At 45.6% G+C, this 57242-nt stretch carries 54 protein-coding genes, 1 other RNA gene and 1 riboswitch (2 of these 56 cut by a window edge); of the genes, 37 read left to right on the top strand and 18 right to left on the bottom strand.

Features of this window, described 5'->3' with window-relative positions; all coding sequences use genetic code 11:
• Positions 1-1031 carry the 3' portion of a dicarboxylate/amino acid:cation symporter gene (locus GWI56_RS01465; RefSeq protein ID WP_173496286.1) on the top strand. It extends 214 nt beyond the left edge of the window, so 1031 of the gene's 1245 nt are visible here — the last part of the coding sequence; its start codon lies off the left edge, out of view; it ends in the stop codon at positions 1029-1031.
• Positions 1032-1148: 117 nt separating this feature from the next.
• On the opposite strand, the gene GWI56_RS01460 is transcribed toward GWI56_RS01465, so the two are convergent.
• Positions 1149-1640, bottom strand: a complete 492-nt coding sequence (locus GWI56_RS01460; protein ID WP_105250244.1) for a TIGR00645 family protein — start codon at positions 1638-1640, stop codon at positions 1149-1151.
• Between the two features lie 398 nt (positions 1641-2038).
• On the opposite strand from GWI56_RS01460, the gene GWI56_RS01455 reads away from it, so the two are divergent.
• The 6 genes from GWI56_RS01455 to GWI56_RS01430 all read left to right on the top strand — a co-directional run bounded on the left by GWI56_RS01455 (position 2039) and on the right by GWI56_RS01430 (position 6650).
• Positions 2039-2608: a hypothetical protein gene (locus tag GWI56_RS01455; RefSeq protein WP_131525496.1), complete on the top strand. Its 570-nt coding sequence runs from the start codon at positions 2039-2041 to the stop codon at positions 2606-2608.
• A gap of 218 nt (positions 2609-2826) precedes the next feature.
• The gene (locus GWI56_RS01450; RefSeq protein ID WP_105250242.1) at positions 2827-3174 is read left to right on the top strand and encodes a BON domain-containing protein; all 348 of its coding nucleotides are present in this window, start codon (positions 2827-2829) and stop codon (positions 3172-3174) included.
• 753 nt (positions 3175-3927) lie between these two features.
• Positions 3928-4617, top strand: coding sequence for a site-specific DNA-methyltransferase (locus tag GWI56_RS01445; protein WP_347339113.1), 690 nt, complete (start codon positions 3928-3930; stop codon positions 4615-4617).
• Positions 4618-4666: 49 nt separating this feature from the next.
• Positions 4667-5062, top strand: coding sequence for a hypothetical protein (locus GWI56_RS01440; protein WP_198571937.1), 396 nt, complete (start codon positions 4667-4669; stop codon positions 5060-5062).
• Complete coding sequence (locus GWI56_RS21655) at positions 5059-6342, top strand: DUF6575 domain-containing protein (RefSeq protein ID WP_242068328.1); 1284 nt, start codon at positions 5059-5061, stop codon at positions 6340-6342. The genes GWI56_RS01440 and GWI56_RS21655 overlap by 4 nt, the downstream gene beginning before the upstream one ends.
• A gap of 47 nt (positions 6343-6389) precedes the next feature.
• The gene (locus GWI56_RS01430; RefSeq protein WP_198571936.1) at positions 6390-6650 is read left to right on the top strand and encodes a hypothetical protein; all 261 of its coding nucleotides are present in this window, start codon (positions 6390-6392) and stop codon (positions 6648-6650) included.
• 523 nt (positions 6651-7173) lie between these two features.
• Here the strand turns inward: GWI56_RS01430 and GWI56_RS01425 are convergent.
• Entirely contained in the window at positions 7174-8166 is a 993-nt protein-coding gene (locus tag GWI56_RS01425) for a class 1 fructose-bisphosphatase (RefSeq protein WP_198571935.1), read from the bottom strand.
• 266 nt (positions 8167-8432) lie between these two features.
• Between GWI56_RS01425 and GWI56_RS01420 the strand changes: the two genes are divergently transcribed.
• Positions 8433-10757 (top strand): S9 family peptidase, encoded by a 2325-nt coding sequence (locus GWI56_RS01420; protein WP_198571934.1) that lies wholly within the window; start codon positions 8433-8435, stop codon positions 10755-10757.
• 90 nt (positions 10758-10847) lie between these two features.
• Here GWI56_RS01420 and arcA read toward each other — a convergent pair whose 3' ends face one another.
• Entirely contained in the window at positions 10848-11564 is a 717-nt protein-coding gene (gene arcA, locus GWI56_RS01415; RefSeq protein WP_006080127.1) for a two-component system response regulator ArcA, read from the bottom strand.
• Between the two features lie 588 nt (positions 11565-12152).
• Here arcA and GWI56_RS01410 point away from each other — a divergent pair.
• The 3 genes from GWI56_RS01410 to GWI56_RS01400 all read left to right on the top strand — a co-directional run bounded on the left by GWI56_RS01410 (position 12153) and on the right by GWI56_RS01400 (position 15503).
• On the top strand, positions 12153-12587 hold the full coding sequence (locus GWI56_RS01410; protein ID WP_131525181.1) for a DUF3293 domain-containing protein: 435 nt from the start codon (positions 12153-12155) through the stop codon (positions 12585-12587).
• Between the two features lie 100 nt (positions 12588-12687).
• Positions 12688-12862, top strand: a riboswitch (Lysine riboswitch).
• Positions 12863-13012: 150 nt separating this feature from the next.
• Complete coding sequence (gene lysC, locus GWI56_RS01405; RefSeq protein WP_131525182.1) at positions 13013-14368, top strand: lysine-sensitive aspartokinase 3; 1356 nt, start codon at positions 13013-13015, stop codon at positions 14366-14368.
• A 1-nt stretch (position 14369) separates the two neighbouring features.
• Positions 14370-15503 carry a succinylglutamate desuccinylase/aspartoacylase family protein gene (locus GWI56_RS01400; RefSeq protein ID WP_198571933.1) on the top strand — a complete coding sequence of 378 codons (1134 nt, stop codon included), beginning with the start codon at positions 14370-14372 and terminating at the stop codon, positions 15501-15503.
• 97 nt (positions 15504-15600) lie between these two features.
• On the opposite strand, the gene GWI56_RS01395 is transcribed toward GWI56_RS01400, so the two are convergent.
• A complete protein-coding gene (locus tag GWI56_RS01395) occupies positions 15601-16566 on the bottom strand; it encodes a zinc transporter ZntB (RefSeq protein WP_131525184.1) in 966 nt (321 codons plus the stop codon).
• A 196-nt stretch (positions 16567-16762) separates the two neighbouring features.
• On the opposite strand from GWI56_RS01395, the gene GWI56_RS01390 reads away from it, so the two are divergent.
• Positions 16763-17137, top strand: coding sequence for a YacL family protein (locus GWI56_RS01390; RefSeq protein ID WP_198571932.1), 375 nt, complete (start codon positions 16763-16765; stop codon positions 17135-17137).
• Between the two features lie 91 nt (positions 17138-17228).
• On the opposite strand, the gene GWI56_RS01385 is transcribed toward GWI56_RS01390, so the two are convergent.
• Both GWI56_RS01385 and narQ read right to left on the bottom strand, forming a co-directional pair.
• The gene (locus GWI56_RS01385; protein ID WP_105250232.1) at positions 17229-17858 is read right to left on the bottom strand and encodes a response regulator; all 630 of its coding nucleotides are present in this window, start codon (positions 17856-17858) and stop codon (positions 17229-17231) included.
• Positions 17851-19686, bottom strand: coding sequence for a nitrate/nitrite two-component system sensor histidine kinase NarQ (gene narQ / locus GWI56_RS01380; RefSeq protein ID WP_198571931.1), 1836 nt, complete (start codon positions 19684-19686; stop codon positions 17851-17853). Before narQ ends, GWI56_RS01385 begins: the two co-directional genes overlap by 8 nt.
• Before the next feature lie 225 nt (positions 19687-19911).
• On the opposite strand from narQ, the gene nrfA reads away from it, so the two are divergent.
• The gene (gene nrfA, locus GWI56_RS01375; RefSeq protein ID WP_113939112.1) at positions 19912-21315 is read left to right on the top strand and encodes an ammonia-forming nitrite reductase cytochrome c552 subunit; all 1404 of its coding nucleotides are present in this window, start codon (positions 19912-19914) and stop codon (positions 21313-21315) included.
• Positions 21316-21470: 155 nt separating this feature from the next.
• Here nrfA and GWI56_RS01370 read toward each other — a convergent pair whose 3' ends face one another.
• Entirely contained in the window at positions 21471-22013 is a 543-nt protein-coding gene (locus tag GWI56_RS01370; RefSeq protein ID WP_168824640.1) for a hydrolase, read from the bottom strand.
• A 344-nt stretch (positions 22014-22357) separates the two neighbouring features.
• Between GWI56_RS01370 and GWI56_RS01365 the strand changes: the two genes are divergently transcribed.
• The 5 genes from GWI56_RS01365 (at position 22358) to aroG (ending at position 27202) form a co-directional block, all read left to right on the top strand.
• Complete coding sequence (locus tag GWI56_RS01365) at positions 22358-22696, top strand: P-II family nitrogen regulator (protein ID WP_028761800.1); 339 nt, start codon at positions 22358-22360, stop codon at positions 22694-22696.
• Positions 22697-22706: 10 nt separating this feature from the next.
• Complete coding sequence (locus tag GWI56_RS01360) at positions 22707-23957, top strand: ammonium transporter (protein WP_028761801.1); 1251 nt, start codon at positions 22707-22709, stop codon at positions 23955-23957.
• A gap of 178 nt (positions 23958-24135) precedes the next feature.
• Complete coding sequence (locus GWI56_RS01355) at positions 24136-24474, top strand: hypothetical protein (RefSeq protein ID WP_113939110.1); 339 nt, start codon at positions 24136-24138, stop codon at positions 24472-24474.
• A 127-nt stretch (positions 24475-24601) separates the two neighbouring features.
• Positions 24602-25795, top strand: a complete 1194-nt coding sequence (locus tag GWI56_RS01350; protein WP_198571930.1) for a hypothetical protein — start codon at positions 24602-24604, stop codon at positions 25793-25795.
• 351 nt (positions 25796-26146) lie between these two features.
• Positions 26147-27202, top strand: coding sequence for a 3-deoxy-7-phosphoheptulonate synthase AroG (aroG, locus tag GWI56_RS01345; protein WP_105250228.1), 1056 nt, complete (start codon positions 26147-26149; stop codon positions 27200-27202).
• 103 nt (positions 27203-27305) lie between these two features.
• On the opposite strand, the gene GWI56_RS01340 is transcribed toward aroG, so the two are convergent.
• Positions 27306-27482, bottom strand: a complete 177-nt coding sequence (locus tag GWI56_RS01340; RefSeq protein WP_105250227.1) for a hypothetical protein — start codon at positions 27480-27482, stop codon at positions 27306-27308.
• Between the two features lie 472 nt (positions 27483-27954).
• Between GWI56_RS01340 and GWI56_RS01335 the strand changes: the two genes are divergently transcribed.
• Positions 27955-29751: an ABC transporter ATP-binding protein/permease gene (locus GWI56_RS01335; RefSeq protein WP_198571929.1), complete on the top strand. Its 1797-nt coding sequence runs from the start codon at positions 27955-27957 to the stop codon at positions 29749-29751.
• Positions 29752-29830: 79 nt separating this feature from the next.
• Positions 29831-30088 carry a hypothetical protein gene (locus tag GWI56_RS01330; protein ID WP_105250225.1) on the top strand — a complete coding sequence of 86 codons (258 nt, stop codon included), beginning with the start codon at positions 29831-29833 and terminating at the stop codon, positions 30086-30088.
• Between the two features lie 108 nt (positions 30089-30196).
• On the opposite strand, the gene GWI56_RS01325 is transcribed toward GWI56_RS01330, so the two are convergent.
• The 3 genes from GWI56_RS01325 to GWI56_RS01315 all read right to left on the bottom strand — a co-directional run bounded on the left by GWI56_RS01325 (position 30197) and on the right by GWI56_RS01315 (position 32677).
• Entirely contained in the window at positions 30197-30406 is a 210-nt protein-coding gene (locus GWI56_RS01325) for a hypothetical protein (RefSeq protein ID WP_105250224.1), read from the bottom strand.
• Between the two features lie 151 nt (positions 30407-30557).
• A complete protein-coding gene (locus GWI56_RS01320) occupies positions 30558-32048 on the bottom strand; it encodes an FMN-binding glutamate synthase family protein (protein WP_198571928.1) in 1491 nt (496 codons plus the stop codon).
• 11 nt (positions 32049-32059) lie between these two features.
• Positions 32060-32677, bottom strand: a complete 618-nt coding sequence (locus GWI56_RS01315; protein ID WP_198571927.1) for a histidine phosphatase family protein — start codon at positions 32675-32677, stop codon at positions 32060-32062.
• Positions 32678-32903: 226 nt separating this feature from the next.
• Here GWI56_RS01315 and GWI56_RS01310 point away from each other — a divergent pair, with 226 nt between their 5' ends.
• From GWI56_RS01310 to GWI56_RS01300, 3 genes are all read left to right on the top strand, one after another.
• Positions 32904-33530, top strand: coding sequence for a DUF5610 domain-containing protein (locus tag GWI56_RS01310; protein ID WP_198571926.1), 627 nt, complete (start codon positions 32904-32906; stop codon positions 33528-33530).
• Between the two features lie 124 nt (positions 33531-33654).
• Positions 33655-34404, top strand: coding sequence for a ferredoxin--NADP reductase (locus GWI56_RS01305; protein ID WP_198571925.1), 750 nt, complete (start codon positions 33655-33657; stop codon positions 34402-34404).
• 92 nt (positions 34405-34496) lie between these two features.
• A complete protein-coding gene (locus GWI56_RS01300; protein WP_131525196.1) occupies positions 34497-35093 on the top strand; it encodes a glutathione S-transferase N-terminal domain-containing protein in 597 nt (198 codons plus the stop codon).
• Between the two features lie 14 nt (positions 35094-35107).
• Here the strand turns inward: GWI56_RS01300 and GWI56_RS01295 are convergent, their stop codons facing one another.
• On the bottom strand, positions 35108-35509 hold the full coding sequence (locus tag GWI56_RS01295) for a hypothetical protein (RefSeq protein ID WP_198571924.1): 402 nt from the start codon (positions 35507-35509) through the stop codon (positions 35108-35110).
• Between the two features lie 220 nt (positions 35510-35729).
• On the opposite strand from GWI56_RS01295, the gene GWI56_RS01290 reads away from it, so the two are divergent.
• The 5 genes from GWI56_RS01290 (at position 35730) to GWI56_RS01270 (ending at position 42566) form a co-directional block, all read left to right on the top strand.
• On the top strand, positions 35730-36737 hold the full coding sequence (locus GWI56_RS01290) for a Fe(3+) ABC transporter substrate-binding protein (RefSeq protein WP_198571923.1): 1008 nt from the start codon (positions 35730-35732) through the stop codon (positions 36735-36737).
• Positions 36738-36813: 76 nt separating this feature from the next.
• A complete protein-coding gene (locus GWI56_RS01285; protein ID WP_131525199.1) occupies positions 36814-38445 on the top strand; it encodes an iron ABC transporter permease in 1632 nt (543 codons plus the stop codon).
• Complete coding sequence (locus GWI56_RS01280; RefSeq protein ID WP_028759403.1) at positions 38445-39524, top strand: ABC transporter ATP-binding protein; 1080 nt, start codon at positions 38445-38447, stop codon at positions 39522-39524. The genes GWI56_RS01285 and GWI56_RS01280 overlap by 1 nt, the downstream gene beginning before the upstream one ends.
• Positions 39525-39669: 145 nt before the next feature.
• Complete coding sequence (ggt, locus tag GWI56_RS01275; RefSeq protein ID WP_198571922.1) at positions 39670-41382, top strand: gamma-glutamyltransferase; 1713 nt, start codon at positions 39670-39672, stop codon at positions 41380-41382.
• A gap of 248 nt (positions 41383-41630) precedes the next feature.
• Positions 41631-42566 carry a Dyp-type peroxidase gene (locus tag GWI56_RS01270; RefSeq protein WP_173496718.1) on the top strand — a complete coding sequence of 312 codons (936 nt, stop codon included), beginning with the start codon at positions 41631-41633 and terminating at the stop codon, positions 42564-42566.
• 73 nt (positions 42567-42639) lie between these two features.
• Here GWI56_RS01270 and GWI56_RS01265 read toward each other — a convergent pair whose 3' ends face one another.
• Positions 42640-43542 (bottom strand): LysR family transcriptional regulator, encoded by a 903-nt coding sequence (locus GWI56_RS01265; RefSeq protein WP_113939097.1) that lies wholly within the window; start codon positions 43540-43542, stop codon positions 42640-42642.
• A gap of 106 nt (positions 43543-43648) precedes the next feature.
• Between GWI56_RS01265 and GWI56_RS01260 the strand changes: the two genes are divergently transcribed.
• Positions 43649-44281, top strand: a complete 633-nt coding sequence (locus tag GWI56_RS01260) for an NAD(P)-dependent oxidoreductase (protein ID WP_198571921.1) — start codon at positions 43649-43651, stop codon at positions 44279-44281.
• Positions 44282-44428: 147 nt separating this feature from the next.
• Here the strand turns inward: GWI56_RS01260 and argR are convergent, their stop codons facing one another.
• Entirely contained in the window at positions 44429-44899 is a 471-nt protein-coding gene (gene argR / locus GWI56_RS01255; RefSeq protein WP_006080175.1) for a transcriptional regulator ArgR, read from the bottom strand.
• Positions 44900-45193: 294 nt separating this feature from the next.
• On the opposite strand from argR, the gene mdh reads away from it, so the two are divergent.
• Positions 45194-46129: a malate dehydrogenase gene (gene mdh, locus GWI56_RS01250; RefSeq protein WP_198571920.1), complete on the top strand. Its 936-nt coding sequence runs from the start codon at positions 45194-45196 to the stop codon at positions 46127-46129.
• A 95-nt stretch (positions 46130-46224) separates the two neighbouring features.
• On the opposite strand, the gene GWI56_RS01245 is transcribed toward mdh, so the two are convergent.
• Complete coding sequence (locus GWI56_RS01245; RefSeq protein WP_198571919.1) at positions 46225-46623, bottom strand: DUF393 domain-containing protein; 399 nt, start codon at positions 46621-46623, stop codon at positions 46225-46227.
• 253 nt (positions 46624-46876) lie between these two features.
• Between GWI56_RS01245 and folM the strand changes: the two genes are divergently transcribed.
• Positions 46877-47623, top strand: a complete 747-nt coding sequence (gene folM, locus GWI56_RS01240; RefSeq protein WP_198571918.1) for a dihydromonapterin reductase — start codon at positions 46877-46879, stop codon at positions 47621-47623.
• A 137-nt stretch (positions 47624-47760) separates the two neighbouring features.
• On the opposite strand, the gene GWI56_RS01235 is transcribed toward folM, so the two are convergent.
• From GWI56_RS01235 to GWI56_RS01225, 3 genes are all read right to left on the bottom strand, one after another.
• Positions 47761-48459 (bottom strand): 5-formyltetrahydrofolate cyclo-ligase, encoded by a 699-nt coding sequence (locus tag GWI56_RS01235; protein ID WP_198571917.1) that lies wholly within the window; start codon positions 48457-48459, stop codon positions 47761-47763.
• Between the two features lie 9 nt (positions 48460-48468).
• A non-coding RNA gene (gene ssrS, locus GWI56_RS01230) (6S RNA) lies at positions 48469-48649 on the bottom strand.
• Positions 48650-48766: 117 nt separating this feature from the next.
• Positions 48767-49069, bottom strand: coding sequence for a cell division protein ZapA (locus GWI56_RS01225; RefSeq protein WP_198571916.1), 303 nt, complete (start codon positions 49067-49069; stop codon positions 48767-48769).
• 235 nt (positions 49070-49304) lie between these two features.
• On the opposite strand from GWI56_RS01225, the gene GWI56_RS01220 reads away from it, so the two are divergent.
• The 6 genes from GWI56_RS01220 to gcvP all read left to right on the top strand — a co-directional run.
• The gene (locus GWI56_RS01220; RefSeq protein ID WP_105252998.1) at positions 49305-49880 is read left to right on the top strand and encodes a UPF0149 family protein; all 576 of its coding nucleotides are present in this window, start codon (positions 49305-49307) and stop codon (positions 49878-49880) included.
• 179 nt (positions 49881-50059) lie between these two features.
• Entirely contained in the window at positions 50060-51301 is a 1242-nt protein-coding gene (gene ubiH, locus GWI56_RS01215) for a 2-octaprenyl-6-methoxyphenyl hydroxylase (RefSeq protein WP_198571915.1), read from the top strand.
• 42 nt (positions 51302-51343) lie between these two features.
• Positions 51344-52567 carry an FAD-dependent monooxygenase gene (locus tag GWI56_RS01210; RefSeq protein WP_198571914.1) on the top strand — a complete coding sequence of 408 codons (1224 nt, stop codon included), beginning with the start codon at positions 51344-51346 and terminating at the stop codon, positions 52565-52567.
• A gap of 253 nt (positions 52568-52820) precedes the next feature.
• A complete protein-coding gene (gcvT, locus tag GWI56_RS01205) occupies positions 52821-53915 on the top strand; it encodes a glycine cleavage system aminomethyltransferase GcvT (protein WP_198571913.1) in 1095 nt (364 codons plus the stop codon).
• A gap of 25 nt (positions 53916-53940) precedes the next feature.
• Entirely contained in the window at positions 53941-54330 is a 390-nt protein-coding gene (gene gcvH, locus GWI56_RS01200) for a glycine cleavage system protein GcvH (protein ID WP_011845766.1), read from the top strand.
• 122 nt (positions 54331-54452) lie between these two features.
• Positions 54453-57242: the 5' portion of an aminomethyl-transferring glycine dehydrogenase gene (gcvP, locus tag GWI56_RS01195; protein WP_198571912.1), read on the top strand. It continues 99 nt past the right edge of the window; the window shows 2790 of its 2889 coding nt (coding positions 1-2790); its start codon is at positions 54453-54455; the stop codon falls past the right edge of the window.

The following is a 57242-nucleotide window of genomic DNA, read 5'->3' as shown; positions in this document are numbered from 1 at the left end:
AAGATCTCAAAAGTTTTGGCCGCTTGGGCGGTAAGACCTTCGGTTTTTATATCATCAATACTGTCGTCGCAATCGCGACCGCATTATTAGTGGTGCTGCTACTCGAACCCGGTAAAGGTGTAGATATGAGCAGCACGGATGGCGTAGCGATTACAGCAACTGAGCTGCCAAGCCTGATGGCGCTGGTGATCGACATAGTCCCACGTAATCCTGTGACGGCTTTTATGTCAGGTAATATGCTACAAGTGATCTTTATGGCCTTGTTGCTGGGCGGTGTGATTAAGTCCCTTGGGGAGCATGTTGCGGGTGCTGTCCAAGGTTTTCAAACCGCCAATAAAATCATGATGAAATTGATTTCTGTGGTGATGAGTCTTGCGCCCTATGGTGTATTTGCCTTGATGTTTAAACTCGGCGCGACCTTAGATGCAGGTGTGTTTATGAGTGTGGTTGAGTATATGGTGCTGATCCTCGCGCTGCTGCTACTGTGGATTTTTGTGGTTTATCCTATGGCTGTGGGAGTATTTACTCCTATTTCAGCCAAAACCTTCCGCGAGAAGACCCAAGAGCAAGTGCTGTTTTCACTCTCGACCGCAAGCTCAAATGCGACTATTCCCGTGACCATGCGTACTTTAACTGACAAGTTAGGCGTGAACCGTGCCGTTGCTGGTTTTGGTGTACCGCTGGGTGCAACCATGAACATGGGCGGTGTGGCGATTTATATCACTATTGCGATTTTCTTTGTCGCCAATGCTTTTGGCATGCCTATTACCACTGAGCAATTGCCTTCGCTGTTATTTAGTGTCTTCCTATTATCTGTCGGTGCGGGCGGTGTTCCCGGTGGCGGCATGGTGATGATAGGCGTGTTAATCCATCAAATGGGTTTACCGATAGAAGCCTTTGCCATAGTGGCGGCCTTAGATCGGATTATTGATATGGTGCTGACATCCTGTAACGTGGTTGGTGATACTGCGGTGTTGACCATAGTGGATCAAACCGAGAAAGTGCATCAGCTTGAGTCAGCGAAGAGTTAATGTGCCACTAAGTCGTATTCTATAAAAACAAAAGCCACTGAAAACAGTGGCTTTTGTTTTATATTCACTATGCTGGTATTGATGCGTTGCTAGGTTAGCATCAACTATGTTAGCCCATTACTTAGTGCGAGTAATTTTATCCAGATAGCCCATGGCAAAGGCTGATAATACAAAGGTGATGTGTATTAACAGATACCACATGATTTTGTCGTTATCGATATTCTTCACATCCATAAAGATTTTCAGTAGGTGAATAGACGAAATCGCCACAATCGACGCCGCCACTTTGTTTTTCAGTGAGCCAGAATCTAATTTACCCAGCCAACTTAGCTTCTCACTGTCTTCGCCCACATCCAGCTGCGAGACAAAATTCTCGTAGCCAGAAAACATCACCATCACAATCAGGCCGCCCACGAGGGTGATATCAATCAAGGACAGGGTCACCAGCACTAAATCCACTTCAGTCATCTCAAAAATGATCGGCAGAATATGGAAGATCTCTTGGAAGAATTTAATGCCTAAGCCCAATAAAACAAAGCTGAGTCCCAAATAAATTGGCGCCATAATCCAGCGCGATGCATACATTAATTTTTCAAATATTTGTTCCATAATCCATTAAACCCTTTATCTAAAATGCGGTAAAAAAATCGAGTCACTAATGACTAAAACAGTAACATAATGCACTTTATGCGCGCTATTACCCAATCACAATGGCGTGAGTTATATGCTGTTATTGTGTTTTTTTTGTAACCTCTGTGGTTATTTAAACCCTATGTTAGGTGTTAGTAGCGCCACATCGTTTAATTTGCACTGCCTTTGATATGTCTGATCGTCGCTTTTTTCAACCTAATACCAAGCAAATTCAGCCATGGATGATCATTTTTCTCGGCATTTTAGGGCTTTGATGAAGGAAGTGACATTTGTCATCCTAGATTGCTGACAACTCACACTGCCGTGATGGACATTTTACGCAGATACTTAAGTCATCTAAACAAGGAGGCTTAATCATGCAACATAAATCACTGGACCAACAATTAATCGAATACCGTCAACAACGTGCTTTAGCTATGCCTTTATCCGGCATGATTGTGTGGAGCTTATTGTTTGTATTGAGCTTTGTATTACCTCCTTCGCAGTTGGTGATGGCGGTCTTTATCGGCACGGGTTCTATTATCTACCTTGCCATGGGTATTTCGCGGCTGACGGGCGAGAATATCTCGTTTAAGAAAAGCGCTGAGCGTAATTGGTTTGAGACTGTGTTTCTCGCTGCGATGGGGATGAGTTTTTTAACCTTTAGTATCAGTATTCCCTTTTTTATGGAAAATTATCTGGCTTTGCCTTTCGCCCTTGCGGTGCAAACAGGTTTAATGTGGTTAGTCCACGGTGTTTTAGCTGCGCAAAAGGTGGCCATAGTGCATGCGATAGTGCGCACCTTAGCCTGTGTGGCAGCTTTCATGCTCTGGCCCGAGCTGAGCTTTCAAATTCAGCCTCTAATCGTGGTGTTTTGTTATGGTTTTTCAATTCCTGTGATGCAGCGCCGTTGGAAGATTCAGCAAAATCTGTGTGCTAGCAATTAGTGGGTTATCTTTGGGATATTGTGTAGATTTTGGCTTTGCGGCCTAATGGCCGAGGTGAATCAAAGTCGTGGGGCTTCACACCTGACGCTTAATCAAGAGTCTAACAAGGTGATCTCGCTCTAGATCGATTTGTATGTCTGCCAGCGCACAGAGCTCAAACTGGTGTTATTGCATTATGGTTATTACCCTGCACTTTTTGCAGTGTGAAGGAGCTTATAATGCAAACCATGAAACTTACGTTCGTTACCGCTGGTGTTGTACTCGTTGGTAGTTTGCTGCTTAACGGTTGTGATAGTGGCAATGTGAATACTCAAACAGGTACACCAGACTTAACTGTAACAACCGAGGATGGTACTGGTGATGATATTAAAATTGCCACAGCAGTTAATACTGCGTTGATCGCTGATCAGCAGCTACAAAATTTAGATATTCAGATAGAAACCCGCAAGGGCGATGTCACCATTTCCGGCAATGTAAATAGCCAAGCTCAGAAAGATCAAGCTGAACGGGTGACGGCAGCAACCTCTGGTGTGCACTCGGTAAATAATCGGTTGGAAGTAAAATAGCAATGTCAGTAAAGCTGCCTGTTTGATGTATTCAATTGACAGACGACAAACAGGAGCGGCAGCTCTTATCTGGCTTTAATTCACCGCTTATGCCACAAAATACCAATCCCCGCCAACCATGCTGCGGGGCGTTGGCCTTCTTGATTTATAAAATATGTGAGTCCAGCTATGGTCACTCACACTGGCCTTGCGGCTGCTGTGGCAAATTTGTGCTTTGGAGTTTGTACCTGTCGTGATTTTCTTTGCGCCACATTTCGCACTTGCTATGTAGCTTTGGCTTTGTGGTCTTACGACCGAGGTGAATTAAAGTCGTGGGGCTTCACCCCACACCCGACCAAAAGGGGAAAAACGCCTGTTCCCCTTTTGGAAATCCCCCGGCGTCCCTAGCGAAGTTACATGCATTGGTTAGTGGCTTCGTGCTTATTCAAAAATAGCTAACGCTTCCGATGGGGCATCCCTTCCCCACGAAAGCTACGCAGACGTCCTGTCTGCGTCACGCTATTTTCTTCAACGCCCTTCAGCAACTTCGCAGGGGAGGGTGAACTTCTATGATTAAGGTGTTATTTGCTAGTTTTTTTAAGCAAAAGGATTTTTGGTGCTCGCTTTAGCATCGTTGTTAAACTTAAGATGACTATATATTCTTGATGCCTGTGGGATTCTTCTTCAACACTTTTGTATCATTCCAAGTTATTCAGTACAAAGAGTGGATAAAGTGTGTAGAATACTGTTTTTATGTACAGTCTGGAGACTGTTGTGACTGAAGATGAATTGGTTGAAGATCTAATTATTGGGCATGAGGATGCTGTTAGTTTTTTGAAGAAACTCCCAAGTGCAAGTATTGATCTTATGATCACTGACCCTCCATATGAGTCATTAGAGAAACACCGAAAAATAGGTACAACTACAAGACTCAAAAATAGTTTATCTTCTAGTAATGAATGGTTTGAGATATTTCCAAACTCCCGATTTGAAGAGTTATTTGAGGAAGTTTACCGTGTTTTAAAAATGAATAGTCATTTCTACATGCTGTGTGACCAAGAAACAATGTTCATAGCAAAGCCGATTGCTGAATCGTATGGGTTTAAGTTTTGGAAACCCATAGTATGGGATAAAATGAAGATTGGAATGGGTTACCATTATCGAGCGAGATATGAATTCATACTATTTTTTGAAAAAGGAAAGCGAAAGTTAAGTAACTTAGCTACTCCAGATGTTTTGGCTGTTCCTAGGGTTTATCGAGGGTACCCAACAGAAAAACCTGTTGATCTGATGAATATACTGATAGCTCAGAGTTCATCCGAAGGACAAGTTATCTGTGACCCATTTATGGGCTCTGGTTCTGTTGCCATTTCTGCTATTAAGCTTTCAAGACGATTCTGGGGCAATGACTTATCCGACAATGCTGTGAAGCACACGTTAGAACGTCTTAAATTACTTGAATAAATTGCACTTTTATAGTAAAAACAATTTCATATATCTAAGGACGGAAAATATGAATCAAGCAGTCTCTGAATGGCCAACTTTTTATCCCCCTAATACGCCTCCCGCAGATGCAGTCATCACTTTTGGCACGGCGTTTCGTTTAGTTACTAATGATCCTCCTTTAAGAGAGGATTTTTGCTCCACATATGAAGAGTCGCCTAAAAGACACTTTCCTGATACTCAAAGCTACCGTCTAGCTTGTGGTACTTCTCATTTTGCAGAGCTTAAAGACATCCAGAAAAAAAGAAATTTGTTTCCCAAGCTCAGAAGTAAAAAAATTGCTGAAGGGCAGCTTCACAGCTCTTTGGGGGTTATGCTACCAACATTTGAACCAAGTCACTTTACCGTTTGGTATAGGTACACCTCAAATCCTCAAGGTGTATTTAAAGTGTTGGAGTCAGCATGATTGATGTACTTCCTAAAAGTTCTTATTTTGGTACATTAGAAATTGTAACCGTCTACGAGTATTACGATGGACCACGATTATTTAGTGCAGTTAATAAAGTTGGTAGCTATTATATTGCTTTTTGGATAGATTCTAATGATTTATCTGATGAATGGCTATATGCACCAATCTCTCATGAGAGATTACGCAATCTAGAGGCAGGGTGTATCAAGTTACGAGATATATTTACGTATCCTGATGACTTACTATTTAGAGTAACTACATATTTTGAGAATTCATTTCATTCTTCATTGCAGGTGCTACCTCTTACTGATTTAACAGATGACATTCTTCCTCCAAGTGATTTCTACATTGATGTTGCTGCTGAACACTCGAAAACTATTTGTTCAATTAGCCAAGAAAGTTTCTTAGTTTCAGAACTTTATATAAAACGAGCTAGTGGTCGAGATAATCCGAATATTAGAACTGTTGGTAAAGTTTCTGATGCATTTGGTGGACTTTACAAAGCAGTCCTTAGTAGCTTGTCATTTAAAGATAAAGCATTAACTCCCATTGATGCTAGACCTGGTTCATTTATCTTAAGGCTTAAAGCTCCTCATATAAAGGAATGTCTTCCACGTGTTATTGAAGTCTTTCAAGCTCTTGATAGCGATGACCCTTATTCTAAATTAATTGAAATGTGTGTAGATACGGGCACTGTTGAGGAGTTTTTAGAAGAGGTGATCGATGGTGATGTAATAATTAAATTCGGATTAGAAGATAACTATGAAGCCGAACTTAATATTTCCCAAGATAAAGCAATAAAAGCTCTTGCTTTAATAAAAGATAGCTCGTCATCATATGTCTCTAGCTTATATGTACCACAAGCAAATGATTTGACAAAAGTTTTTAAAGTGGTTTGCTTGAAAGCTAATGGCGAATTCATCACTCCTGAAAAATTAGGGCTTACTACTGATAGGCAAGTTATCTATTACATGCATGCAGCTAGAATGCTTGGTCTACTTTCAAATAATAACTCAATAAATTCAGCCGGATTTCAATTTTCGGCTTTAAACGAGTCAGAGAAGATGCTTACTGCATCCGTTTATTTTGAGAGCAGTAGATGTGGGTGGGCTTGGCTAAAATGGTCAGGGAAAACAAAGTTGGAGCAACTCGATCCTCATACAGCGGCTGATTTTCTGATAGACATGTGTCCATCATTAAGTGAAAGTACTGCAGTGAGGAGGGCTAAGACGCTTGCTAAATGGCAACAAGACATGGTAGCAGTTAGACGAACATAATAAAGTTTTACTTATTGAAAAGTATATTATCTACAGGCGGATTTAATATGAAATTAAGCAGTAAAGCTAAGTTGGTTTTGAGTTTGTTTAACGACAATATAGGTGGAAATTTGTCTCGGGAAGACATAATTAATGCCACTAACTGGGGCGAGGCAACTGTCGACACTTATATAAATAAAAAGTGGGTTAATTTAGTATTAGAGCCTCTAGGTAATGACAATTATAAGGTTATTTTGACTTCAATTATGGCTGAAGATGAGTTTTATGATTTACAGACACAAGTACATCAATTAGTCAGAACTCAGTAAATCGTTTAACTTACTTCTAAACTTCCTGTTGTTGTTAAAATTAGTTCTTGAGTAAAAGAAATATAAAGATTGGGCAGGCTTAACTCTCTTAGGATTCACTGCCAACACCGAGGCTACAGAAGTTCACTATCCCCTCGGAGTTGCCGCAGGGCGAATAGACAAATTGCGTGAGTCTCGGCATGGATGCCGAGCTAGCTTTCGCAGGTGCAGGGACGCATCCTTCGGAAGCGATAGCAAATTTGGTAATGAGCACAAGGGGCTTTCAACTCCGTTGGGGACGTCATGGAGCATCCAAGGAGGATAGGACGAGCAGTCCTCCTTGGTCGGGTGTGGGTTGAAGACCCACGACTTTGATTCACCTCGGCCGTTAGGCCGCATAAACTCCAAATGTGAAACCAATCGCTAAAACTTTACAGATCCCTGATTTCGCAATCACAACTCAAAATGTCGCATTCAGCGACAACAAAAAAGCCACTATAATCAGTGGCTTTTATATTATAAATCAGCAGCTAAGCGATTCGGCTTACTCTATATTTGGTTCTTCACTGTAATCAATACCATGATAGCTCAGGCAAGCGTCAACTTCGTTGCTGCTACCTAAAATCACGGCAACACGTTGGTGAATTTGTGTTGGTTGAATATCCAAAATGGTTTCATAACCGGTAGAAGCCTTACCGCCAGCTTGTTCGACTAAGAAAGCCATTGGATTGGCTTCGTACATCAAGCGCAGTTTGTACGGTTTTTTAGGATCTTTATTGTCGGTTGGGTAAGTGAAAATACCGCCACGGGATAGCACGCGGTGCACATCACCGACCATGGCCGCAATCCAGCGCATGTTGAATGATTTTTCGCGTGGGCCAATTTTACCGAGCAGTAAATCGGCAATATAGGTTTGCATTGACGCTTCCCAAAAACGTTGGTTCGACATGTTAATGGCAAATTCGGCGGTGTCTGCGCTAATACTCATGGCGGCGTTAGTCAGTAAAAACTCATTGGTTTCGGGGTGTAAAGTAAAGAGTTGCACACCTTGGCCTGTGGTTAATGCCAGCATGGTCGATGGACCATAAAGTACATAACCTGCAGCTAATTGCGCTCGGCCAGATTGTAAAAAGCTAGTTTCAGTCAGCTCGCCAGCAGGGGCTGGCAGGACGGAGAAAATGGTGCCGACTAACGAGTTGATATCGATATTAGATGAGCCATCGAGCGGATCGAAACACACCAGATATTGACCATTTTGGCTGACTTCAACCACATGATCTTCTTCTTCCGACGCTAAACCGCGCACTGTACCGTCAGCTTTTAATGCATCTTTGAGCATGTCGTTGGTGATGATATCCAGTTTTTTCTGGGTTTCACCTTGGACGTTTTCTTGCTCAGTCGCGCCTAACACGCCTGCAAGCGCACCGTGGCGAACGGCATGGCTAATGGCTTTTGAGGTGTCGGCTAAGGTTAAAATTAGGTGGGAGAGGGAGTCGTTCACTGCCTGTGAGGTCAGGTGCTGGGCCAGAGTCTGCATGTTATGTCCTTTAGAGGTTCAACAATGAGGTCAATTTCGTTATTTGCCGCGAATGATAACTCAGTTAGTCGACAATTTCAGCGATGTTGCTGATGCTTTTAGCGAATATTAAGGCTTTTAGGGATTATTTGGATTGGGCTTGGCGCAAGGGCCTAATTTGTATCGGCATATTGCATGCTATTTCTATTTATAGGCGGCCTCTGGCACAATGTCGGCTTGTTTTTAATCGCTGACATCTTAGGCGATTATGTTTCCAAGGAATAATAATGATTAAAAATAGGTTAACTTGGTTCCCTGCGTGCTCACTTAAGGTGCGCGCCGTTCCCCTACTGATAGCGAGCCAAATGGCCATGATTTCGACAGCTATGTTTTCAATTACCCCAGCTTATGCAATGGAAGGCGGCAAACTGCCACTGACGATTGAGCGAATGAATGCCTCGCCCGCATTAGCTGGCACTAGTCCTCGAGGTTTGAAATTGTCACCCGATGGTCAGCGTGTCACTTATCTTGCGGGCCGTAAAGACAATCAAAATTTTTATGATCTCTGGCAGATGGATGTAAAGACGGGCAAATCTAGCCTATTGCTCAATGCCGAGAAGTTGGCAAGCAATGAATTATCCGATGAAGAAAAGGCCCGCCGCGAACGCCAACGTATTTATGGTGAAGGCATTATGGAGTACTTCTGGGCCGATGATAGCCAAGCGCTATTAATTCCGGCTGCTGGTAATCTGTATTATTTCTCATTAGTGGATAACAGTGTCAGCCAACTTCCCATTGGCGAAGGGTTTGCCACAGATGCGCGCTTATCGCCCAAGGGACATTTTGTGTCTTTCGTGCGGGATCAAAATCTGTATGTGTTAGATCTGGCGACCAAAAAACTCCAAGCTATGACAACCGATGGCGGCGGGGCGATTAAAAATGCCATGGCCGAGTTTGTCGCTCAGGAGGAAATGGATCGCATGACAGGTTATTGGTGGGCGCCGGATGAATCGGCTATCGCCTTTACCCGTATTGATGAGTCCGGTGTCGAGCAAGTAACCCGTAACGAAATCTATGCTGACGGTATTAAACTTACTGAGCAGCGCTATCCCTATGCCGGCAAAAACAATGTCGACATTGCCCTCGGTGTGGTCACGTTAAAAGATAAGGCTATCAATTGGGTGAAGCTGCGCGAAGATCATAGCGAAGAGAATAGTGCAGACAAGAGCAAAGATATTTACCTGCCGCGGGTCGATTGGTTGCCCGATAGCAAACATTTATCGTTCCAGTGGCAGAGCCGCGATCAACATAAGCTAGATTTGCAACTGGTGGCGTTAGATTCACTGACTAAGCCAAAAACCTTAGTGAAAGAACGCAGTAACGCTTGGGTGAACCTCAATAACGATCTGCACTTTTTAAAACAACAATCGGCTTTTATTTGGGCATCTGAGCGTGACGGCTTTAATCATCTGTATCTTTTTGACTTAAAAGGCAAACTTAAAACCCAATTGACTCAGGGCGAGTGGGCTGTCGATGCGTTGGAATACATAGATGAAACCGCTGGTTGGGTATATTTCACTGGCCGCAAAGATACGCCAATCGAGAAACAACTTTATCGCGTGCCTTTAGCGGGTGGCAAGGTTGAGCGGGTAAGCAAGCAAGCGGGCATGCACGATCCTGTGTTTGCCGACAATCAAAGTGTGTATCTGGATTATTTCAATAGCTTATCTCAGCCACCGCAGATCAGTTTACACGGTGACAAGGGCCAGCAACTGGCTTGGGTTGAGCAAAATGAAGTCAAGCAAGGCCATCCTTTATATGACTATGCGGGTCTGTGGCAAATCCCTGAATTTGGTAAACTAAAAGCCGAAGATGGCCAAGTGTTACAAACCCGTTTATTCAAACCTGTTCCCTTCGATGCGAGCAAGAAATACCCTGTCGTAGTGCGGGTTTACGGTGGGCCGCACGCACAGTTAGTGACTAACAGCTGGAGCGAGCAGGACTACTTTACCCAGTATCTGGTTCAACAAGGCTATGTGGTGTTCCAGTTGGATAACCGCGGCAGCGCCCACAGGGGCACAAAGTTTGAGCAAGTGATTTACCGTCATTTGGGTGAAGCTGAAGTCAAGGATCAAAAAGTGGGAGTGGACTATTTACGGAGTCTGCCATTTGTCGATGCCGATAATGTAGCAATTTACGGCCACAGCTACGGTGGTTACATGGCCTTGATGAGTCTATTTAAGGCGCCAGATTACTTTAAAGCCGCGATTTCGGGCGCACCTGTAACCGACTGGCGCTTGTATGACACCCATTATACTGAGCGTTACTTAGCCCATCCTGAGGGGAATGAAAAAGGTTATGAAGCCAGCAGTGTGTTCCCTTATGTGAAAAACTATCAAGCGGGTTTGTTGATGTATCACGGCATGGCCGATGATAACGTCTTGTTTGAAAACAGCACTCGGGTTTATAAGGCGTTGCAGGATGAGGGCAAACTGTTCCAGATGATCGATTATCCTGGATCTAAACATTCGATGCGTGGCGAGAAAGTGCGTAATCACTTATATCGCTCACTGGCCGATTTCCTCGATAGGCAGTTGAAAAACGCCAAATAGCAGGCATAAAAAAAACCAGATCCTAGGATCTGGTTTTTTGTGAATCGATTCTTATCAAACCAATTAATGCGGATGTCGCTTAGCGGGCGATTAGCCTTCTAAGTTACCGCAAAAACGATAGCCTTCACCGTGAATAGTCGCGATGATTTCTGGCGTATCTGGCAAGCTTTCGAAATGCTTACGGATACGACGGATAGTCACGTCTACAGTACGATCGTGTGGCTTAAGTTCACGGCCAGTCATTTTCATCAGTAGATCGGCACGAGTCAAAATTTTGCCTGGATTTTCAACAAAGTGCAGCATAGCGCGGAACTCGCTACGTGGCAGTTTGTAAGATTCACCCTGTGGGCTCACTAATGAACGGCTGTTGATCTCTAAGCTCCAATCATTGAAGCGGTAGTATTCTACTGAGCTCTTTTCTTCGACTTCAGCGCCAGCGCTGTTGACACGAGTCAGAAGGTTACGAGCACGAATCGTTAATTCACGTGGGTTGAACGGCTTGGTAATATAATCGTCCGCGCCAATTTCAAGTCCAAGAATTTTGTCGACTTCGTTGTCACGACCTGTCAGGAAGATAAGACCGATGTTGTTGATTTCACGTAGTTCACGTGCCAACAATAGACCATTCTTACCTGGCAAGTTAATGTCCATAACGACCAAGTTAATTTTGTTTTCCTGCATAGCCTTATGCATTTCTGCGCCATCATTGGCCTCAGTTACCACATACCCTTCTGCCTCGAAAATACTTCTCAGCGTGTTACGGGTAACGGCTTCATCTTCAACGATCAGAATGTGCGGATTTTGCATATTATTTACCTAAATTTTAATCAGTTTATACTAACCAATAAGAGCAACTTACTTCGGGCTCTTATATTCATAAAAGCGTTGATACTTCCTTGAACTGCTTTGTGCTCAAAAGGAAAATCTTTACGGTGACATCTATATCTGGATGTAGATTAAGTGCACGTTTAAGTGTAATACGAGAAAACGTAATCAGTACCAACTTCGATAAGCAATAGTTAGAATAAGTTCCTTAACTATTGTTTTTTTTAAATGTTTAAAAGACAAATCAAATGTAGAACAGATTTTAAACAGATGCCCGGTCAGTTCACGTTACTTTAAGCGATATATGTAACAAACTGTATTGAACGATAAGCATCTTGCTCAATCTGTTTCAACTCACCAGTACGTACATTGTACTCGTTTTAGTCATTTGTTAACAAATGAAATGTTAACAAATTTTAGGTGAGCAGGGGTTTTTACCATGATATTTACTTTAGCTATTGATTAGTATAACTAATGTATTTCTTATTCCTGTGAGCCAGTTCACGCCTCTTTGGATTTTACAATCACTCTGCTACACTAGCTTGGGTTCATTTTTCGACTAGACTACCAATGGACAATACGACTCAAAATTTGTGGCAATGTTACCAAGCGCCGTTGTTTTTGCTGACTCAAGCATTATCCTGTGATTTTTCCTTTGCTGTTATTACCGCTCATAATCCCGCTTCAAAGCTTCTCTCTCCTAGCCAAAACCGTTTACTCGATCGCCAACTTCTCCGTGAAATTGAATTACTCGGTAGCCCTTATCGTGCTTTAGTGGGCGCAGCACCGGATTTATCCCACATGGAAAAAAGTTGGGCCGTGTTTATCGATAGAACGATGGCATTGCAATTGGGTAAGAAATTTAATCAATATGCGATTTATGTTGTCGAACAAGGGGATGTGAGCTTAGTGCCTTGCATCTTGGATGGACATGATGAAGTGTGTTTAGGCAAATTTAGAGATTATGTGCAGCTGGTATACGAGCTACCCGATTTGAACATTTAGTTGTTTTCAAAAGATTTTATTTAAATTGTTCATTTGTTATGAAATTAGCATTGACTTCATTAGGGGTTTATTGCTACTTTTTTCGTCCCTTTCCTAGGAAAGGAACAGAAGAGGAGCGTTAACTAGGTAGTCGGTCAGAGGAGCACAAACTCCAGCGATGACTGATGAGGGAGATTAACGCCGAGGCATAGATATGGTTGCTGCATGTTTATGTCGGTCGCTCAGGCTGAATCCTGACGATTGTCACCTGTAATTGGTGGAGAGCTTCTGGTGACGATTGCTGTTTCCCTTCTTTTGGGGTGCGTTATCATTGAGCACCAGGCTCTTCGAACGAAGTCAGTTCGGAGTGTGATCATGTTAGTTAATCAATATCTTATTCAATCTGCATTTATTTGTTGCCCTACGTGTTTCACGGAGGTGCGCTAATGTCCCTCGTTGTCGCAAAATTTGGTGGCACCTCAGTCGCCGACTATAACGCTATGAATCGCTGTGCCGACATAGTGTTAGCTAATCCTCATTGCCGTTTAGTCGTGGTCAGCGCTTCGAGCGGCGTGACAAATCTACTAGTAGAATTGACCCAAGAATCGATCAACGACGATGGCCGATTACAGCGATTAAAACAAATTGCCCAAATTCAATATGCGATTTTAGATAAGCTCGGTCGTCCTAACGATGTGGCCGCCGCATTAGATAAATTATTGAGTCGCATGTCAGTATTGAGTGAAGCGCTTGCATCACAACGCAGCAAAGCGACTATGGATGAGTTGTTGTCCCTCGGTGAGCAATGTTCTTCGGCGTTGTTTTCGGCGGTGATCCGTGAGAAAGGTGTCAACTCAAGTGCCTTCGATGTGCGCCGAGTGTTACGTACTGACAGCCACTTTGGCCGAGCCGAACCTCAGGTCGAGCAGATTGCGACTCTAGCTCGTGATTATCTACAGCCACTATTAGCGGAACAAGTGATTGTCACGCAAGGCTTTATCGGTGCCGATGAAGCGGGACAAACAACAACGTTAGGTCGTGGTGGTAGTGACTATTCTGCTGCACTGTTAGCTGAAGCGTTACGCGCCTCAGCAGTAGAGATTTGGACCGATGTTGCGGGGATTTATACAACCGATCCACGTCTTGCGCCCAATGCCTTTCCGATTGCCGAGATCAGTTTCAATGAGGCTGCCGAGATGGCGACCTTTGGTGCCAAGGTATTGCATCCAGCGACTATTCTTCCTGCCGTTCGTCAGCAAATTCAAGTGTTTGTGGGTTCAAGTAAAGAGCCTGAAAAGGGCGGGACTTGGATCCGTCATCAAGTGGAAGATGCGCCCGTATTCCGCGCTGTGGCTTTGCGCCGCGATCAAACCCTGTTAAATCTTCACAGCTTGCAAATGCTGCATGCGCAGGGCTTTTTAGCGGAAACCTTTGCGACATTAGCGCGACATAAGATCAGTGTGGATTTGATTACCACATCAGAAGTGAATGTGTCTCTAACCCTCGATAAAACTGGTTCAGATTCGAGTGGTCAAGGTCTGTTGAGTGAGGCATTGCTGCAAGAATTATCACAGCATTGTCGTGTGCGAGTTGAAGATGGACTGGCCTTAGTGGCGATTATCGGTAATCGCATCGCGACGACGCCGGGTATTTGTCGTCGTGTGTTTGAAGTGTTAGAACCACACAATGTTCGGATGATTTGCCAAGGTGCCAGCCCACATAATCTGTGCGTGTTAGTGGCAGAATCGGAAGCGGCGCAAGTGGTTAAATCGCTGCATCAAAATCTGTTCGAAGGCGTTTAGTATGTTGCCGACAACATCGTCTCTGCAAATCGGGGAGCTTGCCGCAGGGCAAGCACTCACTTTGCCTATCTACCATTTCAAGCCGAGTGACGATAAGGCAACTGGCCCCAAAGTGTATATTCAGGCCAATGTCCACGGTGCTGAAGTACAAGGTAATGCGGTGATTTATCAGTTGATGAAGCAGCTTGAACACTGTGATATCCGCGGCGAAATCACCTTAGTGCCATTGGCGAATCCACTCGGGATCAACCAAAAAAGTGGTGAGTTTACCCTTGGCCGATTTGATCCTATTACGGGCGCGAATTGGAATCGTGAGTATTTGAATCATGCAATCGATTTGCCGACTTGGTATGGCGAACATGCCAAGCTGAGTGATAGCGAGCTGCTCCAAGCCTATCGCAGTACTTTGGTTGAAGCCTGTCAGCAAAAATTGCGTCATGAATGGGGCATCACCACGGGTCATAGACTTGCGGTTAACCTGCAGATTATGGCCCATGGCGCGGATATAGTGCTCGATCTGCACACAGGTCCTAAGTCTTGTAAGCACTTGTATTGTCCTGAATATGACTTAGCTGCTGCGCAGTTTTTGTCGATCCCTTATACGCTCATTATCCCCAATGCCTTTGGTGGCGCCATGGATGAGGCTGCGTTTTGTCCTTGGTGGCAATTGAGTGATTTTGCAAAATCACAAGGGCGCGATTTAGGGGTTGCAGTGTCAGCGTTAACCTTGGAATTGGCGAGCCAAGAGCGCGTCTGTCTTGAGGATGCACTGGTTGATGCACAAGGGATTTTGGCATATTTAAGCCACCGAGGCGTGATCGCTGAAACCGTTGCACCCGCTAAAATGCAGCGCTTTGGTTGTTATCTAAAAGACTATAAAAAATATCACGCGCCAAGTTCTGGTTTAGTGGAATACCTTGCACCTGTGGGTGAGCCATTAGCTGCGGGGCAGCCCTTAGTGAATTTACTGCGTATGGATTTATACGGTACGGCGGATGAGCTAAAGACGGTCAGTTTACCACAGGACTGCGTGCCGATTTTGCACTTTGCTTCGGCGTCAGTGCACCAAGGGACTGAGCTTTATAAAGTGATGACCAATGTGTTTGAGTTGCCGACATTCCAGCCTAAATCATAAAAATTAGCTCGTAAGCATTAGCTCATAACAATTAGCTTAAGGGACTGAGAGAAAACAACGCCAATCCTAATCGATTGGCTTTGTTGTTTTAAGGTGGCTATAACCACTTAAATCGATAAAACAGCGCCATTTGCAGGGCGACGAGTGAGATTAATATGCCGCAGAAGGTGGCGAAGGCCCAAGTGTTGTCCGCGCCCGGTATCCCGCCAATATTGACCCCAAGTAAGCCTGTTAAAAAGCCCAACGGTAAGAAGATTGCTGACACTAAGGATAAGAAATATAAGCGTTTGTTGAGTTGCTCCGATTGCTGACTGAGTAATTCTTCTTGAGTTACATTAGCCCTATCGCGCAGGGCATCGAGATCTTCAATGGTGCGGATAAGTTTATCGTTTGTTTCCCTCAGCTTGAGTCGCTCAGTATCTTTAAATAGGCTGAATTGCTCGGAAATCATTTTCGAGAATGCTTCGCGCTGTGGGGCTAAATAGCGGCGAATGGCTACAGTTTGACGGCGCAGTTCGGCGATATCGGTACGTAAATCTTTCACATTGCCTGAGACGACTAGTTCTTCTAAATCAGAGAGCTGTTCTTCCAATTTATCAATAAACTCGACTTTACGATTGGTCAGTCGCTCGCAGATTGCGACGATAAAGTCCCCCGTAGTTGTAGGCCCATTGCCCTCAAGGATCAGCTCGGCGACATCTTTGACCGACTGTAACTCGCGATCGCAGGTGGAAATGATCCGCTGTTTATCGGCATAGATACGCACGGCCACCATGTCTTCTGGAGCAGAATTGGGGTTGAGGTTAACGCCGCGTAATGCGAGTAATATGCCTTCACCTGTAATCACAGCACGGGGACGAGTGTCTTGGGCGAGTAGGGCATCACTTTCGACCTTAGGCAGACCGCTATTGAGTATCCAGTGGCGTGCCTTTTTATTACGATAGCGAAGGTGTAACCAGAGGAGGCCATCCTGAGGATCCCATTTTTCGATCTGTTCTAGGCTCAAGGTGGAACCCGCTTGGGCGCCGCTGAGCACTAAACTGTAGATAAACCCTTCGTGCATATCGCATTCCATTTAACTTTCAAAATCATCCAAACAAACTAACTGATTTTGTCATGAAAATGAAGTCAGTACTTATGCTTAACGACATGAGACAAACGTAAATTGACATAAATTTGATGTGCTGAGTGATGCAAGCAACTTAGCCAAGGATAGGTTAAAATTAGCATTAGTAGACTTAGATCAAAGAGACAATAAAATGGAATACGAATTTCGGCGTAACAGTTTAACTGGCACTTTTTTGGCTAGCTTTAGCATGGATCATGAAGTGCTTGGGCAATGGTTTACGGAAGAATTAGGGACTGAGTTAGCTAAAATTCAGCAAGTGTTGGGTGTGATAAAAGAAATTCAAGCCGATAAACGAGGTTCATGGCGTCTTGTTGGTAATGATTTTACCTTAGAGTTAGAGCGTGAACAGGCGCGAGTCTTTGCCAATACCTTAGGCTTTGAACAAGAATATGAATTGGAAGAAGCTATGTCACTCTATGATGCTGAGTCAGAAGCTTATTGTGGCCTTGAGGATTTTGAGCAGGCGTTACTGAGTTGGCAGACATTTATCGAGAAAGGTCTGTAATCATTTATTTAATCTCTATTTGATAAAAACATAAAGGCAATCATGGGATTGCCTTTATTGTTTGCGTGATACCAAGCTCATTTTCGTATCTTTAATTATTAAGGTAGCGCACCGCCATTTCGGTTCTCGATTTAGCATTGGCTTTACGCAGTAGGTTTTTCACGTGCACTTTAACTGTGCCTTCACTAATGTGTAAATGCTCTGAAATCATGCGATTACTTAAGCCTTCCGCCAGTTGCTGTAGAATTTGCAGCTCCCTTGGGGTTAGGCTCGAAATCCATTCTTGTTCATCGGTCGCATCTTTAAGTTCGTAAAGGTATTCTTCGACTTCATCGCTGATCACCCTGTGGCCAAGCATGGCATTTTTGAGTTTTTCGAGCAGCAAATCTGGCTCAGTATCTTTAAGCAAATAGCCGTCTGCTCCAGCGCGAAGTAAACGGATAACATCCTGTTTTGCATCTGAAACGGTGAGAATTACTATGCGTGAGGTAACACCTTCTTGGCGCATGGCGTTGAGGGTATCTAGGCCTGTCATGCCTTTCATATTCAGATCGAGCAATATGATGTCGGGTTCATCGGTGACCACTGCGGTTAATGCGTCTAAACCACTACCGGCTTCGCCAAATAGGCTGAAGTCAGGATCTGAAGCGATGAGCTGGCAGATGCCTTTGCGCAAGAGGGGATGGTCATCGACTACCAGTACGGAATAAGGTTTACCCATTTGAAGGCTCCTGTTGAGATGGGAAAATAAGCGTCACTCTAGTGCCACTTGACCCTTTGCTGTGCTGCACAAGGTTTAGTGGGCTGTTAGGTTTGAGTGCGTCGTCTTGTGCATTGCATCCTTGCTCAGTCGTGGTTGCCATAGCAGGTTTAAATCTCTTTAAATCATTGTCGCTGAACACGACTTTACCTGAAAGCTTACTGGCTCGTTCATGCATTATACCTATGCCAAAATGTTGATCTCGTTCTTTTAAATGTCCAATACCTATGCCGTTATCACAAACATCAATATTGACCATACCCTCGTCATCCTTATAGCAATGGATGTTAATGAGGCTGGCCTCGGCGTGTTTGATGGCATTTAACGTCGCTTCTCGCGTGATCTGCAGTATGTGGATGTGCTGCTTTGCCTCTAGCCATTGTGGCGCAAGTTTATAGTCTAAGGTTATCTTTATATTCGTCTTTGTCCTGAGTTGCTCAAGCATAGCCTCTAAAGCACTTTTTAGATCGGGTTCTTTAATTGTGAGCCTAAAGGTGGATAGTAACTCCCTGAGTTGCACGTAGGCAGTGCTCACTCCTTCGTTGATTTCGGTTAACTGCGCCTCAACGATCGGGCTGCGGCAACTGCAATCTAAGTTTTTGCGTAATAAGCTAATTTGGATTTTCAGGAAAGATAGCACTTGACCCAAAGAGTCATGCAGCTCCCGGGCAATTACACCACGTTCCTCCATTAGCGCCAGTTGCTGTCTTTGCTCTGTGGCATTGTGGATCACGATTGAGCGGGTCAGCATAATTGCGAAATTGTTAAACAAGGCGATATTGGGTGTTTGGTCGGCAATTAACTCTAAATAGCCTAAATTAGCCTGCTCAAATTGCAGTGGGAAACGGGTGCTCTCTTGAGTCATATCTGGCCAACCGCCATCGGCCTCAATCACTTCTAACTCTTGCTCTGGATATTGGATAATGAGTCTTAGGTAGTCGAGTGATTCATAGCCTTTTAACTGATTCAGCGCCGCTTTAAGCGCTTTGTAATCGAGTTTATTCGCGTTTAATGTCAGTAGGTTATCATATAAGAATGCCAGCTCGTTGTTGGCCCTTGTCAGCGCTAGGGTTTTTTCTGCTACCTGCGATTCTAAGTTGCCATAAAGCGTCGCGAGTTCCTTCGCCGTTTTTTGTAGGGCATGGGTCAGCGCTGTAAGTTCAATGTATTCGGTCTCGGGCATTTCAATTTCAAAATTACCTTTAGAAATGGTATTCGCCGACTCCATCAGTTTTTGCAGTGGGATCACCACTTTCTTCTTTGTAAAACGCACGGCCACAAAAGCGATAATGAGCATGACGCCTAAGCCTAATATTTGGCTGGCGGCAAGGAGCCTGAGTTTAAAGGCGGCGTAGTGCTCCATCTCAAGCACCAGTAAATCAATGGTATCAACAAAGTCCTTCAGTGAGGCGACATAATCGCGGGAGTTTTCTTGTTCTATGTAGTGTTTCATCACCAGCCATTTATCGATGACAAGCTGATATTGAGCGGCAATTTCTGGTGGACTAAACCAACTTTCCGAGGGCTTTAACGTGCCGGAATAGAGCGTATTTTCGAATTCGGTAATTTTATCCTGCGCAGCATCACTGCCTGAGTTGGCGTAAAACATTAACCGATAGCTTTGCATCCTCAGCGACCCTGAGGCATTAATCGCCTTGGCGTCGCCTAAGCTGTAGGACAAATTGATGATAGCAAAAGTCGATAAACTACTAGAGAGCAGAATAAGTACTAACATTAATCCTAAGATTTTTGAGGTTAGACTACCTCGTTTCATTAATCCGCTGTTCATTTTGATGGCCGCTGTTATGGCACTTTGCAGTGGTTTTTACATTAGAAAATAATGTAATACATTAACAAAAGTATAGAAATGTGAACAACAACACCTTTACATTTTGATCTAGCGCAAACTTCAACCTAGATACCCCCTAAGAGGTATATTTTTAGCAGGGTTAAATCACTAAGTTTGACCATGGAGATGTCGTGATTTACAACAATAATGCAACACGGAGATGAGATGATGAAGAAGATGACAGGTAAGTCCTTTGCACTGAGTGCACTGGTTGCCGCCAGCTTCATGGCAGCGGGCGCAATGGCGAGTGATAAAACAGAGCCTCGCAACGAAGTTTATAAAGATAAATTTAAGAATCAATATAATAGCTGGCATGATACCGCAAAGAGTGAAGAACTTGTCGATGCGATTGGGCAGGATCCTAATATGGTGATCCTGTGGGCTGGCTATGCATTCGCAAAAGATTACAACGCTCCTCGCGGCCATATGTATGCCGTGACCGACGTGCGTAATACCCTACGTACTGGTGCGCCGAAAAATGCGGAAGATGGTCCATTGCCTATGGCATGTTGGAGCTGTAAGAGCCCTGATGTACCTCGCTTAATTGAAGAGCAAGGTGAAGATGGCTACTTCAAAGGTAAATGGGCTAAGGGTGGCCCTGAAGTCACTAACACCATTGGCTGTGGTGATTGTCATGAAAAAGGCTCACCAAAACTGCGGATCTCTCGTCCTTATGTAGACCGTGCAATGGATGCTATCGGTACGCCATTTGATAAAGCTTCGAAGAAAGACAAGCAATCTATGGTGTGCGGTCAGTGCCACGTTGAATACTATTTTGAGAAAAAAGAAGACAAAAAAGGTTTCGTCAAATTCCCTTGGGATATGGGCATAACTGTTGACCAGATGGAAGTTTACTACGACGGTATCGAGTTCTCCGATTGGACTCATGCGCTGTCTAAAACACCTATGTTAAAAGCGCAACATCCAGAGTATGAAACGTGGAAACTGGGTATTCATGGTAAAAATAATGTCAGTTGTGTTGACTGCCATATGCCAAAAGTGACTAGCCCTGAAGGTAAGAAATTTACCGATCATAAAGTGGGTAATCCATTTGACCGTTTCGAAGAAACCTGTGCAACTTGCCATAGCCAAACGAAAGAATTCTTAGTTGGCGTCACTAATGAACGTAAAGCTAAAGTTAAAGAAATGAAACTGAAAGCGGAAGAGCAATTAGTGAAAGCGCACTTCGAAGCTGCTAAAGCGTGGGAATTGGGTGCAACTGAAGCTGAAATGAAGCCTATCTTGACCGATATCCGTCATGCTCAATGGCGCTGGGACTTAGCGATTGCTTCCCATGGTGTTGCTGCTCATGCTCCTGAAGAAGCCCTACGTGTTTTAGGTACTTCAGTGAATAAAGCGGCCGATGCCCGAGTTAAGTTAGCACAGTTATTAGCGAAAAAAGGCATCACAGATCCAATCGCTATTCCTGATATCTCTACCAAAGCTAAGGCACAAGCAGCCTTAGGTATGGATATGGATAAGATGAATGCAGAGAAAGAAGCATTCAAGAAAGACATGTTACCTAAGTGGGATGAAGAAGCGAAAAAACGCGAAGCCACTTATAAGTAGGTTTTAATCAATCGCGGTTGAGTTTTCAATATGAGCTAACCCCTCATGTAAATAAAAGCCCTCGCTGACTCAGCGGGGGCTTTTTTATGGAAAAAAATATCGAGTAATGTCAGGCGTTGGTCATGCTGGCTGAAGAAATACCACGGGCTAAGTCGCTATTTGATCAGTTTTAATAATGCCCTAAAGCGCTCGCCTTGGGCTTGATGTTGTAATTCAAATAATAGCGATTCCACGTTAGTTAATAAGGCGCCTCTGGCCGTCATCATCTGAATACCCAGTTTTTTATTATCGGCACTGCGTGACGAGACGCCATCTGCGACGAGATGCACCGAATATTGCTGTTCGATAAGGTCACAACAGGTTTGGTAAACACACACATGGGTTTCAATACCCGCGAGTATGACGTGTTTGCGATTCGTCTTAGTTAATGCCTTTGCAAACGCGTCACAGTGCCAGCCGCTAAAATGCTGCTTGGCAATGGGTGAGCTGGTTTTCGCAAGTAAAGTTTGCAGCTCAGGGCTAGTTGCTCCGAGTTTATCGGGTAGCTGTTCTAACCACAGTATTGGAATTTCAAATAATTGTGCGCCTTGGATTAAGGTCTGTAGTTGTTGATGCAGCTTGTCACTGTTATCCATGATTTGTGCAAGTTTTCCTTGCACATCGACGATAACGAGAACACATTCTTCTGGTTTTAACATCGGGCCTTCCTTCTGCGCTTGATGATTGTCTTAGTGATGATCTTCGCTTTTGTCTAAGAGCTTGTGTTGTGATGCTCAGATTTCATCTCGATTTACGCTTCCCCCAGTAGACCCTAATTTAACCTTGTTACCAATAGGCCTAAGGTCGAATAGCTGTCGCACTTAAACTGCTCACTAAAAGAGTGCATCGCACCAGTTAGTGCTCGATTATGGTGCATTTTTAACCTTGAAAAATAGTGTTAAACAATTTAAATCAATAATAATCAATGGATTAAATTGTTGGCCTAATGATTGAATTACCTTTGATACAAGTTAATAACAATCGCGTTTTTTTGGAGGTCAGGATGAAACTAGTCAGCGCTATCATCAAGCCGTTTAAGTTGGATGATGTCCGTGAAGCTATCGCCGGAATTGGTATTGAGGGCATGACTGTGACCGAAGTGAAAGGTTTTGGCCGTCAGAAAGGGCATACAGAGTTGTATCGCGGCGCCGAGTATCAGGTGGATTTTTTGCCAAAAGTAAAACTAGAAATTGCCACTAAGGCTGAAAATCTCGACATGTTGATTGAGGCCATTACCACTGCGGCCCATACGGGGAAAATTGGTGACGGTAAGATCTTCGTCGTTGATTTAGAACATGCTATCCGTATCCGTACGGGTGAACTTGATACTGAAGCGCTATAAGGGGCTGACAATGGAAGAATTAACGAAATTAGGCGGCACAGTCACTGAACTACGCTTTGCACTCGATACCTTTTACTTTTTGATTTCTGGCGCTTTAGTCATGTGGATGGCGGCGGGATTCGCTATGTTAGAAGCGGGTTTAGTTCGCTCTAAAAATACCACTGAAATTTTAACTAAGAACGTTGTGCTGTACGCGATTGCCTGTGTGATGTATCTGTTGGTTGGCTACAACATCATGTATGTGGATAACACTGAAGGTGGCTGGTTACCGTCAATTGGCACCTTAATTGGTTCGCAATCAGCAGATGCGAGCCATGCATTAGAATCTGACTTCTTCTTCCAAGTTGTATTTGTGGCAACGGCGATGTCAATTGTCTCTGGTGCTGTGGCGGAACGGATGAAGTTGTGGGCTTTCTTGTTCTTTTCTGTGGTGATGACAGCGGTTATCTATCCAGTAGAAGGTTATTGGACTTGGGGCCAAGGTTTTATCGCTAAACTGGGCTTTGTAGACTTTGCTGGTAGCGGTATTGTGCATATGACGGGGGCGACCGCGGCGATTGCTGGCGTGATATTGCTCGGTGCGCGTAAGGGTAAATACGGGCCTAATGGCCAAGTGAATCCTATTCCAGGCTCTAACTTGCCAATGGCAACCTTAGGTATGTTTATTCTGTGGATGGGCTGGTTTGGCTTTAACGGCGGCTCGCAATTAATGGTGTCGGATGCGGCGAATGCAAGCTCAGTGGCAAAAGTGTTTGTGAATACCAATACTGCAGCGGCTTTTGGTGCCATCTCAGCTCTTATCGTGTGTAAGATGATTTGGGGCAAAGCGGATTTGACCATGATCCTTAACGGTATTTTGGCTGGATTAGTGGCGATTACGGCAGATCCTCTCTCGCCTTCATTGTTAATGGCGGGTGTGATTGGTTTAGTGGCGGGCGGCGTGGTGGTGTTCTCGATTGTGGGCTTAGATCGCATTAAGATCGACGATCCCGTCGGTGCGATTTCAGTACACGGTGTGGCTGGTTTCCTTGGCTTAATGTGTGTGCCATTATCCAATGCCAATGCAACTATTACCGGACAGTTGACGGGCGCAGCGATCATTTTCACTTGGGTGTTCTGCTCATCATTTGCTGTCTGGTATGTGATTAAGATAACCATGGGGATCCGTGTGACTGAGGAAGAAGAATACAACGGTATGGATGCTTCTGACTGCGGTATTGATGCCTATCCTGAGTTTGTTACGGTCAAAAATGCGGGCTGATTAAACTTGCACATTAATGCGTGATTCACCTTGATGCTTAGCTTGGATCGAGGGATAGTGAAGCAGAGCCTAGGCTCTGCTTTTTTATGTGTAATCACTGTGATTGAAGTTTAAGCACAGGGTCATAAGCTTAATTACTGAGCAATTCTGTTTTCTTGCATAAATTAAGGAGTGTTCTATGAGCTTGAATATAAAAACAATAGGTCAATTTTCGCGACTAAGTCTTATCGTCATTTCTGGCTGGATATCGGTTTCTGTCTTTGCAGGAGAAGTGATCGTTAATCGCTCAAGTGAGCCTGTCGATGCCTTTGCCGTGCGTGATCAAGTGCTCAAGGATTTTGAATGGCAGGAGTCGCTTCGTCGCCAGCAGCAAATCCAAATTCTGCAGGCTTTACCCTCAGGTTGCGTTACGGTCATGAAACCCTATCGACATTTTACCTGTGGAGAGCATAACTATCGGCCGTATCATTATCAGCAGCGTGAGTTATACATAGAAGTTGACCGACCTTCACAATAGTTAATTCGTTAAATTATTTGCGATTATTTTCAATCGATCGCGATTATCATTTTTTGTAACCATTTTATGTCGTCTTTTTCGCCATTTGTAATAAGCTCAAATAGGAGCTAATGGTGTGGGAGGACGTATGTCGAAACTATTCCGAGCCGTATACTTGAGTACGATCTTGAGCGTTGTATTCAGTCAATTGTTTGCTTGTAGCTCGACGACCATCGCGCCTGATCCGTCTGATCTTGAGTCGCTACTTGCCGATTCACTGTTTACCCCTGTGGCCGATATTCCTTCTGTTGCTGATATCTTTTATCTGCCCCCCGAGGTTGTGACAGACGTAAAACGTCGCTATGGGATATACACTTTGTCACACAATAACAAAATGTTAGCCAATGAATGGTTAGCTAGTTATATCAATGCGAGTCAAACCAATAGCGCTAACATTGATTTTCGATATCAAGATAATCTGACCCAAATTGCCCGTGAAACCTACGCTCAAAGGACGGGTAATTGCATGTCTTTAGTGGTCATGACTTCTGCGTTAGCGGACATATTGAATGTGAGTGCTGAGTATCAAGATATCGCGATAGAACCCGTATGGGATAAGCAAGGTGATTTCTATTTAATCAATGGGCATGTGAATTTACGCTTACTTCCACCTGAAAACGCACATTCAGTTTATGTGTCATCTGCAGCTGTTTTAGTGGACTTTATGCCGGAGCGAGCTCTACGGGGATACGGTAAAACCCAAGTGGATCGGCAGACCTTAGTCAGCATGTTTTACAACAATATGGCCGCAGAGTCTTTGGTGAACGGTGATTTAGACAGGGCCTATGCCTTGATTAAAGCGGGTTTAAAAGTCGGCCAGTTTGTGCCTTCACTCAACACGCTCGCCATTATTTACCGGCATAAAGGTGATGAAAAGCGGGCTGAACAGGTTTATCGCTATGCACTCAAGTTTGATGCGAAGAATCTGACAACGCTTTATAACTTAGCCTTGATTTTAGGGGAGCAGGGGCGGCTTGATGAATGGGCCGAAATTAATAAAGTGCTTGAATTAGCGCGAATACGTAATCCCTATTATTACTATGACATGGGGCAGCAAGCCTATGATGAGCATCAATACGACGAGGCCTTGGCTTGGTATCAAAGGGCGTTGGCAAAAGCGGATTATCGTCATGAGTTCTTCTTCGGTTTATCTAAAACCTACTGGGCGCTGGGGGACGAAAAGCGTGCCAAACTGAATATGGATAAAGCCTTGGCTTTGAGCCGAGATGAGTTAGATCGTCAACGCTATCAGAGCAAGTTACAAGTCATGTTACAGCATTAGCATTTGCCCGCTCTTTTCTATAGAGAGCTGGCCATCAATTAAGCTTATTACGGGTAAACATCTTTGCTTGCTAATATAGGGCACCTAAATACACTTGCAGTAAATATGTTTATTCCTTTTTATCCGCCATATTCGATTTTGTTCATCAAGGCTGTGAGTTAGCTGGCATATTTGAATTTTGATTTTTTTAAAATATATTAAAACAATAAGTTATATTTGATTTTTTGAAATGGAGACAACTTGGTTGCATTGGCGCTTGAGACTCGATAAATTGAACCCAGTATTGCAGTTGAGATCCCTTATCGCAGCGATAGAAATAGCCTAAAACACCAGCGTTGGAGCAGTAAAATTATGTATTACCAAAATGATGACGTTCGCATTAAAGAAGTAAAAGAGTTACTTCCACCTATCGCGATTCTTGAACGATTTCCTGCTTCCGAAAAAGCCTCTGCGACTGTGTTTAATGCGCGTAATAGTATCCATAATATTCTGGCTAAGTCTGATGATCGTCTCTTAGTGGTGATTGGCCCTTGTTCTATCCACGATCCCAAAGCTGCGTTGGAATATGGACAGCGTTTGGTCTCACTGCGTGAACGTTATAAAGATCAACTCGAAATTGTGATGCGAGTGTATTTTGAAAAACCAAGAACCACTGTGGGTTGGAAGGGGCTGATTAACGATCCTTACATGGATAACAGCTTTAAACTCAATGATGGTTTACGCACCGCCCGTAAATTATTAGTGGATTTGAACGACAGCGGTATGCCAACTGCGGGTGAGTTTCTTGACATGATCACCCCACAATATATGGCTGATTTAATGTGCTGGGGAGCCATTGGTGCCCGTACGACAGAATCTCAAGTACACAGAGAGTTAGCCTCGGGTCTTTCTTGTCCGGTCGGTTTTAAAAATGGTACTGATGGCACGATTAAAGTTGCTATTGATGCGATAGGTGCTGCCAATGCACCACACCATTTTTTATCTGTGACTAAGTTGGGCCATTCGGCAATCGTTTCGACTAAGGGCAATCCTGATTGCCACATTATTTTACGGGGTGGCCGCGAGCCCAATTATAGCGCGCCGCATGTCACTGAGATTAGCCAGCAATTGTTAAAAGCAAAGCTTGCCGACAACATCATGATCGACTTTAGCCATGCGAATAGTAGTAAAGAGTATCAACGTCAGTTAGTGGTTGCTGAAGATGTAGCTGGTCAAGTGGCGGCTGGAAATACTGCTATTTTTGGTGTTATGGTAGAAAGCCATTTAGTGGAAGGTCGTCAAGATCTTATTGAAGGTCAAGATTTATGCTATGGGCAGAGTATTACCGATGCGTGTATTGGTTGGGATGATACCGAGCGTCTGTTAGCCATTTTGAACCAAAGCATTATCGAACGCCGTCAGGTTTAATTGTCTGCTCGAGCGAACATAAGCCGCAACTATACCTGAGTTAGCTGTTAACGATTGCGGGTTAAGTAAAAACAAAGGCGCTATCCCGGCGCCTTTGTTTTATCTATTTATTGCTTATTTCAACAATGTATTCATTTGCTTTGGCTAAGCTACCAAAGGCGGCAATAAGGTTGTTTCTACCTTTATCTTGTATCTCTGGATTGCCTGATTCGATCATCATCCACACCCAAGTTTGGATCAGTGGTAATGGCGGGTATTGAACTTTAGCGGAATCCAACATAAAGCTTCCTTTGATCTTAATTTAATTTGTTTGTCTTAATGTTCTCGCTAGAACTTGGGCGTATGAATCGCAAAATCTAGCGCGTAGAGGTTAACAAATTCTATTGATTTGTATAACCGCCTCCATGGCATTTTGGGCAAAACTGCAAAAATAATCAACAGCAGCAACTTTGTGCCAAGCCTTCTTCCATTGCACTCTTATCCTCTTACATACGGCTCTGAGGTTAAGCAAAACGGTACATGCCTGAACATAAATCAGTATAAATTCATTTATTGTGAATACGCCAGTGTAATGCGTAAGTATGATGTTTTGACTTTAAATACAATCAAAATAGCAGCTGAGTATGTCGTGAATAAGTCTATTTGTCTGTCAGGAAAATCTGATTGATTTTATTCAGACTTTGCTAGTTTCGCTTAGCTTATGTTCGGTGTGAACTGTTACAATTGGCATAACTCATTCAAGGTTATGTCCTATGCGCCCAACGTTATATTTTGAAGGTCCAGTCGATAAATTAAACTGGCACGTCATGAAACTGCTTTGGCCTTACTTATTGGAATACAAAGGCCGTATTGCGTTGGCGATGTCATGCCTCATCATCGCTAAGCTGACCAGCGTGGCTCTGCCCTTTATTCTGAAGCATTTGGTCGACACCTTAGATGCCGATAAAACTGCGCAAGCCCTCAGTGTGCCCGTAGGATTAGTGTTGGCCTATGGTGCGATTCGTTTACTGACGGCGATTACGGGGGAGATCCGCGATACCTTGTTTGGTCGGGTGACTGAGCGGGCGATCCGCCGTTTAGGCTTAGCAGTATTTGACCATTTACACCGACTTGACCTCGATTTTCATCTAGAGCGCAAAACCGGTGGCCTATCCCGCGATATTGAACGCGGCACCAGCGGCGTGAGTTTCCTCATGCGTTTTATGGTGTTCAATATAGTGCCAACCTTGCTCGAAATTGTCATGGTGATTGGCATTTTCTTCTATAACTACGGGATTGCGTTTGCGGCAATCACCTTTATTGCTGTGTTGGCTTATATTATTTTTTCTGTGGTCGCGACCGAATGGCGTACTGAGTATGTACGTGATGCGGCCAAGGCTGACTCGTTATCGAATACCCGCGCCATAGACAGCTTGCTGAACTATGAAACGGTGAAGTATTTTAATAATGAAAAGTATGAGTCGCAGCGCTATGACCAAGCGCTTGAACAGTGGGAAGTCGCTAAACGTAAAAACCGCTTATCTTTGTTTGCGCTCAATGGTGGACAAGCTGTGATTATCGCTTTGGCGATGACGGCTATGATGGCGTTGGCGGCATACAGAGTTACCTATGGCGATATGACCTTAGGTGATTTTGTGTTGATTAATGCGTTTATGATGCAGCTCTTTTTACCCCTTAACTTTTTAGGTTTCGTGTATCGCGAAATTCGCGGTGCGTTAGCCAATATTGAGCGCATGTTTAGCCTGCTCGATAAACATCCTATGATAGTCGACTCACCCCAAGCACTCGCTTTTCAGCCTACTAAGGGTGAGCTGGTATTTGAAAACGTGAATTTTAGCTATGACGAGCGGCAAATTCTGCGGGACGTGAGTTTTAAGGTTGCTGCGGGAAAAAAAGTGGCCGTAGTCGGCGATAGTGGTGCTGGTAAGTCGACGCTGATTAAACTGCTGTTTCGATTTTACGATGTGGACCAAGGCGCGATTAAAATCGATGGACAAGATATCCGTCATCTGAAGCAAGATGCGCTGCGACGGGCCATCGCTATCGTGCCGCAGGATACTGTGCTTTTTAACGATTCATTAGTTGAGAATATACGTTATGGTCGCCCAAGCGCGACGGATGAAGAAGTGCGTAACGCGATTAAATTGGCGCACTTAGAGCAATTTATTGCATCACTTGCCCTTGGTTGGGAAACAAAGGTGGGTGAGCGCGGCTTAAAGCTCTCTGGCGGAGAAAAACAGCGGGTCGCGATAGCAAGGGCAATTTTGAAGGGCTCGCCCGTGCTGGTGTTTGATGAGGCGACATCTTCACTTGATAGTCGCTCCGAGCAAGCTATTTTGTCGGCACTGCGGGAAGTCGCTAAGGGGCACACTAGCCTAGTGGTGGCTCATAGGTTATCGACCATAGTCGATGCCGATCAAATAGTCGTATTAAGCCAAGGAGAAATAGTTGAGCAAGGTAATCATCAGACTTTGCTGTTGGCAAATGGTCTCTATGCCAAATTATGGCGGATACAAAATGAGCAACAACATACTCCTCTGAGCAGTTAATAGCGTAATACAGTTCAGTCTTTATTCAGCTTCGGCTCTCTATACTCAATGCCAACACATCAATCGGAAGAGATCTGGCATGGAAAATATTACACTGAGAGCTAATATTGAAGGCAAAGAAGAAAAAGTCGCCACTGATTGGTATGCCATCATGGCGACATTGAAAAAACGTGGTGTTGATTATGATTCATTGCAACGCATTCATGCTGAGTTGAACGCGGGCCTGTTGGTTACAACTCGGCGACTTACCTTGGCTAAAGTCAATCCAGAAATGGTGCTGGCAGGTGTGATCCGCGATATGAACGCGCCGACAAGTGACTTTATGGGTATGCGTTAGGTGTGTTCGCTAGTGCTTTAGTACAGTTTGGGTGAGAACGTCCGAGAATAGAGGTGAGCCTCTATTCTTGATGCTCTAGAGAGACTCCAGAGATAAAATATGGCTGAATTAAGCTACGCCGTTCAGCTTCCCCGCTTTCCAACCTTCACATAAAAGATTCAATTTAGGTACTGACTCATCTATCAAAGTGAGTCGAATGATCTGCCCTTCGCGAAAACACACCAGTTCACCTTCGATCTCGGTCAGGCGATTACAGCTCTTACAGCTAGTGCTTACAGTTTTACTGGCGGGCAGTTGGCTTACGAAGCTAGATTTCAAAGTGTTTCCTTAAGTTCAATTGTGGGTAAGACATTTGAATAATGTCTCACGTCACGGATCTTACCTCTTTTGTGATACGCATTCAAATATACCTTATGTAAACCCTATGTAGACGAAAGTTGTATTCGCCATTAACCGCGAGGGTTCGCGGCTACTTATCCATATGTGCATAGTATTTATCGAGTGAAATGGATAAACCGCTATCGAGTACAATTCGGACATGTGAGGGTTTGAGTTGTCTTGGTTCTGTCACTCCGCAAGAGTGCGCAATTAAGGCTAAGTCATGGTGTAAATTATGATTATAGTTAGCAACACGAGCCGATTTATCCCTAGGATCGAGTCCTTGTTGTAGCTTGGGATTGTGCGTTGTGATGCCCGTTGGGCAGGTATCTCTATTGCACTGTAAGGCTTGAATACAACCGAGGGCGAACATATTGCCACGGGCCGATGCGATGAAGTCTGCACCTAATGCCAAAGCCCAAGCGACTCTTGATGGCACTATGAGTTTACCCGAAGCGATGACTTTGATACGTTTACGCAAGCCTCGTTGGATCAAGACATTAACTAGGATAGGTAAGCTTTCCTTCAGTGGTAATCCTACATAATCCATTAAAGGTTGTGGTGCTGCGCCTGTGCCGCCATCGGCACTGTCTAAGGTAAAGAAGTCGGGGGCAGAGTCTTCGCCACGACGTTCAATTTCATCACATAAATCTTCGAGCCACTGCACGTCACCGAGTACGGCCTTAATGCCCGTTGGTTTACCTGTAACTTCACGTACTCGTTCAACCATATCCAAAATATCGTTCACGGATTTGAACTCAATATGACCATTAGGGCTAATAGAGTCATAACCCTGAGGAATACCGCGAATATGGGCAATTTCAGCCGTGACTTTGATCCCAGGTAAAATGCCACCTTTACCCGGTTTAGCTCCTTGACTCATTTTAATTTCGAACATTTTGACTTCGGGATGAATGGCTATCGACTTGAGCTTTTCATCGTCTAAATGTCCGTGCTCATTACGTACACCGTATTTGGCCGTTCCAATTTGAAAGACGATATCGCAGCCACCTTTTAGATGATAAGGGCTCAAGCCGCCTTCACCTGTGTTAAGCCAGCAACCCGCCAGCGCCGCACCGTGGGAAAGGGCGGTAATTGCTGGGCGTGATAGCGCGCCAAAGCTCATGGCTGAAATATGACAAATGGCTTGAGTCGTATAGGGTTGGCGGCAATTGGTGCCAATTGTCAGTGGATGAATGGGCGTGATCTCTTCATCTTGGGTTGGGAAGGCGGTATTCATAAACATAACAGTACCGGCAGTATCCAAGGGGCGAGTCGAACCAAAGGCGATAGTTCTATCGACATTTTTAGCGGCGCGGTACACCCAGCTGCGTTCAGCACGGTTGAAGGGCAATTCTTCCCTGTCTTGGGCGAAAAAGTATTGTCTGAAAAACTCACCTTGTTTTTCAAACAAATATCGAAAGCGACCAATCACGGGATAGTTATGTCTTACCGCTTGTTTGGTCTGCATTTTATCTGCGATATACATGTAAATAACCGCGAGTACTGCGAGTCCTATTACAATCAAAAACAGCCCTGAAAATAGATCGAGTCCCCACATAAACCAATTGAGTTCACTCATGTTATTTATCCTTATTCTTGTCCATAACGGGTGGCGATCAAGCTCGCAGGTTGGTCATCATTAAGAGAGAGTAAAAACAGCTGGCTATAGTCATCTTCACTTATCGCTTGGATCTCCGGTCCACCAAGGGCTTTAATGATCAGTGGGACAGTGTTTGAATGCCCAACGATGAGTGTATTGCCCTTTACAGCATGCACTTGTTCGACAATGTGTTGAATATGTCCTTCGATAGGTTTGGCTGCTTCTACTATCGTCACTGGCAAATGGCGAGCCTCGGCGATGGGCGCGAGTGTTTGTTGGGTTCTTAGGTATTGAGTCGCAATAAGTTGCGAAAGCGGCGTGCGGCTCAAGGCAGTGATCAGTGATGCTGCGCGTATTTCTCCCTTGGGTGATAACTGCGGGTTATTGGCTGGCGTGTCGGCTTTTTCCGCATGTCTGACTAAAATAATTAGTCTGCTTTCCGCATGAGCTTGGCTAATGGGAGTAAAGCCGAGGCAAGTGAATATGACGAGGCTTGTTAGCAGGCTAAAGCGTTTTATATTGATACCCAGATTATGCTTAAAATAGTGCTTAAGGATTAGTGTAAACCCGTGAAAGCGGAAATGACTCAAACTGCGGCCTGCTGCCATGGTGTAACATCCTTTTCTATTGGCTTATGTCTAAGCTCAGCGATAGTAATGATCTGCATTGCGGTGGGTTGGCGCTTTATGCACCTTATTAAAGAATGAACCCACTTAATTTATGTGGGCCTTATCATGGCCTTGTGGTCAGATGGTACTTCAATTCTAAAAATTACTAAAGCTGGTTAAATTTTGGTCGATAATTAAGTTGACCCGAATTGAATGGATAGTCATCATGGAAATCAATAAACCCCCTCAAGTGCAAAGTACTCCTTTGCCACAGAAAAAATATGCTGAAAACGCGGCGTCTAAGGGCACCGACGTGAGTGATTCGAAGGACGCGAAAGCCACAGAAGTAACCTCGAAGCAAACTGCGCAGAAAACGAGCAAGCAGCTGATGAATCAAGCGATTTTATCGGCACAGCAAGATGTAAATATCAAGTCAGGCGATCAGTCTATGGCCTTGCTTTATCGCGCAGCGATAGAGTCGATTAATAAAGAATTAGCGCCCACTATGGGCGAGAACGCGATTCAGACGGCTTACGATAATGGCGTAGATACTTCTCCAGAAGCGACTGCAGATCGTATCGTGAGTTTTGCGACGCAGTTTTTTAGCATTCACCAACAACAAAATTCGGGTATGAGTCTAAGTGATCAACTCGATAGCTTTATGGGGATTATTGGCGGTGCCATCGACAATGGCTTTAAAGAGGCTAAAGATATTCTGTCCGGCCTTAAAGTATTGCAGGGTGATATTGCCGATGGTGTCGATAAAACCTACAGCTTAGTGCAAGAGGGGCTGCAAGCCTTTAGAGATAGCTTTAACAAGAAGACTGATGAGACAGCATCGAGTCCGAGTTAATACCTCAGTATTTTCAGTTCTATATTCAGCGTTATAGTCATAAGCCCCTTATATAAGGGGTTTTTGTTGTGCAGAAAAAAGTCTATGCTGGAAGCCTATTTAACGTTTCGCTTGAGGGCAAGTTATGTGGATTAGGGGACAAGTGATAGAACGTATTGATTGGAGTGATAAGTTATTCTCATTGCGCATTGCTGCCGAGTTAGCTCCATTTATTCCTGGTCAGTTTATCAAGTTAAGTCAAATGCAAGATGATAAGCGTGTGGCTAGAGCCTACTCCTTAGTCAATTCTCCCGATAAACCCTATGCCGAGGTGCTCGCCGTTGCGGTAGAGGATGGCCTGTTATCGCCTCAATTACACAACCTTGCAATAGGCGATGAAATTGAAATTACCTCAACCGCGACTGGTTTTATGACCTTAGCTGAAATTCCTAAGGGTGAACTCCAAGGGAAGCATTTGTGGTTTTTAGCCACAGGAACAGCGGTAGGGCCATTTTTGTCTATGCTCGACACCGATGAACCTTGGGAGCGTTTTGAAAAAGTCGTGCTTGTGTATGGCGTGCGCGAGACACAGGATTTGGCATATCTTGATAAGCTGCGTAATTTAGAACGTAAATACCCTGAACAATTTTCATTAGTCTTGAGTGTGACCCGTAAACCCTTTGCCGATGCTTTGCAGTGCCGCATTCCCGAGGGGATAGTCTCGGGTGAAATCGAAAAAAAGGCAGGATTAACCTTAAACGCAGCTGACTCTCAAGTTATGATCTGCGGCAATCCGGGTATGATTAATGGTGCGCAAGCCGCTTTACTTGATAAAGGTTTAGTGAAGAATTTACGCCGTGCTCCTGGGCAAATTACCGTTGAAAAATACTGGTAATCTCAATTTTACATAGAAGGCGAGAGTAAACTTGTTTCCGTTCTTGCCCCTAAAAAGCCATAGCGTTTAATGCAAACAAAAGGAAATTTTTGATGAAGTTGTTAAGTTCTCAAGCTTCGCCCTATGCCCGTTGTGTAAGAGCCTTAATCCAGTATCTAGGGATTAACAATATTGAAGAGCAGTTAGTTAATCCCTTTGAAAACAGCGCAGAATTACTCGATGCTAACCCGTTAGGACAGATCCCGTGTCTTATTACCAACGATGGTGTAGCACTATTCGATAGTGAAGTGATCATGCGTTACCTAGATGCAGAGCTTGGCGATCGTAAGATGTTTGGGATCTCAAATAATAACTGGGTGCTGGAGTGTCAGTATTCTTTAGTCAAAGGCTTAATCGATAGCGCGGTGAAATTACGCCAAGAGCAAATGCGTGAAGAAGAAGGCGTGAGATCAGTATTTTGGACTGCACGTTTTGAACAAGCACTGCTGCGCGGCCTTATGCAGATTGAGCTTCAAACTGTGATCACCCAAACCACGATTCAAGCACCGCAATTAGCCTTGATTTGCTTACTCGATTATGTGGATTTTAGACATCCAGAGCTAGATTGGCGTAAAGTTGCACCTGCGACAGCACTTTGGTTCAGTGAAATGCGTGATTTACCTGCATTTATTCAAACTCGTCCCCAATAATCCGCAGAGGATGCTCAACCGTCGGTTGCGCGTCTTCCTCTTGGCCTATCACGGCGATTTTGTTCACCAAAAGCGCCGAATAACTCACGAGTAACCCCATATTCTACTCTGCGATCATTGCCTAGTTGGCGCCTGTCTTCATGGTGTTGATAGCGGCATTGGCAGTTTGCCATAGTGCATTCTTCCATCGGAATTTCGGGCGCATCTTTCGATAAAAATCGTTTTCCAGAAAGCGCTTCAATCTGCTCACAGCAATTGCCGTTATTCACAATGCTCACACTGTGAAAACTGTGAGTTTTATTAATGCTGGGATCTGCAACTTGAGAAGAGTGTTTATGTCTTTTGGGACGACTATTGAGTTTGAATAAGCCAAATAGCGCAATTGCGGCTACGCCTAGCAGCAAAACAGTTAACATAACGCCTCCTGAAAGCATTTTTATCAAATTAAGGTTCAGTTTAGTTTGATTTGAGATAATCTCAAATTTTCAGATTAATACCATTAAAAACATAAAGTTAATTGGCTGCTTGCTCTCAAGTTCTGTATCTATTACTCTTGCGAAACTGATAAGCATTATCATTAATGCGTTAGTGTTCTAATTTTGCAGAACACGTCATCACTTTGGGGAGAATTCGGTAATGAAATTGGTAACTTGCGCGGCTGTTGTTGGGTTAATGTCGGTTGGGCATTCAGCGAATGCAGATGATAAATTAACCGTTTATTCTTATCGTCAAGCTTTCTTGGTGGAGCCTATCCTGACGCGTTTCACCGAAGAAACTGGCATAGGTGTGAATTTGGTATTTGCTAAAGACGGTATTGCCGAGCGTCTCGTCCGTGAAGGCCGTTTATCCCCAGCGGATCTTGTGCTGACGTCTGATTTTTCACGTTTAGTTGAATTAGTGGATAAAGATCTAACCTCTCCAGTCAAAAATCCCCTACTAGAGAGCAATATTCCTGCGCAGTATCGCGATCCCGATGGCCAGTGGTATGCCCTGACTATGCGGGTGCGAAATCTCTATACAGCCAAGGATCGTTTAGGCCAGCAGCAATTGACCTATGAAGAATTAGCCGATCCCAAATATAAAGGAAAGATTTGTACTCGCAGTGGTAAGCATCCATACAACATAGCGTTAGTCGCATCTATGATTGCTCATCACGGTGAAGCTGAGGCAAAAACTTGGTTACAAGGCGTGAAAACTAATTTAGCCCGCAAACCTCAGGGGAACGACAGGGGGCAAATTGCCGCAGTAAAAGAAGGTGTGTGTGAGATCGCCATTGGTAATAGCTACTATTACGGCAATATGTTGCAGGATCCTGAGCAAAAGGCGATCGCCGAAGCTGTGACGCTCAACTTCCCGAACCAAGCTGACCGCGGTGCCCATGTGAATGTGTCTGGCATGGTATTAACTCGCCATGCGCCTAATAAAGCCAATGCGATCAAATTGATGGAGTTCTTATCCGCCGATGTTGCTCAGAAGGCCTATGCCGATGTGAATATGGAATATCCAGTGAAAGCCGATGTGGCACCTTCATCTTTAGTGGCTTCATGGGGTAAGTTTAAGTCAGATCAATTGCCCATTTTTAAGTTGGCAGAATATCACCAAGCGGCGGTTAAGCTATTAGATGAAGTGCAGTTTGATCTCTAGCTCCAGTGCTAGCGACAAAATGCAGATTTAGGTTATCAGCGCCAGTGATTGGCGCTGTGACGTTTTAAGGATTGACATGATTTTAGGATTAGCCAGAAGCTGGTCGCTTGCTGGTTATGCCGTGGCCGCCTTGCTGGTATTGCCACTATTTGCGTTGATATTTCAAGCTTTTCAGCCTGACGAAGCCGTGTTTGGGCACTTGATGGCAACGGTTCTGCCGACATATATCATTAATAGTTTATTGCTGATTTTCTGGGTGAGTCTGGGGGCGTTATTACTCGCGTTACCTTGCGCTTGGTTGATGGCTCGTTGTGACTTTGTAGGCAGGCGATATTTGCAATGGGCGCTATTATTGCCCCTCGCTATGCCTGCGTATATTGTTGCCTACGTCTATACCGATTTACTCGATTATGCGGGGCCAGTGCAGCGCGGTCTTCGTTCGATATTTGGCTGGGACTCACCGCAGGATTATTTCTTCCCCGATATTCGTACCTTAGGCGGCGCGGCGTGTATGTTGTCGCTGGTATTGTTTCCCTATATTTATCTCTTGGCGCGTACCGCTTTTATGGAGCAATCCTTAAGTTTGGCCCATGCTTCGCGCATTATGGGCTGTTCACCGTGGCAAAGTTTTTGGCGTTTATCTTTGCCTATGGCAAGGCCTGCGCTCGCCGTTGGGGTGGCTTTAGTGGCGATGGAGACGGCCGCTGATTTTGCAACGGTTAACTATTTTGCCGTGCCTACCTTAACGACAGCCGTGTACGACACTTGGTTGGGTTATGGCAATTTGACCGCCGCCGCTAAGTTATCGGCGATTATCTTGCTGGTGGTATTTAGTCTGATTGGATTTGAGCGTTTTGCCCGTCGTAAACAGCAGTTATTCCAAAAACAATCACGTATACAAGTCACTGACTTGTATCGACTCTCGATGACTCAAACCTTGGTCGCACTCAGCTTTTGCGGCATGCTATTGCTATTAGCCTTTCTGTTACCTTTCGGGATTTTATTATCCTATGCGATTGGTTACTTTGAACAAAGCTGGGATAAGAGTTTTTGGCAATTGAGTCTTAACAGCCTCAGTCTAGCGCTGATCACCAGTTTACTCTGTTGCTTAATCGCCTTACTGCTTATGTTCGTTCGCCGGATAAGCCCAAGACAGAGTGATGCTTTGCCCTCACGGTTAGCTTCGACGGGCTATGCCTTACCTGGCACTGTGCTGGCTATTGGGGTATTAGTGCCTTTAACTATGTTAGATTTTGCGATTAACGATCTGGCAGATCTTGTCGGCATAGCAGGCCCAGGCCTTATCCTTACAGGCAGTGTGATGGCATTGATTTTTGCTTTTTGTGTGCGTTTCGTGGCAATTGCGATTGGCAGTGTTGAAAGCAGTTATAAACGCATCTCGCCATCGCTAGACATGGTGAGTCTGACCATGGGGCAAACTCCTCGGCAACTTTTGCGGCGGGTGCATTTGCCTTTACTTGCTAAGGGATTATTTGCGGGCGCTTTATTGGTGTTTATCGAAAGCATGAAGGAACTGCCCGCTGCGTTATTGCTGCGGCCTATCGGCTTTGAGAATCTTGCAACTTATGTATTCCAGTTTGCGTCCGATGAAAAACTCGAGCACGGCGCATTAGCTGCTATTGTGATTGTACTGGTGGGTTTAGTGCCGCTTATTTATTTAAACCGTTCATTGGAGCATCACAGCTGATGACAAGTACGCTCAAGCTTAAGCAAATTCATAGCGATTATCAGGGCCAGCAAGTACTTAAAGGTTTGAGTTTAACGCTCGCCCAAGGGGAAATCCTGGCGTTGTTAGGCCCAAGCGGTTGTGGCAAGACGACCTTATTACGTGCGGTTGCTGGATTACAGGCCATAAGCCAAGGTGAAATCCAGATTAATGGCCGCATAGTGAGTGGCGATAGCCAGTTTGTACCTAGCGAGCAGCGCGGCATCGGCATGATTTTTCAAGACTATGCGCTTTTCCCTCATTTGACTGTGGCGGAAAATATCCTCTTTGGGGTGGCTAGATTGTCGGGCGCAGAACGTCAGGCACGTTTGGATGAAATGCTAGCTTTGGTCAAACTTGAAGGGTTGGCACAGCGTTATCCCCATGAATTATCTGGCGGTCAGCAGCAGCGAGTTTCGATTGCGCGGGCACTTGCTTATGAGCCGCAGTTATTGCTGCTCGATGAGCCTTTTTCTAATATTGATGCCCAAGTGCGCTATGAGATGATGGCGGAAATTCGCAGCATCTTAAAACAGCGTAATGTCAGCGCGGTGTTTGTTACTCATAGCAAGGATGAAGCCTTTGTATTTGCAGATACTTTAGCCATCTTTAATCAAGGCATCATAGTGCAGCATGGTAGTGCCGAAGCTTTATATGCCGCCCCAAACAGCCGCTATGTGGCGGACTTTTTAGGTAGCGGTAATTACTTACCTGCAGCAGTGTTTGATGGGCACAGTGTTGTCACTCCTATAGGTCATTTAACCAGCCTCACGCCATTAAATTTGCCGAGCGAGTTCAGCGGAACAGTATTCTTGCGACCACAGCAATTGACGCTCAGCGCCGATGAACAGGGCGTTGGTACTATCACTGAGCGACGTTTCTTAGGCGCCTTTTGTCATTATTGGGTCAAAATCGAGGCCGCTTCCCATGCTTATTATGTGGAGGTGCGTAGCCAAATGATGCAGCTAAGTATTGGTCAAAAGGTTGGGGTAACGACTGAGCCGCATTCGCTTGTGTTGTTTGAATCTTCAGCATATTCAAACTGTGGGGACCCAATCTAAGCGATGAGTATTTATTCAATGCTGATATAGCATAGCCAACTAAAGTACGACATTTTTGCTTACGTTAAACTTGGGTCTATGCGGTATTGGTTGGTGATATTTTCGACCATCCTTGCTACTTTTATCCTCCGGTTTTGGAGGAATTATGATAAAAACAATAAATTCAATTTGCACCCTCGTTATTGTAGCAACGGCAATATCGTCTTCAGGAGTGATGGCCATGGATAGGATCACAGGTAAAGCCTTCGCAACGCGATCAGAAGTGTATGCAACCCAAGGGATGGCGGCGACCAGTCAGCCTTTAGCTACACAAGTCGCTATTGATATACTCAAACAGGGCGGCAGTGCGGTCGATGCAGCGATTGCCGCTAACGCCATGTTAGGGTTAGTCGAGCCAACGGGCTCGGGTGTCGGTGGGGACTTATTTGCTATCGTCTGGAGCGCAAAAGATAAACGCCTCTATGGTCTTAATGCATCGGGGCGCAGTCCCAAATCCTTAAGTTTAGAAAAGCTTAAATCCCTCGGATTAGACTATTTACCGCCGCTTGGACCTTTGCCAGTTTCTGTACCGGGTACTGTTGACGGTTGGTACGAGCTGCATAATAAGTTTGGTAAATTAGCTATGGCCGATAACCTCGCGCCTGCAATTCATTACGCCCGTGATGGTTTCCCTGTGTCAGAGTTGATTGCCTATTACCTTGATGGCAGTGGTAAAAAACTGGCTAAATTCCCAGGTTTTAAAGAAACCTATATGCCTAATGGTAAGATGCCTACTGTAGGGGAAATCTTTAAAAATCCCGCGCTTGCTAACACTTATGAGAAAATTGCCAAGGGTGGCCGCGATGCTTTCTATAAAGGTGATATTACCAGAAGTATCGATAAGTACATGAAATCCCAAGGTGGTTATTTAAGTTATGATGACTTAGCGAGCCATACTAGCGACTGGATAGATCCCGTTTCGGTGAACTACCGTGGTTACGATGTGTGGGAACTGCCACCTAATGGTCAAGGCATTGCGGCGCTACAAATCTTAAAAACCATGGAACCCTTTAATGTGGCTGCCATGGGCTTTAATAGTCCTGAATATGTCCATTTATTTGTCGAAGCAAAGAAACTCGCCTTTGCTGACAGAGCTAAGTTTTATGCCGACATGGCCTTTAATAAAGTGCCCGTTACCGAGCTTATCTCACAGAAATATAACTATGATCGCGCTAAGTTAATTGACCCTACAAAAGCCGCCAAGAGTGTCGATGCGGGTAATCCAGCGTTGCAACATGGTGATACTGTTTACCTGACTACCGCCGACAAAGATGGCAACATGGTGTCACTCATTCAGAGTAATTACCGTGGTATGGGGTCAGGGATGACACCGCCGGATCTCGGCTTTGTGCTGCAAGACCGCGGGCAAATGTTTGATTTAACGGAAGGGCGTTTTAATACCTACGCACCGGGCAAGCGTCCATTCCATACCATTATTCCGGCTTTTGTGACCAAAGACGGTAAACCTTGGCTGAGCTTTGGGGTGATGGGCGGCGCGACTCAGCCACAAATGCACGCGCAGATTGTAATGAATCTGATTGATTTTAAAATGAACTTGCAAGAAGCGGGCGATGCCCCCAGAATTTTGCATATGGGTTCAACCGAGCCCACAGGCGAAGTGATGAATGATGGTGGCTACGTCAGTCTGGAATCAGGTTTTCCGGTAGAAACCCGTCGTGAGTTGATTAAGAAAGGCCATGTGCTGCGTGATGGACTTGGGGAGTTTGGTGGCTATCAAGCCATTGGATTCAATGCTGAAACCGGCGTATATCGTGCGGCCTCTGAGAGTCGCAAGGATGGTCACGCCGCAGGCTATTAACACTAAGATAAATGCTAAGGTAAGCTTAACACTGAGTGAACCTGACGTCATGGATTCGATTTAACTGATTGGCGAGACTTTAATGGTCTCGTCAATTTTTATGTTTAAGGGTCTTGGGTGGGATAATGCTCCGCTATTGGCATTATCATAAACAGATCAGAGCAAACTGTGCGTTAGTTAATGTCATTTTTAGGTAAAGTTGCGGATAATATTGCCGAAAATGAATTTAGAAAAAGGGTGATAACCAAATGGATATTCAAAATATGCCGCGTGAACAGTTGGGTGTGTGTGCAGAGGGGAACTTACACAGTGTCTATTTGATGTTTAATGCCAATGACAATGTCGAGTCGCAATTACGTCCCTGTCTTGCCAACGTTGCGCAGTATATTTATGAGCTGACAGATCAATATTCCGACAGTGCATTCAATGGTTTTGTTGGTATTGGTGCTAATTATTGGGATAGCCTCTATCCTACTGCTCGCCCAGAACTGCTTAAACCTTTCCCTGCGATGCAAGTGGGCAGTCGTGAAGCACCTGCAATTGAATATGATTTATTCGTGCATATTCGCAGTGATCGTTACGATATTCTGCATTTAGTGGCTAATGAAATCAGCCAAATGTTTGAAGATTTAGTGGAGTTAGTTGAAGAAGAGCGTGGCTTTAGATTTATGGATAGCCGTGATTTGACTGGTTTTGTCGATGGTACCGAAAACCCTAAGGGGCGTCACCGCCAGGAAGTGGCACTTGTGGGTGATGAGGATCCTGAGTTTAAGGGTGGCAGCTATATCCATGTGCAAAAATATGCCCATAACTTGAGTAAGTGGCATAGATTACCAGTTAAAAAACAAGAGGATATTATCGGCCGTACTAAGCAAGATAATATCGAGTATGAATCTGAAGATAAGCCACTGACCAGCCATATCAAGCGCGTTAATCTTAAAGATGCCGATGGTAAATCAATGGAGATCCTGCGTCAGAGTATGCCCTATGGTTCGCTGAAGGAGCAGGGATTAATGTTTATCTCTAACTGCCGCACGCCAGAACATTTTGAAAAGATGCTGCATAGCATGATGTTTGGTGATGGCGCAGGCAATCATGATCACTTGATGCATTTTACTAAGGCGATGACAGGTTCATCTTTCTTTGCCCCCGCACTGGATTTTATGCTGCAGTTCGACGAATAAGCTTTCTATAATCAAGCCGAATTAGCATCAATCGAGACGCACTTAAGCTAACGCCTAAGTGCGTTTTTTTATGCTAATGCGCGGGAACCCATTTTTTGATATCGAGCTGCCATTGCAGGGCGGTGAAATCGATAAAGGCGCGCACTAGATTTTGCTGATAACTGCGGGACAAATATACCGCCCACAGGGTTTGGCCTGGTGTCGTAAATTCGGGTAAGACTTCTTTGAGCTGACCACTGGCAAGGTATTGGTTAGCCAAGTCACAGGGTAAACGCACTATGCCATGTCCACGTAGCGCCGCACTGACCAACACTCCCATATCGTTAGCCCTAAGATTCCCTGTAACTTTGACGTGCTCGGCTTGCAGTTCTTTTAGAAAAGGCCAGTTTTGTTGCGCTGAGTGTATGAGGCAGTTGTGGGCCAGTAGATCAATGGGTTCGAGGAGTGGCGTTGCGCTATCAAGATAGCTCGGCGCCGCGCAAAGTACCGCATCTATGGTCATCAAACGCCGAGCTATGAGATTCTCATCGGGTTGCTCGGTATAACGTAGCGCCACGTCGACTCGCTCATCTACCAATTGCGCAAAACTGTCCGACATCACCAGTTGAATGTTGACCTTAGGATGAATTTTAATAAAGCGATCGACGACATCAAACAGACTGTGCTGCCCTAGGCCAATAGGCGTAGCGATACGAATACTGCCTACCAGTTCACTGTTATGGCTGTGGGCACGGCTCTCCATGGCCGCAACTTCACTTAAGATCCGCTGGCAAAATTGTAGCGCTTCCTCACCCTGCAAAGTCAAGCTGGCGCTGCGCGTGGTGCGGTGTAATAAGCGTAAACTCAACCACTGCTCCACTTCTTGAATATGACGGGAAACCTGCAGGCGGCTGAGGTCTAAATGTTCGGCAGCTTTGGTAAAGCTGCCACAGTTTGCGACTTCGACGAAACTGCGTATTGCGGCAATTTTATCCACATTAGTATCCTATATTGAAACAATCATGCTCAATTATTGATGTTTATTAGGTGAAAAACTGCAAGTAAACTGGATCCAATGTAAATCATCTGAGTGAGACAATGAAATGAAAATCGCAATTTTAGGTGCAACGGGTTGGATCGGTGGTGCAATTTTAAAAGAAGCACAGAGTCGTGGACATCAAGTGACAGCGTTAGTGCGTGATCCAAGCAAGTTATCCGTAGCTGATGTGGCAGTACGTGCCGTGGATTTAGAGCAGCCATTGGTCGCCGATACCTTTGCTGGCGTAGATGTCGTGATTGCCGCCGTTGGTGGCCGCGCCCAACAAAATCATGGTCTAGTGGCGAGTACGGTTCAGCGTTTACTGGATGTGCTGCCTAACGCTAACGTGCCACGTTTATTGTGGGTCGGTGGTGCTGGGAGTTTAGAAGTGACGCCGGGTGTGACGCTGGTCTCTAGCCCAGATTTCCCCGCAGCATATAAAGATGAGGCGTTAGCTCAGGGTGAAGCCTTGAAGGTATTCCGTGCGGCGCAAACGGCAATCAATTGGACGTTTGTGAGCCCAGCGGCTGAGATTTATCCCGGTGAGAGTGAAGGCCCGTACCGTCTTGGTGGCGACAGCTTCTTTACCGATGCTAATGGTCAAAGCCGTATCTCTGTAACCGATTACGCAAAAGCCATGTTAGACGAAGCCGAACAGGGCACTCACGCAAATCAGCGCATCAGTGTGGCTTACTGATATCGCTACAGTTGAGTTAGATATGGTGAGTTAGATATTGTGCTGTAATCTGTAACGTAATCGGGACAACGACCAAATAATCAGCGCAAAATTGGACAGAAATGGGTACAGATGAAATAGAACAGGTCAGCTCACTGACCTGTTTTTTTATTCTGCGTAATTGAATAAAGATTTGATGGTTTCTAAGGTATCGGCGATATCTTGGATGCTCGATGGGCAAATAAAGATAGTGTCGTCACCGGCAATCGTACCCAAAATGCCTTCTGGTTTACCGATAGAATCCAACAAGCGGGCAATAAGCTGCGCGGCACCAGGGCTAGTTCGCACGACGATCATAGCTTGGTTGTGATCGACGTCGAGTACCAAATTCTTCAGTGGGCTACCCGCGGTGGGTACGCCTAATTCGGCTGGTAAGCAATACACCATCTCTTGCTTAGCGTTGCGAGTCCGCACTGCGCCGAACTTGCTGAGCATGCGTGACACTTTTGATTGGTTAATATTACCAAAGCCTTCAGCTTGCAAGGCGGTGACGATTTCACTCTGAGAGCCAAAGCGCTCTTCTTTTAAAATCGACTTAAAAATTCTAACAAGGTCATCCTGATTCTTGGTCGTTTGCATAATATTATTATTCGTTATTCAAAAAAACAGGCCCATTTTGAATATTTTTAGAAAAATTGTCAACAAATAACCAGATTGGTTGAATAAAAATTCACTAAGTCCCAGTGGTTAAGCGTTTGTAGGGGGCGTAAAAATCCCAATTTGAGTAATTGTTCTACATTGCTTCTACGTTATTCCGGAATTCTTTTGTCCCACGACTAAGGGATAATTGAAATTGTTGTGACATTCCAGTAATGTGACGCCAACGCAAATTAGATCCATGTCACACATATCCGAGAAATAACGGAGATAACTATGAAAGTTGCTGTACTTGGTGCTGCTGGTGGTATCGGCCAGGCTCTTGCCCTACTGTTAAAAACTCAATTGCCTGCGGGTTCACAATTGTCTCTATATGATATCGCACCGGTAACTCCGGGTGTTGCGGTTGACTTGAGCCACATTCCAACTGCTGTTGAAATCAAAGGTTTTGCTGGTGAAGATCCAACGCCTGCCCTAGTGGGTGCTGACGTTGTTCTAATTTCTGCTGGTGTTGCGCGTAAGCCTGGTATGGATCGTTCCGATCTGTTCAATATCAATGCCGGTATCGTTCGCAACCTGATCGAAAAAGTAGCGGCAACTTGCCCTACCGCTTTGATTGGTATTATCACTAACCCAGTTAACACGACCGTAGCTATCGCTGCCGAAGTGATGAAAAAAGCGGGTGTTTACGATAAAAACCGTCTGTTCGGTATCACGACTCTAGACGTGATTCGCTCTGAAACTTTCATCGCCGAATTAAAAGGCCTGAACGTTGCTGACGTTAAAGTCAATGTGATCGGCGGCCACAGCGGCGTGACCATTCTGCCATTACTGTCTCAAGTTGAAGGCGCGACTTTCACTGACGAAGAAGTGGCAAGTTTGACGACTCGCATCCAAAACGCGGGTACCGAAGTGGTTGAAGCTAAAGCCGGTGGCGGAAGCGCGACTCTGTCTATGGGTCAAGCGGCTTGCCGTTTCGGTCTGTCTCTGGTTCGTGGTCTGCAAGGCGAAGCTAACATCGTTGAATGCGCCTATGTTGACGGCGGCAGCGAGCATGCTGAATTCTTCGCACAACCTGTGTTGTTAGGCAAAAACGGTATTGAAAAAGTACTGCCTTACGGTGAAGTGAGTGCATTCGAAGCTAACGCTCGTGATTCTATGTTAGATACGCTGAAAGGCGATATCAAACTAGGCGTTGATTTCGTTAAATAATCTTTCGGATAATCTTTTTAGATTATGACGAATTAAAAACGGAGCCATTGAGCTCCGTTTTTTTATGCCTGCGTTTTACTCTTTCTAAAGCTCATTCAGCGGCGCTTAGTGGGAATTTGGCAGTTATCATCGCAGCGGGCTTTGCCCGTCAGTAAATAAGAGATGCGATATCTGTGTTTTGCGAATCTGAGATAGCACCAATCGGCGACAGTTTTAATCACGGGCAGGCGTAATAGTTGGATCCAGGCGCGCGTCCCTGTCAGTGCCCACGCTTTACAAGTGACATCTAACCCGAGTAACACTTCGCCCGTTGCGGTTTCGCCATGTAGAATCGTATTGGCGTAGTCTTTATTGATATGGCTGAAGCGCTCACTAAAGTCTGGCGCATTTAAATCCTCAAGCGCAATCAAGTTCTTCGGATCGCGCGCTTTCAGTTGACGCATTTCGGCGCTACATAATGGACAATTCCCATCGTAAAAAATCCGCAGTTCCATCGGTATTACCTCTGATGACTTGATCACAATACTTGAAGTGAGTACTCAAGCTTGGTTTTCTTCTACCCTATACGCAGAAGAAAGGGTTTTAGATCGAAGCGATTGTAGAACGGATCAGCCCCTCATTTGGCTTTTTGTTAGGTTAAATTCAAATGAGTGCAGTAACATCTTGGTTATTCATCAGTTTAACTTGATTGCTGATTTTTAAGTGAACAAGGTAAAGCCTGACAAATAACGACTCAAAAGGATAGGTATGACATCTCCCATCATAATCACAGGCGTAGGTAAACGCATAGGTTACGCCTTAGCCAAACATTTTCTCGCCCAAGGTCAGCGCGTGATTGGTACTTATCGCAGCCATTACGCTAGCATTGATGAGCTTACCACCTTAGGTGCGACCCTGTATCCCTGCGATTTTTATGACGATGCCCAAGTGCGAACCTTAATTGCTGAGTTAGCTAAATTGCCGCAAATTCGCGCCATTATTCACAATGCCTCTGACTGGCTGCCTGATCCTGTGCTTACAAAGAATGAATCTTTAAAGAGTACCACTTTTGCGCCGAGCCAAGTGCTGCAGCGCATGATGCAAGTGCATGTGAGCGTACCCTATCAGTTGAACTTGGCCTTAGAGGCGCAGCTACGTGCGGCTGCTGGCGATGAAATCGGCGGCAGTGATGTGATTCATATTACTGACTATGTGGCAGAGAAGGGCAGTCAGAAGCATATCGCCTATGCCGCCAGTAAAGCCGCGCTGCACAATATGACGCTATCCTTTGCCGCCAAATTTGCGCCCGAGGTCAAAGTGAATTCGATTGCGCCTGCGATGATCCTATTTAATGCGGGTGATGACGCTGCCTATCAGCAAAAAACCTTAGCCAAAGCGCTGTTGCCGAAAGAGGCGGGGAATGAGGAAATTATCGACTTAGTGGAATATCTGCTGAATAGCCGCTACGTCAGTGGTCGCTGCCATAATGTCGATGGTGGCCGGCATTTGAAATAAAGACGAATATAGAACGGCCTGCGGCCTCTAGAGCGCCATTGCATGGCTCTAGAATCTAGATTCAAGAAGAAGTCGTTATGGAGCGACGCTCTGCTTTTTCTAGCAGCGAAGCGCCCTAGCTTCTAGATCCTTCTTTTTCAAAACGTCAGTACCCGACTTGGGGTGATGATAAATGGCAAAGGCACATCCCAATGCTCGCAGGGTAAACTCACAACTTGCTGACAGTCGTGGGCGTAACCCATAGGCAAAGGTTTACCTTTAAGCTGCCAGTTTGCCAGCGTCCTATCGTAATAGCCTCCGCCCATGCCCATACGATTTCCCATTAAATCAAAAGCCACTAATGGTGTGATAACAACATCTAACTCTGTCACTGGGATAATGGCGCGCACATCTAATTTAGGTTCTAAGATGCCGAATTGATTGGGTTGCATAGGGGTATCTGCGGTGTAATGCAGGAATAATAATTGTCCGGCATTGAAGGGATGTAACCTAGGCAGATAGGTGTTTATGCCCATTTGCCATAGCACAGCGATCAGCGGTGGCGTGGCGAGTTCGCCATCATGGGTGAGATATAACGCCACATGTTGCGCTTTGTTGGCCTGCAATGCATCGAGCATTCGCTGGCAGGCGTTTAAACTTGCTTGGGTTTGTTCTATTTCGGAGAGAGATTTACGGGCGGTGCGAATGGTTTTGCGTAACTGATTGCGGCTTTCTTTTGTATGGAGTGCGATATTTGCCGCATAGCTTGCGACATCTACGGCATCAGCGACTTCTACGGCAAGGTGCGCCGTGTCGCTTTGGGTATTCAAATGAGAAAGTTTGGAAGATGTAGACATAGAATTAAGATGCTCCCCAGAATGCCGCTACCGATGTAGCCCTTGAACCGTAGGTTCAAGGCGGGTAAATGATTACCTCCTAAGGCTTCTCGGTACAAGCCGAGCATGCACAATGTCAGTAAAGCATTCACCCTGAGATAAAAATTATCGGCACAGGGACATTACCAGTTGGCATGCATCCCAGGGAGCAAAACGGTATTGAATCGCTAAAGCATTGGTTTATTTAAATAAGCCAGTTTAGCCATTCACTGTGCGTCAGTTGGTTTAACTCAATTGGTGTTAAATCACTAAGGTGCACAGTTTAAATCTATTTAGTTGAACGCTCAACTAAGGCACTTTCGAGGGTCGACTGCAGCAAGCTGATCCTGTCGTCCATCTGTTGCATGTAGTGCTTATTTTTTTGCTTTTCTTGGAACAACTCGTGTCCAATATTCAGCGCCGCCATGATCGCAATTTCTTCACGGCTTAGGCTATTGGTTCGGTTTTTTAACGCACTGAGTTGTTGTTCAACTCCTAACGCTACCGTACGTAAGGCATCCTCTTGACCTTTCGGGCAAGCGATAGAGTAGGTGCGCCCAAGTAGGGTAATTTCAACAGCACTGTTACTCATGTCGCGGGTGATCCTTTCGTTAGCCTCTTAGGGCGGACTATATAGGGCTGATCTTAAAAGTGCAAGGTAAGCTGCAAATGGATTGGTCTTTGACGGTTTTGTTTGCTGTTTGTGTGAGCAGTTGGATAGTTTTTTATCAGGGCGTGGCCGATTTTGCCATTATTGGGATTCAGTATTGGTTCAAGTCTTTATCTCTGCTAGCATTGCTGCTGGAAAAATCTTATTGGGATCTGATATGGCAACCCCTCCTTCGTTACGTATCGACAGCTTAAAACTCGCCTTAGATGCGGCTGAAATCGGCCAGCATCCGGTAGAAGTTCACGGTGCTTTAGTCGGTTTAATCTGCGGTGGTGTAGAGCAAACTGGCGACACTTGGATCAAGCCTTTATTCGACCTGATGAACGATGGTCAACCTTTGCCAGCGCAGTTGCACCAATTAGTGTGTGATTTGTTTAACGATTCAGTGACGCGTTTAGTGGATTTTGAATTTGGTTTCATGCCGCTGTTGCCTGAAGAAGAAGAGCCGCTCAGCCAACGTGTTGAAGCCTTGTCCCTGTGGACCCAGAGTTTTTTGACTGGCATGGCGATTATTCAGCCGAAACTGAATCAAGCCTCGGCAGAGGTACGTGAAGTGATCAAAGACTTGGCGGAAATTGCCCAAGTGGAATTTGATGTTGCCGACGATGAGGAATCCGAAGCCGCTTACACTGAATTACTCGAGTTTGTACGTATTGCAGCCATCATGTGTTACTCGGAATTTGGTCCTGAGCTTCCCCATGGTGAGGCTGACGATACTGCGGTGGTGCATTAATTTACCGCAGTTTTTTAATGTTCAATAAGTTAACACAGTAGTGGTTTCATTAGATGTCAAAGGTGGGCAAACCTGCCTTTGAGTCCACAGCACTGGTGTTTTTGAGTGCATAGCATTGATGTTTACATCTTTTATGTTTACATGCCTTAGTGTTATGCCAAAGCTTGAATGAGATCCCCATGACGGCCACAAATCACATGGATACTTCAGTTCAACACGTCGACATCGCGATTGTAGGCGGTGCCATGGCGGGGGCGACCCTAGCGTTAGCTCTCGCGCGTCTTTCTTTATCCGCAGCTCGGCCACTTTCTATCGCCTTAATCGAAGCGCACCTTCCCGATAAGCAACACCCAGGGTTCGATGCCCGCTCTATTGCTATCGCCCATGGTTCGATTTTCGAATTATCCCGTTTAGGTTTATGGCAAAAGCTCGCCCATTTGGGCACTGCGATTGAAAATATCCATGTGTCGGATCGCGGCCACTTTGGCATGACAGAACTCAATGCGGCGCAGTTTCATTTAGATGCCCTAGGCCAAGTGGTTGAGCTTGAACGAGTTGGCCAAGTGCTGTTTAACGAGTTGAATAAGAGTAATGTCAAACTCTATTGCCCCGCCAAGCTTGCCCAAGTAGAACCCGCCGTTGAAGGTCACACCTTAGTGCTCGATACGGGCGAGCGAATTAAAGCCAAACTTGTGGTTGCCGCTGATGGTTTGCAATCCAAAGTGCGCAGCAGTTTTAATTTGCCTGTGACCCAAGTGGCCTTTGAGCAAACGGCCATTATTGCCAATATTCAAACCGCCGATTTGCCAACCAATAGGCCTCACAAACATTGGGCCTATGAGCGCTTTACCCAAACGGGTCCCTTAGCGTTATTGCCTATGGCTGATAGCCAAGGTCAACCTCGCTTTTCTCTCGTGTGGGCGCTCAATGATGCGCGGGCTAAACAGATGCAAGACGCGCCTAAGGCTGAGTTTTTAGCGGCGCTGCAACAGGCCTTTGGTTATCGTGCGGGCACGTTTATCGATGTCAGCGCGCGCCATGCGTATCCGCTTAATTTGTCTTATATGCCAAGGCCAATTCATCACAGATGTGTGTTTATCGGCAATGCGGCGCAGACACTGCATCCGATTGCGGGGCAAGGATTTAACCTAGGGCTGCGGGATGTGGTGAGCTTGCTCGAGGTGATCCAAACGGCGCTCGCGCAGGGCGAAGATATCGGCTCCGCCGCTGTGACCCATGCGTACCTTAATGCCCGCGAGCACGACAGAAACAGCACTATCCTAAATATCGAATTTTTAGTCCGTGGCTTTTCAAACCAATATTGGCCCATGGCGCTGGGGCGTAACTTAGGATTACGGCTCTTGTCTTGGTTTCCGCCACTGAAAACCCCCGTCGCTCAAAAGGCAATGGGCTGGAAATAACTCAGTAATTTACTTGTATCGCAACGCGAAAAGGATGTACCCATGTTAAGTTCACAAGCCTATGACATCGCCATTGTGGGTGGCGGCATGGTGGGACTCGCCACCGCGATTGGATTGGCGCAGGCCGATCTGAATGTCGTCGTTATCGATGCGGGCCACACTGAGGCCGTGAGCGGCGAGCCGCGTTTACGGGTGAGCGCCATCAATAAGGCGAGCCAACGCTTGTTAGAAAACTTAGGGGCATGGAGTTATTTAGACACTTCCCGCGCCACGCCTTATCAAAAAATGGCGGTGTGGGATAAAGACGGTTTCGGTAAAATTGCCTTTGATGCCAACAGCATCAGCGAAACCAGTCTCGGCGCGATTATCGAAAACGATGCCATTAGCTTTGCCCTCGCCAAACGCGCCAGTGAGTTTGACAATATCACCCATATTCAAAACCAACGCTTAGAGCGCATTGCTTTTGGTGAGCGCGAAGCTTGGTTGACCCTTGCCAATGGCGCCGATTCTGAAATAGAAAGTGTCAGTGCTGCACTTGTGATAGCCGCTGATGGCGCCAACTCTTGGGTGCGCGAGCAGTGCAAGATCCCGCTGACCTTTTGGGATTACGGCCACCACGCAATCGTCGCAACTATTCGCACCGAAATGCCACACCTTGCCACCGCCCGCCAAGTGTTTTTGCAGGACGGCCCGCTAGCATTTTTACCTCTGTATGAAGACAATCTCTGCTCTATCGTCTGGTCGGTGCCGCCTGAGCGCGCCACTGAATTACTGGCGATGGACAAAGTGCAATTCGAGCGCAACTTAACCGCGGCTTTCGACGGTCGTTTAGGGATTTGCAAGCTGGAAAGCGAGCGCCAAGCCTTTCCATTACGGATGCGCTACGCCCGTCATTTTGCCCGCCACCGTTTAGTGTTAGCAGGTGATGCAGCCCATACTATTCATCCGCTGGCTGGCCAAGGGGTGAATCTCGGCTTTTTAGATGCGGCCAGCATTATCGAAGTGATCAGCGAATTACAGCAAGCGGGTAAAGATATCGGCGATTATGCGCAGCTGCGTGCACTTGAACGTTGGCGCAAAGCCGATGCAATGGAGATGATCGCGGCGATGGAGGGCTTTAAACGCCTATTCGAAGGTTCAAACCCAGTCAAAAAGGCGATTCGCGATCTGGGATTAAATCTGGTTGATAATGTCGCTGGGCTGAAAACAGTGTTCATACAACAGGCCATGGGCAATAAGTCGGCACTGCCTAAGTTGTGCCGTTAGCCTAGGTTGCGCTAATGTGATCAGAATTGCTGACAATATCAGCAGTTTGGCTGCAAGCTGCGCAAATCTGGCCTTCGCATGTAAAAAAATTACATGTTGAAGATGAGAAAATCTAATGACAATGGCTTCGGATTAGAAAAATCTCCTGTATACAAATTTGTGACGCAAGGTATAATTTCGCCGCATTTTAGACCCTAGTATCTACACCCTACACTAGGCAGAGACCTGAAAAAGGCCGCAAAAAGGGATAACAATGGCTAACAAAACTATTCTGTTTAACAAGCACTTAGAATCAAACGCTAAGATGGTCGACTTCCACGGTTGGGATATGCCCCTCAACTATGGTTCACAAATCGAAGAACACAACGCTGTGCGTCAAGACGCGGGTATGTTCGACGTATCCCACATGACTGTGGTTGATGTGATAGGTAGCGACGCTGGTGCATTTCTACGTAAGTTGCTGGCGAACGATGTGGCTAGACTTAAAGTGCCAGGTAAAGCCTTATACAGCGGTATGTTAGATGACAATGCCGGTATCATCGACGACCTTATCACTTATTACCTCACTGACACTAACTACCGCGTGGTAGTGAACTCAGCGACCCGCGAAAAAGATCTCGCTTGGATCGCCAAGCAATCCCAAGGTTTTGATGTCACTGTGACTGAGCGTCCTGAGCTGGCGATGATTGCCGTTCAAGGTCCTAACGCAAAAGCGAAAGCCGCTGCTGTGTTCAGTGCCGAGCAAAACACCGCCATCGAAGGCATGAAACCTTTCTTCGGTAAGCAAGCAGGCTCACTGTTTATTGCGACTACGGGTTACACAGGCGAAGCGGGCTACGAAATTATCGTCCCAGAAGATGAAGCCCAAGCCTTGTGGCAAGCATTGTTAGATCAAGGGGTTAAACCTTGTGGTCTCGGTGCCCGTGACACGCTGCGTCTCGAAGCTGGTATGAACCTTTACGGCTTAGACATGGACGAAACCATCAACCCATTGGCCGCCAACATGGGCTGGACTATTGCATGGGAACCAAGCGACCGTGACTTCATCGGCCGTAAAGCCCTCGAAACACTTCGCGATGCCGGAACCAGCAAACTTGTTGGTCTAGTGATGGAAGAAAAGGGCGTGTTACGCCATGATATGCCAGTATTTTTCACTGACGCAGCCGGTGTAGAGCAACAAGGCGTGATCACCAGCGGGACTTTCTCGCCAACATTGGGCTATTCTATTGCGATGGCACGTGTTCCTAGCTCGATTGGGGATACTGCGGAAGTCGAAATGCGTAAAAAACGTGTGGCTGTTAGAGTAGTGGCGCCAAACTTTGTGCGCAACGGTAAACAAGCATTTTAAAAAAACGGAACAAGGAACAAGAACAATGAGCAATATTCCGACAGAACTGAAATACGCCTCTTCACACGAATGGATCCGCAAGGAAGAAGACGGTAGCTACACAGTAGGTATCACTGAGCACGCCCAAGAGCTGTTAGGTGACATGGTTTTCGTTGAACTCCCAGAAGTTGGCGACACTGTGACTGCGGGTGAAGACTGTGCTGTAGCTGAATCAGTAAAAGCGGCGTCTGACATTTATGCCCCTATTTCTGGCGAAGTGATTGCCGTGAACGAAGCGCTGGAAGATTCGCCAGAACTCGTTAACAGCAGTGCTTACGGCGAAGGCTGGTTCTTCCGCGTAATGCCTTCTGACGAATCAGAAGTCGACGCTCTGCTGGATGCTGAAGGCTACCAAGCTGTCATCGACGAAGAATAATCGTCGACGCTAACGAAGCCCTAAGGGGCTTCGTTTGTTTTAGCGCAAGATTGACATAACAACAGTCCGTTAATCAGTACCCTACAGTTCTGAATTTCGGCAAATCTGGAACAAGGTTTATCATGACCAAGCAAACCCTCACTCAGTTAGAACAGCACGATTTATTCCTACGTCGTCATATCGGCCCAGATAGCAGCCAACAGCAAGCCATGCTGAACTATGTTGGTGCTGAGTCTCTGGACGATCTGACCGCGCAAATTGTGCCTGAGTCGATCCGTTTAAGCCAAGATCTGAGCATTGGTGATTCCTGCGGCGAAGCCGAAGGCATTGCTTACATTCGTGGTTTAGCGAAACAAAACCAAGTATTTAAGAGCTATATCGGCATGGGTTACTACGGCACTCAAGTGCCAAACGTGATCCTGCGTAACGTATTTGAAAACCCAGGTTGGTACACGGCTTATACGCCATATCAGCCAGAAATCGCCCAAGGCCGTTTAGAAGCCATTCTAAACTTCCAACAAGTGTCGATGGACTTAACGGGTTTAGATTTGGCTTCTGCTTCTTTGTTAGATGAAGCAACTGCTGCTGCCGAAGCGATGGCGCTGGCAAAGCGCGTTTCTAAAGCGAAAAAAGCCAATATCTTCTTCGTTGCCGATGATGTGTTCCCGCAAACCTTAGACGTAGTGAAAACCCGCGCTGAGTGTTTTGGTTTTGAAGTGGTGGTTGGCCCAGCATCTGAGGCCGTTAACCATGAGCTGTTTGGTGCTTTGTTCCAATATACTAACCGTTTCGGTCAAATCACTGACTTCAGCGAATTATTCGCAACTCTGCGTGCGAAGAATGTGGTTGTGACTGTCGCCGCCGACATTATGTCCTTGGTATTACTGAAATCACCGGGCGCTATGGGTGCCGATGTGGTATTCGGTAGTGCGCAGCGTTTTGGCGTGCCAATGGGCTTTGGTGGCCCACACGCGGCCTTCTTCGTTGCCCGTGACGAGCACAAACGTTCTATGCCTGGCCGTATCATTGGTGTGTCAAAAGACGCCCGTGGTAACCGCGCACTGCGTATGGCAATGCAAACTCGTGAGCAACATATCCGTCGCGAAAAAGCCAACTCAAACATTTGTACTGCACAAATTCTGCTAGCGAATATGGCGTCTTTCTACGCCGTATTCCACGGCCCAGATGGCCTGAAAACTATCGCGTCACGCATTCACCGTTTCGCCGACATTTTAGCGGCAGGCTTAAAAGCGAAGGGCGTGAACTTAGTCAACAGCACTTGGTTTGATACAGTTAGCATCAAAGGCTTAGATGTTGCTGCCGTCAATGCACGCGCACTGGCTGCTGAAATGAATCTACGTTTCGATGCCGATGGTATTGTGGGCGTGAGCTTAGACGAAACTACGTTGCGCACAGATATCGACGCCTTGTTCGATGTGATCTTAGGTGCTGGCCATGGTTTAGATGTTGCCGCGTTAGACGCGCAAATAGTTAGCCAAGGTAGCCAATCGATTCCGGCGGCACTCGTGCGCCAAGATGCGATTTTAAGCCACCCAACCTTCAATCGCTATCAAAGCGAAACCGAGATGATGCGTTATATCAAACGTCTCGAAAGCAAAGATTTAGCTCTTAACTACTCGATGATTTCACTGGGCTCATGCACCATGAAGTTAAACGCAGCGGTTGAAATGCTCCCTGTGAGCTGGCCTGAATTTGCCAACATGCACCCATTCAGCCCACTGGATCAAGCCAAAGGCTTTACTCAGTTGATTGAAGAGTTGTCGACCTGGTTAGTGAACATCACAGGCTACGACGCTGTGTGCATCCAACCTAACTCTGGCGCTCAAGGTGAATACGCTGGCTTGTTAGCCATCAAGAAATACCATGAGTCACGCGGCGATGCGCACAGAAACATCTGTTTGATCCCGCAATCTGCCCACGGTACTAACCCAGCATCGGCACAATTAGCTGGTATGCAAGTGGTGGTGACGGCGTGTGATAAGCAAGGTAACGTCGATTTAGAAGATCTGAAGACTAAAGCTGCCGAAGTGGCTGAAAACCTGTCTTGCATCATGATCACTTACCCATCGACCCACGGTGTGTATGAAGAATCTATCCGCGAAATCTGCAACATAGTGCATCAGCACGGCGGTCAAGTGTACTTAGATGGCGCCAACATGAACGCTCAGGTCGGCTTAACGTCTCCTGGCTTTATCGGTGCCGACGTATCACACCTTAACCTGCACAAAACCTTCGCGATTCCACACGGCGGTGGTGGTCCAGGTATGGGCCCAATCGGCGTGAAATCACACTTAGCCCCATTTGTTGCGGGTCACGTTGTGGTTAAACCGGGCCGCGTGAGCGACAACAATGGCGCCGTATCAGCCGCACCTTACGGTAGCGCAGGCATTCTGCCGATCAGCTGGATGTACATTAAGCTGCTTGGTTCAAAAGGCCTGAAAAAGTCTACCCAAACTGCGCTGTTAAACGCTAACTACGTGATGAAGAAGCTGTCTGAACACTACCCAGTATTGTTCCGTGGCCGTAACGATCGCGTCGCGCACGAATGTATTATCGACCTACGCCCACTGAAAGAAGCCTCAGGCGTGACCGAAATGGATATCGCTAAGCGTTTGAATGACTACGGTTTCCACGCGCCAACCATGAGCTTCCCTGTTGCGGGAACTCTGATGATTGAGCCTACGGAATCTGAGTCTAAGGTGGAACTCGATCGTTTCATCGACGCTATGGTGTCAATCCGCGCTGAAATCGCCAAAGTGGAATCGGGTGAATGGCCAGCGGACAACAACCCGCTGCACAACGCACCGCACACTATGGCCGATATCATGGACCCAGAGTTCGATACGCGTCCATACAGCCGCGAAGTGGCCGTGTTCCCAAGTGCAGCAGTA

Origin of the sequence: Shewanella sp. DW31, from assembly GCF_015767295.1 — a bacterium.
Classification (GTDB): domain Bacteria; phylum Pseudomonadota; class Gammaproteobacteria; order Enterobacterales; family Shewanellaceae; genus Shewanella; species Shewanella oncorhynchi.
This window is presented reverse-complemented; position numbering and strand designations above follow the sequence as displayed.

What these genes read in the sequence shown, in the direction of transcription:
- GWI56_RS01460 (WP_105250244.1), bottom strand. Translation starts at nt 1,640, where the DNA reads ATGGAACAAATATTTGAAAAATTAATGTATGCATCGCGCTGGATTATG.
- GWI56_RS01455 (WP_131525496.1), top strand. Translation starts at nt 2,039, where the DNA reads ATGCAACATAAATCACTGGACCAACAATTAATCGAATACCGTCAACAA.
- GWI56_RS01450 (WP_105250242.1), top strand. Translation starts at nt 2,827, where the DNA reads ATGCAAACCATGAAACTTACGTTCGTTACCGCTGGTGTTGTACTCGTT.
- GWI56_RS01440 (WP_198571937.1), top strand. Translation starts at nt 4,667, where the DNA reads ATGAATCAAGCAGTCTCTGAATGGCCAACTTTTTATCCCCCTAATACG.
- GWI56_RS21655 (WP_242068328.1), top strand. Translation starts at nt 5,059, where the DNA reads ATGATTGATGTACTTCCTAAAAGTTCTTATTTTGGTACATTAGAAATT.
- GWI56_RS01430 (WP_198571936.1), top strand. Translation starts at nt 6,390, where the DNA reads ATGAAATTAAGCAGTAAAGCTAAGTTGGTTTTGAGTTTGTTTAACGAC.
- GWI56_RS01425 (WP_198571935.1), bottom strand. Translation starts at nt 8,166, where the DNA reads ATGCAGACTCTGGCCCAGCACCTGACCTCACAGGCAGTGAACGACTCC.
- GWI56_RS01420 (WP_198571934.1), top strand. Translation starts at nt 8,433, where the DNA reads ATGATTAAAAATAGGTTAACTTGGTTCCCTGCGTGCTCACTTAAGGTG.
- arcA (WP_006080127.1), bottom strand. Translation starts at nt 11,564, where the DNA reads ATGCAAAATCCGCACATTCTGATCGTTGAAGATGAAGCCGTTACCCGT.
- GWI56_RS01410 (WP_131525181.1), top strand. Translation starts at nt 12,153, where the DNA reads ATGGACAATACGACTCAAAATTTGTGGCAATGTTACCAAGCGCCGTTG.
- lysC (WP_131525182.1), top strand. Translation starts at nt 13,013, where the DNA reads ATGTCCCTCGTTGTCGCAAAATTTGGTGGCACCTCAGTCGCCGACTAT.
- GWI56_RS01400 (WP_198571933.1), top strand. Translation starts at nt 14,370, where the DNA reads ATGTTGCCGACAACATCGTCTCTGCAAATCGGGGAGCTTGCCGCAGGG.
- GWI56_RS01395 (WP_131525184.1), bottom strand. Translation starts at nt 16,566, where the DNA reads ATGCACGAAGGGTTTATCTACAGTTTAGTGCTCAGCGGCGCCCAAGCG.
- GWI56_RS01390 (WP_198571932.1), top strand. Translation starts at nt 16,763, where the DNA reads ATGGAATACGAATTTCGGCGTAACAGTTTAACTGGCACTTTTTTGGCT.
- GWI56_RS01385 (WP_105250232.1), bottom strand. Translation starts at nt 17,858, where the DNA reads ATGGGTAAACCTTATTCCGTACTGGTAGTCGATGACCATCCCCTCTTG.
- narQ (WP_198571931.1), bottom strand. Translation starts at nt 19,686, where the DNA reads ATGAACAGCGGATTAATGAAACGAGGTAGTCTAACCTCAAAAATCTTA.
- nrfA (WP_113939112.1), top strand. Translation starts at nt 19,912, where the DNA reads ATGATGAAGAAGATGACAGGTAAGTCCTTTGCACTGAGTGCACTGGTT.
- GWI56_RS01370 (WP_168824640.1), bottom strand. Translation starts at nt 22,013, where the DNA reads ATGTTAAAACCAGAAGAATGTGTTCTCGTTATCGTCGATGTGCAAGGA.
- GWI56_RS01365 (WP_028761800.1), top strand. Translation starts at nt 22,358, where the DNA reads ATGAAACTAGTCAGCGCTATCATCAAGCCGTTTAAGTTGGATGATGTC.
- GWI56_RS01360 (WP_028761801.1), top strand. Translation starts at nt 22,707, where the DNA reads ATGGAAGAATTAACGAAATTAGGCGGCACAGTCACTGAACTACGCTTT.
- GWI56_RS01355 (WP_113939110.1), top strand. Translation starts at nt 24,136, where the DNA reads ATGAGCTTGAATATAAAAACAATAGGTCAATTTTCGCGACTAAGTCTT.
- GWI56_RS01350 (WP_198571930.1), top strand. Translation starts at nt 24,602, where the DNA reads ATGTCGAAACTATTCCGAGCCGTATACTTGAGTACGATCTTGAGCGTT.
- aroG (WP_105250228.1), top strand. Translation starts at nt 26,147, where the DNA reads ATGTATTACCAAAATGATGACGTTCGCATTAAAGAAGTAAAAGAGTTA.
- GWI56_RS01340 (WP_105250227.1), bottom strand. Translation starts at nt 27,482, where the DNA reads ATGTTGGATTCCGCTAAAGTTCAATACCCGCCATTACCACTGATCCAA.
- GWI56_RS01335 (WP_198571929.1), top strand. Translation starts at nt 27,955, where the DNA reads ATGCGCCCAACGTTATATTTTGAAGGTCCAGTCGATAAATTAAACTGG.
- GWI56_RS01330 (WP_105250225.1), top strand. Translation starts at nt 29,831, where the DNA reads ATGGAAAATATTACACTGAGAGCTAATATTGAAGGCAAAGAAGAAAAA.
- GWI56_RS01320 (WP_198571928.1), bottom strand. Translation starts at nt 32,048, where the DNA reads ATGAGTGAACTCAATTGGTTTATGTGGGGACTCGATCTATTTTCAGGG.
- GWI56_RS01315 (WP_198571927.1), bottom strand. Translation starts at nt 32,677, where the DNA reads ATGGCAGCAGGCCGCAGTTTGAGTCATTTCCGCTTTCACGGGTTTACA.
- GWI56_RS01310 (WP_198571926.1), top strand. Translation starts at nt 32,904, where the DNA reads ATGGAAATCAATAAACCCCCTCAAGTGCAAAGTACTCCTTTGCCACAG.
- GWI56_RS01305 (WP_198571925.1), top strand. Translation starts at nt 33,655, where the DNA reads ATGTGGATTAGGGGACAAGTGATAGAACGTATTGATTGGAGTGATAAG.
- GWI56_RS01300 (WP_131525196.1), top strand. Translation starts at nt 34,497, where the DNA reads ATGAAGTTGTTAAGTTCTCAAGCTTCGCCCTATGCCCGTTGTGTAAGA.
- GWI56_RS01295 (WP_198571924.1), bottom strand. Translation starts at nt 35,509, where the DNA reads ATGTTAACTGTTTTGCTGCTAGGCGTAGCCGCAATTGCGCTATTTGGC.
- GWI56_RS01290 (WP_198571923.1), top strand. Translation starts at nt 35,730, where the DNA reads ATGAAATTGGTAACTTGCGCGGCTGTTGTTGGGTTAATGTCGGTTGGG.
- GWI56_RS01285 (WP_131525199.1), top strand. Translation starts at nt 36,814, where the DNA reads ATGATTTTAGGATTAGCCAGAAGCTGGTCGCTTGCTGGTTATGCCGTG.
- GWI56_RS01280 (WP_028759403.1), top strand. Translation starts at nt 38,445, where the DNA reads ATGACAAGTACGCTCAAGCTTAAGCAAATTCATAGCGATTATCAGGGC.
- ggt (WP_198571922.1), top strand. Translation starts at nt 39,670, where the DNA reads ATGATAAAAACAATAAATTCAATTTGCACCCTCGTTATTGTAGCAACG.
- GWI56_RS01270 (WP_173496718.1), top strand. Translation starts at nt 41,631, where the DNA reads ATGGATATTCAAAATATGCCGCGTGAACAGTTGGGTGTGTGTGCAGAG.
- GWI56_RS01260 (WP_198571921.1), top strand. Translation starts at nt 43,649, where the DNA reads ATGAAAATCGCAATTTTAGGTGCAACGGGTTGGATCGGTGGTGCAATT.
- argR (WP_006080175.1), bottom strand. Translation starts at nt 44,899, where the DNA reads ATGCAAACGACCAAGAATCAGGATGACCTTGTTAGAATTTTTAAGTCG.
- mdh (WP_198571920.1), top strand. Translation starts at nt 45,194, where the DNA reads ATGAAAGTTGCTGTACTTGGTGCTGCTGGTGGTATCGGCCAGGCTCTT.
- GWI56_RS01245 (WP_198571919.1), bottom strand. Translation starts at nt 46,623, where the DNA reads ATGGAACTGCGGATTTTTTACGATGGGAATTGTCCATTATGTAGCGCC.
- folM (WP_198571918.1), top strand. Translation starts at nt 46,877, where the DNA reads ATGACATCTCCCATCATAATCACAGGCGTAGGTAAACGCATAGGTTAC.
- GWI56_RS01235 (WP_198571917.1), bottom strand. Translation starts at nt 48,459, where the DNA reads ATGTCTACATCTTCCAAACTTTCTCATTTGAATACCCAAAGCGACACG.
- GWI56_RS01225 (WP_198571916.1), bottom strand. Translation starts at nt 49,069, where the DNA reads ATGAGTAACAGTGCTGTTGAAATTACCCTACTTGGGCGCACCTACTCT.
- GWI56_RS01220 (WP_105252998.1), top strand. Translation starts at nt 49,305, where the DNA reads ATGGCAACCCCTCCTTCGTTACGTATCGACAGCTTAAAACTCGCCTTA.
- ubiH (WP_198571915.1), top strand. Translation starts at nt 50,060, where the DNA reads ATGACGGCCACAAATCACATGGATACTTCAGTTCAACACGTCGACATC.
- GWI56_RS01210 (WP_198571914.1), top strand. Translation starts at nt 51,344, where the DNA reads ATGTTAAGTTCACAAGCCTATGACATCGCCATTGTGGGTGGCGGCATG.
- gcvT (WP_198571913.1), top strand. Translation starts at nt 52,821, where the DNA reads ATGGCTAACAAAACTATTCTGTTTAACAAGCACTTAGAATCAAACGCT.
- gcvH (WP_011845766.1), top strand. Translation starts at nt 53,941, where the DNA reads ATGAGCAATATTCCGACAGAACTGAAATACGCCTCTTCACACGAATGG.